The sequence below is a fragment of the Clostridium sp. Cult1 genome, from assembly GCF_021655095.1.
GTDB lineage: Bacteria > Bacillota > Clostridia > Tissierellales > Tepidimicrobiaceae > Schnuerera.
Genome location: NZ_PPXW01000001.1, coordinates 1,902,452 through 1,951,313, shown reverse-complemented (window position 1 = coordinate 1,951,313; position 48,862 = coordinate 1,902,452). Strand labels below are relative to the sequence as shown.

Here is a 48,862-nt window from a genome sequence, read left to right as displayed (position 1 = left end):
TAATCCTTTTAGCAAATTTAGATATCTCCATAAGTTTTTTAGTTGGTAATGGCCATATATCTCCAAAGACTAAGGCGCCAATGGATATTCCCTCTTCAATTAATTTTTCTACTGCCTCTCGTACTGGCCCATAGGTAGAACCCCAACTGACTATCAGATTTTCTGGTTTTTCATCCCCTAATAGCCAAGGTTCTTCAACTTCTTCTTTAAGACCCTCAAATTTCTTCATCCTTTTATTTACCATCTTTATTCTTATTTCATCACTTTCCGTAATATTTCCCCATTCATCATGTTCATCACTATCTACTAGAACTACCTGACCTGGTATTTTTCCAGGCAATATTCTAGGAGATATTCCATCTTCAGTAAATTTATATCGTTTATATTCTTGGTCTAATACTCCTTCTTCTCCTGAGATACGTCTTTCGATTTTTATTTTACTGAAATCGAAGGGTTCCCTAGTAGTCGTACTATCTGCTAAATATTGGTCACTCATCAATAATACAGGTATTTGATATTTTTCTGCAATATTAAAGGCTCTGGCTGTTTGATAGAAAGCATCTTCCTGGTCTCTTAATGCTATGACCATTCTAGGAAATTCTCCGTGGCCAGCATGAATCATAAATCTAAGATCTGCCTGTTCCGTTCTAGTTGGAAAACCTGTGGCCGGTCCTGGTCTTTGAACATTTATTACTACAACTGGTACTTCAATAATACCAGCTAAACTTAAAGCCTCTACCATTAAAGCAAAGCCTCCTCCGGAGGAACCTGTCATAGCCCTAACTCCAGCATAAGATGCACCTAGTGCCATATTTAATGCAGCTACCTCATCTTCTACTTGGTCTACGGCAATACCCATTTCATTGGCATGGGCAGCTATGTAATTTAGTACTCCTGTAGAAGGGGTCATAGGATAGCCACAATAAAACTTACATCCTGCTGCTATTGCTCCTAAGCCTACTGCCTGATTGCCATTGATCAATATATGTTTATCTTCTAAAGTAGGTAAACTATACTCGGAGTCTACCATGCCATATCCTGCCCTTAAGGCATTTATATTGACCTTATACAATTTTTCATTAAATCCTTCTCTTATAACTTCTTCCCCAATTTCCAATGGAAGACCATAGTATTTTAGTATAGCGCCCAAGCCAATAGTAGTATATACCCTAGAATTCCTTAAGGCCTTAGCAGTTTTCAATAATGGTAAATGGAATAAGTCCTTATCCTTTCCTATCCCTTCATCGGTAATTACAATTCCATTTTCTTTAAGGCGAGTCAAATGTTGCTCTACAGTTTCTTCATTTAGCGCAAAAACAATATCTACCTTTTCCGTGTGGGCATATATGGGTTTATTAGAGAATCTAATTTGGATAAAATTATGGCCGCCTCTTACTCTTGACATATAATCACTCTTTGAAAATACATGAAATCCAGCTCGTTTTAATATTTTTTCTAATAGATTAGCAAAGGTATCCATCCCTTGACCTGCTTCTCCACCTACCAAAACAGTATAATCCATATTTAACCCTCCCGTTTCTATTGTTTTTAACCATCGTTTATGTTATACCCTAGTAAAGTAGCAACAAACATTAAAGAGAAGAGAGACATATACAATATACTATTTTAAATTATATTTATAGCCACTTAGTGAAAGTAATACCTGGGATGGGAGATAGAATAACCACATAGAGATGGAAGAAATATTGTAAAATAAGCCTTCATTTAAAATATTATACAAAGCAACATTTATATCGCATAGCAGGAAAAGAACCATACCTATTAGTATCATATGACCATTTGGCTTGGGAAATAATCTATCTCTATACGCTTTTGCTGCTTTTATCACACTGTTCAATAGACATATACCATAAAATAATCCCATACCCCATGTAAAATTAAGCTCAAATATCAGTTTATCTACTACAAGATAGACAATAAATAGACTCAAAAATATCACTATAAAATTTCTAATATTTTTCTTTAAATTTGTAAACTCATACCTAAAGGAATATATTATTTGAACTACAGAAAATAATAAGATACCCAATATATAGTGGCGACCCAGAATTAAAAGGAATAAATCAGCAATTAAAGTAATAAATAGTCCAGTTTGGAGTAGTTTAAGATCTTTAACGTTTAGAGCATCATCTCCTGTAAAAAGAGATATCATTAAGACGAGGAGCATGGATAAATATTTTAGTCTATCTGAAGATATGATACTTTCAATATCATATATATCTATATACATAAACCCTATATATAATATAGCAATAAATAACAAAAAAACTTTTACGATTCTCCATTTATGAATAGTTTTTAACATGGTTTCAACCTTTCTATATCAACAAATTCTTCCTTTTATAAAAATAAGAGACGGTTCTCACCATCCCTTATTTGCTAGGTTGGAGCCAATAAAGGGATTCGAACCCTTTACCTGCAGTTTACGAGACTGCTGCTCTGCCTAGTGAGCTATATTGGCTAAGTATTTAATCATAATTATAATATACTACTTTTTAAAATTTTTGTCATCTATTAAATATAATTCCCCCTTCAAAAGGGGGAATGGTCTATTCGCCAGATACTGCTAACTTTTTAATCTTTACAGATGGAGAGCCTACTCCGTCCATAGAAAATCTAAAATCATTTCCAATTTCTTCAATATCCATCAATGTTTCAAAGATATTTCCTGCAATGGTTATTTGATTTACTGGTCTTTTTATTTTTCCTTTTTCTATTTCATAGCCATGGGCAGAAAGGGAATAATCTCCAGACACTGGATCTAATCCAGAATGCAATCCTTGCACATCGGTAATTAACAAACCCGAGTTCATGGTCTTTAATATTTCTTCTAAGGATTTATCCCCTTTTTCTAGATATAGATTAGAAGTTGAAGTTGATATTGGAGATTTATAGGAATCCCTATATCCATTTCCTGTAGATTCAACTCCATCCTTTAAGGCAGATTTCCAATTGTATAAGTAGGTTTTTAATACACCATTTTCAATTATCTTCTTACATTTAGTTGCTGTTCCTTCATCATCAAAAGTACTAACCATAAACCCATCATTATTAAAAGGATCATCTACTAATGTAAAATCACTAACTGCTATTTGTTTTTCTACCTTATCCTTTAGTAAGGATAACCCTTTTTGAACGTATTCTGCATAAAAGATGGATTTAAAAGCAGATAATATGTCTGCAAAAACCGTGTTTTTCAATGCTACTGGATATTCCTTTGATTTTATTGATTTAGCTCCTAAATAGGATAGGGCTTCTTCAACAGCTTCTTTTGCCATTTTTTTATAATCAAAATCTGAAAAATCCTTAGCTATTCGATAACTAACTCCTGTTTTAGTTTCTTCTCCATCTTTAGCAACAACCATAATATAAGCAATACCTAAATTCATATTGTTTTCTAAATTTAACCCCTTAGTATTAAACAAATATTTACTACTTTCTATTTCATTATAAATACAATAGCTTACTGCCACAATTCTTGAATCTAAAGCAAAAGCTTCCTTTTCCAAAGATTTGACGAATTCTATTTTCTCTTCTAAAGGTGTTTCCTTAAGATTTGGGTTAAATCCATCTAACTCCTTGTATCCAGCTGAACCAGAAAATATGATCTCCTTCTCTAATGTATCGATAAACTTTCCATTTTCATAAGCTTCCTCTACTAACATATCAATAGATGATTCATCTACCTTTTCAGTATAGGAATATCCTAATTTACCATCATTAATCCCTCTTAAGGATAATCCTTCTGTTTCAGAGATATTATATCTATCTATTTCTCCTTTAAATACTGCAATTTCAATTTCCTTGGTATTTTCTATATAGGTCTCCATATCCTCAAATTTATCTTTCCCTTTTTCAAAAATCTTATCTACTAAACCTTTGTATTTCATCCTATTCATCCCCCTTCCTTCCACCAACTGTTAGTGATTTTATTCTAATAGTAGGTTGGCCTACATTGGTAGGTACCATGCCACTTAAAGAACCACATACTCCTTGACCAAAGGTTTGGTTATTGCCTACCATATCGATATTCTCTAGTACTTTAATTCCTGTCCCTATTAGTGTTGCACCTCTTACTGGTTTAGTTATTTTCCCATTTTCAATTAAATAGCCTTCCATTACTGCAAAGTTAAAATCTCCTGTAGCTGGATTTACACTACCTCCACCCAACTTTTTTGCAAATAATCCTTTTTCCGTGCTAGATATAATTTCCTCAAAGGTTGAATTCCCATTGGCAATAAATGTGTTGTTCATTCTTGAAGTTGGTTGGAATTTATAGGACTGTCTTCTAGCTGAACCAGTTGACTCCATACCCATTCGTTTCCCATTTAATTTATCTACTAGATAGGATTTAAGGATTCCATTTTCAATAAGTACATTTCTTTGGGTTGGAGTTCCTTCGTCATCTATATTTAAAGAACCCCATTCATTTGGTATAGTGCCATCGTCTATGGCAGTAACTAAAGGTGATGCTACCTGTTCCCCCAATTTATCTGCAAACACTGAGGTGCCTTTAGATACAAAAGTTGCTTCTAATCCATGGCCACAGGCTTCATGGAACAATACTCCTCCAAATTCATTGTGAATAACCACGGGCATAACCCCACTAGGACAATAATCTGCTAATATCATGGTTTTAGCAATTCTTGAAGCTTCTTTCCCTATCTCTTCTACATCAATTTTATCGAATATTTCAAATCCCATTGATCCGCCAGGGCCATAGAAGCCAATTTGTGTTTCTCCATCCTTTGAAGCAACTGACTGGATTTTAAACCTAGTCCTTACCCGTTTGTCCTGAACCATTAATCCTTCTGAATTGGCTATTAACACATTCTGTTCTTCATCAAAGTAGTTTGAAGTAACTTGGGTTATAAGCGGATCATAGGCCTTTGCACTTTCATAACCCCTTTTAAGTAATTCTACTTTTTTTGCTTTTTCAGCATTACTAGGCATTATTTTAATTAGATGTCTATTATTGATATTGGATTCCATTAGATTTAATACCATATCTTTTTTACTAGATTTAATAGCTAAAGCTGCTTCCTTGGCAACTTTTATTAGATTATCTTCTTTTGAGTTGTTAGTATAGGCATAAATACTGTTTAATCCATGGAATATCCTAATGCCTACACCAAAATCCCTACCAGATATGCTATTTTCCACATATCCTCCTACCATATTAATATTTGTATTAAACCTATCCTCTACAAATATTTCTGCAAAATCCCCTCCAGTAGAAAGAGCTGCATAGAGTATATTTTCTATAACCTTTTTGTTAAGCAAAAAATTACCCCCTTTTTCAAAATTTTTCCTATATTAAACATTATATATTATTTTCGATTTAAAAGCATTTATTTTCTTGTTTCAAGAAAATAAAGCAGCTTTGGTCCTATCTAATATGGAACCTCAGCTGCATATTGAAACCTGATACCCTTATACTATCTTGTATTGCCAATAAAAAACAATGCAATAGTTCCAGGGCCTGAATGGGCACCTATAACGGGATCAACATAGTTTATCTTGATATCCTTTACATTTAATCTGTCTCTCACTAATTCTTCAACATACAGAGCATCATCTATGGAATCCCCATGAGATATGAATACAATTTGCTCAGTCGGATTTATACAGCTCTTTTCCATTTCATCTACAAGTGAAATAAGGGATTTCTTTCTAGTCCGTACCTTTCTAACAGGAACAAGTCTGCCTTTATTATCAACATGTAATACTAGTTTGACTCCTAAAACAGTTCCTACTAATGCAGTTGTCCCGGATATCCTTCCTCCCCTTTTTAAATGAAACAAATCATCTACTGTAAACCAATGACAGAGTTGAAGCCTATTTTCGATAAGCCAATCCTTTACCTCTTCAATAGACTTTCCAGAACGTTTCTGCTCTGCACAATAATAAACCAAAAGTCCCTGCCCCATTGAAGCAGCAAGGGAATCGACGACATATATTTTTCGTTCAGGATATTCTTTCTCCAAGTTTTTTGCCACCATGAGGGCAGCATTATATGTGCCACTAAGTGCCGATGAAAAGCTAATATAGAGTATATCCTTGCCTTCTTTTAAGTTGCTTTCAAATACATCTTGGCATTTCTCCATACTTATGAGAGATGTTGTTATTATTTCACCTTGCCTCATTCTATCATAAAATTGTTCAATATCTGTTTTTTCCCCTTTTACATAACTGTAAAATTCTTCTTCTCCAATCCTAAAAACAAGAGGAATAATGTCAATGTTGTACTGTTCAATCATTTCTTCTGTAAGATTTGCTGAAGTATCAGTTATTATTTTATAACTCAATTCCTAACCACCTTTATATATTAATTTTTTATTATATTATTATTGTTATAATATACCAATTTGATAAATATTATACCTGCTACATAGGGGACGGTTCTCGCTGTCCCAAAATAAAATATACGATGAAAATTCTCTCCACTATATTTAATTAGAATTTATGGAAAGACCAAATTCCTTACCAATTTCAATCAATTTAATTTGATACTCCTCATTATTCACAATAGGATTCTTGGCAGTATTATAATATGTAAGCTTTTTTATAATATTGATATTTAAATCTATAAGAGGTTTTACCATAGCTTCAATTGTATAACCCATGGAATTATCATCTGGGCCAGCACATATCCCTATAACTAAAGCCTTTTTACTATTTCCCAGTCTACTTGTCCAACTGTTTCCACCAAAATCATAGTAGCAAAATAATCTATCTATTAATGCTTTCATTTGGGATGTAATATTATAATTATATGATGGTGAAGCAAAAATTAGGCCCTTGGCTTTTTTAATCTTCATATGTATATTTTCCATATCATCTAATACTACACATTTTCCTGTCTTGATACAGGAATAGCATCCTTGACAGCCATTGATTTTATAATCCTTTAGGATTATCTTTTCAGTTTTTATTCCTATTTCATTATTGCCTTCGATTAGCTTATCTACTATCATATCCGTATTTTTACCTACCCGTGGACTTCCCATAAAAGCAATAACATTCTCCATGTAACTTCACTTCCTTCCATGGTTAAGTACCAAATAATAATAAGTGCTTTTAAGATTTTGTAAGTATTATTGTTCTCTTCTCCTCCTCTACCTTCCAAAGATGTACTCCAGTGACTCCTGTTCTTAAGGAACAGAGTAGAACCATCCCCTCGTGTCACTATCCAAAACTAATCTCTTTATGCGTATTTCCTTCTAGGTCTTTTATCTTAAAGGTATTCCTTTCTAATATTCCATAGGTATGAGAATTATTTTTCTTTGGCAATGTTATGCTTCCTGGATTTATTATATATATATTGTCCATTTTTTCTACTTTAGGTATATGGGTATGCCCATATATGAATACATCCCCATTAGCTAATTTAGGCATATTGTTTTCATTATATATATGACCATGAGTTAAAAACAAACGCTTATTATTATATAGAATATTTGAGTAAGTAGCCATTATAGGAAAATTTAGTACCATTTCATCTACTTCACTATCACAGTTTCCTCTTACAGCAATTATTCTGTCGGTAAAACTATTGAGGATTTCTATTACTTGTTTAGGATTGTATTCTTTAGGTAATGGATTCCTTGCTCCATGATATAGGTGATCTCCTAATATTATAATATAATCAGCTTTTTCTTCTTTGAATTTATCCAATGCTTTGTTTAAATAATAGACTGAACCATGTATGTCTGACATGAAAAAAAGTTTCATATGTTTTCTCCCTTCTTATGAAATTTCTATTAGGCATTAGGTTGTTCTAAAATATATATTCTACCTTTTTGTGAAAATTCCTCCATAATAATTAACTCTCCTGTAAATTTAGCAGGTATATGTACTCTTTTTTATTTAATACATACTTTCAATTTATATACAAAATCCATAGCAAGGATATAACCTCACTATGGATTTATATTTATTTTTTGAGAGATTCCCTACTAGCTTGAATTTTATCATCTAAATCCTTAAAAGAAAATATTAAATTATATGAATCATCTATTTCTTTAACAAATAAGCGTCTAATATATCTCCATAATATAATACATGATAATCATTATTTGAGTAGCTACGTTTTTTAATTTCTTCATCTAATGTAGCCGGTTCCATAACCTGCTGATAAACAACTTTACATTCATAATGTAATTCACATTCTCCAATTATAGGAGTAGATACCTTTTGCCCTTCTAGGATGCTTAAATTACATTCTTCGAATTTATTAACATCTCTTCCTGATTTAGTTCCACAATAAGATAATTCCTTTTTTAAATTATTATTTAAAGGAATACTAACGGTAAACTCCTTTGCATTTTCTAATAATTTATAAGTATGCCTTGAATATCTGACAGCAACCATAAATATAGGCTTGTTCCAAATATAACCTATAGTCCCCCAACCTATTGTCATGGTATTTATTTCATTTCCATCTTTTACAGTTAGAAAAGCTCCTTTTTTCAACTGTTCTAAAGCTTCTGATGAATACTCATTATAATTGATTCTTTGAATTGTCATGATAATATCTCCCCTCCTTAAAAACTTCTTCTATCAATATTTATTCTACTTATGTATAAAAAATCCTCTATATAATTGATTTATTTAAATATTGACAAATTGTTTTCCCATAAAAATACCTCCAAGTAGATAATCTAATTTTAATTAATTAGACTGTCTACTTTAGAGGTATCATATCAAACCATCCCTTCTATCCCATTAAAAGCCAAAGCTTTCACCCAAAGCATCTGCAGCTAGTATTGCAGCATAAACATCTTCTGCTGTAACTTCGAAAGGCATATTATAGATGGTTTCACCTTCTGCACAGCTTAATTTTGCTACATCCATTAATTTTTCTTCCGATGCTTCCGTAATATTTAGCTCTTTTAATGTAGTTGGTAATCCCACCTCATTACAGAAATATAATACTTCTTCTATTTCCTCTAATGGTGCATTTTCTAATACTAATTGGACTAAAACGCCAAAAGCAACTTTTTCTCCATGATATAACTCATGGGTTTCTTCAATAGCAGTTAACCCATTATGGATAGCATGGGCTGCAGAAAGACCACCGCTTTCGAAACCGATACCGCTTAATAGGGTATTTGCTTCTACTATTTTCTCCACTGCTATTGTTGCTACTTTCTTTTCTACAGCTAGTTTTGCCTTTAACCCTTCATTTATCAATGTTTCATAACATAAATTAGCTAATGCAATTGCAGCATCTGTCGGATAACCTCCAGCCATAGTCTTTGCGCCAGCCTTAGCAGCTGCTCTTGCTTCAAATTTAGTTGCTAGTGCGTCTCCCATACCTGCAACGAGCAATCGTGCTGGAGCATTAGCAACTGCATCTATATCGATTAGTACCATATCTGGATTTTTAGGTAATAGCAAGTATTCATCAAAAGCCCCATCTTCAGTATAAATTACAGACAATGCACTGCAAGGAGCATCAGTACTTGCTATAGTTGGTACTATAACTGCTGGTACTTTCTCATAATATGCAAGAGCTTTAGCAGTATCGTGAATCTTACCTCCTCCTACTCCCATAACTACATCAGACCCTTTTTCTTTAAATTCATCTCGAAGCCTATTTATTTCAACTTTTGAACATTCTCCATTGAATTCAATAAAATTAATTTTAGCAGCATTTCCAAAACTTTCTTTTATAATCTCTCCAAATCTTTTATAGCCTGATTTACTAATTAGAATGAAAAAAGAACTACCTAAATGTTCTACATGGGTTTTTATTCTCTTTAATTCTCCCTTGCCCTGAATATATTTTCCAGGGGAAATTATTATCTTCGTCATACAAATCCCTCCTCAATTTTTTTAATGAATTATATACCCGTGTTTGATAATAATTAAACAATCTAATTTCGTTTTATTATAAAATGTAAATATAAATTTCCTATTGGTAATAAAATATAACACCTAGATCAAACTCTAGGTGTCCTCTATTTAATATCATACATTCCATGGCTATGCATGTAATTGAACAATTTTTGTCCATGGACTTGTTCATCATGTTGTATGTGTTGAGGTGCTTGTCAAACATTAGGATCTGCTGATTCAAAAACTGCTGTATCGTGGAATCCAGATATATACTTTTCAGTTGATAACAAATCCTCTAATAGAATTTGGTCATTTGGACTAGGTCCTTGAAAAGTAGTATGCCCCTCTGTAGTCATATTAGTAGGTTTATAGGTCATATCCGGTTGCATTCCTTGTAGAATCTGATTAATCATATCATAATGATGCTGCTCTTCCTAAGCAATTTCCATTGATAGATTTTTTAGCTGTGGATCTTGTACTTGATTCGCATAACTTTGATATTTTTTTACACATATGTCTTCCTGTTTTTTCCATCCCCTAGTAGCATTCTTTCTTTTTGGGTAAGTTGAATTTGCAAAATATCACCTTCAATTGTATTCTATAATTAACATTAGCAAATAAGTATATATTATACATATTGATTATATATATAAATTAACAACTTGATACCTATAATCTAATATGGATATAATACTATTAGGTAGCAAAATAAGGAAAGGAGAAGGATTAAAATTGATTGTTGGTCTTGATATGGGTGGAACCAATATAGATGGAGTTATTATAGAGAATGGTGTGGTGGTCAATAGAGTAAAAAAACCTACCAATAGGAATGATCTATTTGAGTCCATATGGATTACTTTAGGAGAGCTGTTGTCAGGATACGATAATACTAAAATTGATAGGATTAATTTAAGTACTACCGTATCCACAAATGCTATTGTAGAAAATAAAACTACTCCTGTAGGAATGATCATCCAATCGGGTCCAGGTATGCCCCATGATTTTTTAGCTTGTGGTGATGAAAATATGTTTATATCAGGATATGTTGACCATAGAGGTGAAATAATTGAGGATTTTCAAATATCTGAAATCGATAAAGCCATTAGACTATTCAAGGAAAAGAATATTAATTCCTGCGCAGTAGTGACTAAATTTTCCACTAGAAATCCCAAGTTTGAAAGAAATATAAAAGAAATTTTAGAAAAAAGCTTTTCTCCTATTACTATGGGACATACTATGTCAGGAAAATTAAATTTCCCTCGTCGAGTATATACCTCCTATTTAAATTCAGCAGTACATAATACCTTTAATGAATTTTCAAATAGTATAAAAAAATCCCTAGACCAAGAAGGAATAATTGCACCAATATTTATATTAAAAGCTGACGGCGGAACTATGAATATTTCTACAGCCGAAGAAAAACCAGTGGAAACCATTCTATCTGGTCCTGCTGCCAGCTTCATGGGAATCAATGCTATGCTTCCCACTGATGAAGATGCCATATTACTTGATATTGGAGGAACTACTACAGATATATTCTTCCTTGCTGATGGGGTCCCTCTATTTGAACCTTTAGGGATAAAAATAGATAATTATAACACCTTAGTAAGGGCTATTTATAGCGTTTCTATAGGTTTAGGTGGAGATAGCAGCATTAGCATTGTAAATGGTAATATCAAAATAGGTCCAAGGCGAGAAGGAATTCCTTATGCTTTGGGAGGGCCTAAGCCTACTCCTACTGATGCTATGATTGTACTAGGGTTGATAACAGAAAAACATACAGATAGTGAAAAAACCAGAGCTAATAAGGCTATGGAGATACTAAGCAGAGAGTTAAGTATATCAATAGAAGATGTGGCAAAGCATATCCTTAATACTATGGGAAATATAATTAAGGATAAGATAGATGAGCTTTTGCAAGAAATAAATAGTCAGCCTGTTTATACTGTTAAGGAATTACTCTATGGAAAGAAAGTTGAACCAAAGCTAATAAATATAATTGGAGGTCCTGCCAATGTATTGGCCCCTATACTTGAAAAGAAATTCAACCTCCCCTGCTATTTCCCAAAAGATTACCATGTAGCCAATGCAGTAGGGGCAGCTCTAGCTAAACCTACTACAGAAATTAATATGGTGGCGAATACTTCTCAAGGAGTCCTTTCAGTACCTGAATTAGAGCTATATGAAAAAATAGATAGAAATTATACTGTTGATAAGGCTAAAAAAAGAGCAATAGAATTAGTTAAAGAATCTGCTTTATCTTTAGGGGCTACTAGAGATGAAATAGAGGCTGAAATAGTAGAAGAAAGTAGTTTTAATATGGTAAAGGGTTTCTACACTACTGGAAAAAATATACGAATTAAAGCACAAGTAAAGCCAGGGCTTATTCACCGGTTGAGGAGTGATATAAATGATTAAGGCTAAGAATAAATTAGGTCTTGTATTCTTTCCTGCTTTCGATTGGGCTATTAGCTCAACTCATCCCGAAAGAGAAGAAAGGCTTTTATATACCCAAGACCAAATATTCGAAGAAGGAATTGAAGACATTGAAGGAGTAAAATTTTATAACCCTATTATTGCTGAAGAAAAGGATATTAAAAGAGTGCATTTTCCAGTACCTGATGTAAAGTCTAGAGTTACTCAATCCCACCTTATATCAGTAGGTGGTGCTATTAGAGCATTCCAAGCTGTAATGGAAAAGAAAGTAGACAAATCCTTTGCTTTAGTCCGTCCCCCAGGACATCATGCTCATAGAGTGGTTTATGGAGATAGAGGATTTTGTGTAGTCAATGTGGAGGCAGTAATGTTAGAGAAAATAAGACAGAAATACGGAGATTTACGAGTAGCCATCGTGGACACAGATTGCCACCATGGAGACGGCACCCAGGATATCTACTGGAATGACAATAATACTCTATTTATTTCTTTCCATCAGGATGGAAGAACCCTTTACCCTGGTACTGGGTTTTTTGAAGAATTTGGAGGACCAGCTGCCTATGGATATAATGTAAACATTCCTCTACCTCCAGGAACAGGAGAAGAAGGTTTTTTATATGTATTAGATAATGCAGTAATACCTATTTTAGATGAATATAAGCCAGATATTATAATAAACTCAGCTGGTCAAGATAATCATTATACAGACCCTATAACCAATATGAATTTTACTGCCCAAGGATATGCCAAATTAAATGATAAACTTAACCCTGATATTGCAGTTTTAGAAGGTGGGTATTCTATAGAAGGAGCTTTGCCCTATATGAATTTAGGGATAATATTGGCTATGGCAGGTATTGATTATTCTAATGTTCATGAACCAGATTATAATAGAGAAAAATTAAAACAATCAAGGGATATTACAGAATATATTAAGCAAGTATGTAATATAGTATATGAAAGATGGAAAGACAAGGATAATTTATGGAAGAAGGACATTAAAGGAAAGGATCATATACCGAAACAAAGGCAAATTTACTACGATACAGATGGGATAATGGAAAATCAGGTACAGAATTTTAAAGTATGTAATAAATGTTCTGGAGTTAACACCATTGATTCTAGAAGTGATACTGGATATCATATATTTGCCATAACCATCCCAAGAGATGCCTGCTCTCAATGCATGGACGAAGGTTACAGGTTGTATAAATATGCTTTAAACAAGTATTCAAATGTATACTTGCAGGACAGAGTAAATGATGAGTTTTATGCTAAATAGAGATACCTAATATATATTTGATATGGGAAAACTTGATAAAAGATACTGGAAATGGAATTTACTCCAGTATCTTTTTATTATATTCCAATTCAATCAATATGAAAAAATCTAACTATTTTTATAGAAAAGTTTTTTTTATTTCATATATTTTTGAGTCATAATCATTTCCATACTAGATTCTTGGTCTATTAATTGGATAAAATGGTCTTTACAATTAAAGATAAAATTCATAACTGCCGATTTAAGATCTACATTCCTTAGAAAATGTATCGTGCTAAAACTATTATCTCCCTCAATGGAATGGCGAATTAACAAGCTCCTGATGCCCAATAGTTGAATTCTATCATAAATATAATCGGGCATATTCTCCATATTAAGGTTTAAGGTTCTATAATCTATAGGTATAAATAGATCAATATCAGGACCTTCTTCTCTTAATGGTCTAATTTCAAAATCACTTATTATCAAGAGATTTCCTTTCCTATATTCTATCAATTAAATACAACTCCTTTTATCCGCTGATGGAAATAACTTTTCAAGAATTATTATATACCAAATTGTCAGGATAATTCCTTTAAATACGCTGCTTATACTTATACTCCACCATACTCCATCTAAACCTAAAAAGGTAGTGGAAAGTATTAGTGATGCTGGAATACGTAGAGCATTAAAAGTTATTCCTACAAGGGAAGGCGGAATGGTTTTTCCCAATCCATTAAAAGCCCCTTGGCTTGCAATTTCTATGGACATGAAAAATTGGGACACTGCCAATATTCTTAAATATCTAATTCCAATTTGTAAAGCCTCTGGATCCTTAGGGATAAATAGTTTAAAAAGAGGGGCAGCTCCAAATCCGAGGAGTAATGTTGCAAAAATTCCTATACTTCCTACAATCAATAACCCCTTCCTATATCCTTTCTTTATCCTGTACCATTTCTCCGCCCCATAGTTTTGCCCTACAAAGGCAGATATGGCAGTTGAAAACCCTCCTGCAGTCATCCAAGAAATGGACTCAATTTGGGAACCAACTTTTTGTACTGCCACAGGTGTAGGTCCCCATTGGGCGATTATTCTAGCTATTACCATTGCAATACTTGCAAATAAGCCCTGTTGTATGGCTACTGGTAATCCTAATTTAAAGATAGTCTTTATACAATCTTTATCAAAAGGAATCCTTAAAAGGTTCAACCCTTGAAATAATTGAGACTTCTTTTTACTTATAATAACGAAAAGAATAGTTACTGTAAACTGTGCAATTATAGTTGCTAATGCGGCTCCTTTAATTCCCATTTCAGGAAAAGGTCCTATTCCCATAATCATCAAAGGATCTAATATAATATTAATTATCAATCCAACTGTATTTATTTTAAAAGGAGTAGAACTATCGCCAGAACCGTTAAAAACACCAGAAAACACAGGATTTAAAAAGTAAAATATTAGTCCAAAGGATACAATAAGCAAATAATCTGTAGCCATTTTAATGACTTCACTATCCCCTAATCTAAAAAATCCTATAATCTGATGTCTAAAGATTATAAGGATTAGAGAATAAATAAGGGCTATTAACATATCTAATTTTAAAGTATTAGATGTAAATTTTTTAGCTCTATCCAAATCTTCCTTTCCATAAGATTGAGCCACTCCCACTTCTGCTCCTATCTTTGGTATAGTAAATAAAGCAGAACCAAGCCAAGTAAAGAAGCCAGCAGTCCCTGATGCAGCTACTGCATTAGTACCTACCCTACCAAGCCACATCATATCAGTTAAATTATATGCCATTTGTACGAATGATGTGGCCATAATGGGAAGGGCTAATCTTATCAAAGCTTTGGATATATTGCCTTCTGTAAGCTTTATATTTCTCTCCATTTTTTGCCTCCATTTATTCTTATATTATTTCGTATCACTAACTTAATATATTCTACAATATAATGAAAGTTTATTCAAGAAATTTGTATTTAACTACATAATATCTTTTAAATAACTCTTTCCATGTATTAATAAGTTATTTAAATTTTAATTATAGTATTTACACAAAAAGAGGATAGGTTTTATCCTCTATCCTCTTCTATCTATTCCATCTATATCCTCTCATCATACCTGGTCCATAACCATTTCTAAATTCACTTCTGTTATTCCAGCCATTTCCACCGCCATAGCAACCTCCACCAGGCATAGGCCCATATTCCCTGTGAAATTCTTCCATATAGTCAAAATGGTCATTCCAAGTTTTAGCATCTTCTTCTGTGATTTCCTTATCCTCAACAGCTTGATTTAATTGAGATTTCCTCCATTCATTCCTCTCTTTATACCAATCATCCCATTGTTGGTAATCTGTATTTGTTCTAGGTATGATTTTTGGCACTTGGGCATATGCAATTGATGCTGTTAGTCCCAGCACTAATACTAAAGATAAAATAAGTAATATTTTTTTCATAAAATCCACTCCTTTCATTTCTTAACTTCATTATAGAACTCAAATATGGAGGAAATATGAAGAATCAAAATTTAATCTTCATATTTCCTCCATAATCATTTTTTATAATAAATATAAAAAAAGGTTTATAGGGAGGTGTAGATTATGTGTAATTGGTTGAGTTTCTACAACTATCCAGGTAGTATGTGGTTCATGGGTGGTATGTTTATATTTAGAGCATTATTTGCTGTGGTTGTATTGGTTTTAGGGTATAAACTTATTAAATCTCTTTTAGATGGCAGAAGTTATACAAACTAGTCATCTAATATTAATTACTAAAAAGCTAAGTATCTAAACATTTATACTTAGCTTTTGTATTTTAGGGTATTATATATTAAGATGAATTGTGAATTGTCCAAAGGAGTGGTATTATGAATAATAGAAAAATATTAGTTGTAGAGGATGAAAAGAATATTCTAGAAGTTATAGAAGCATATCTATTAAAAGAAGGATTCCATGTCATTACTGCTGAAGATGGTGAGATGGCATTAGAATTATTTAAAACTGAGAAAATTCATTTGATTGTTTTAGATTTAATGTTGCCTAAGATATCAGGTGAGGAAGTGTGTACTACTATTAGAGCCACTTCAGATATACCTATTATAATGTTAACTGCAAAGGTTAATGAAGATGATAAAATCGAAGGACTTACTATTGGAGCAGACGACTATATTACTAAACCCTTTAGCCCTAGGGAGTTAGTCAGCCGTGTTAAAGCTTTATTGCGTAGGTCTTATCGGGATTCTAATCCTCTAGCTGAAAAATTAGTATTTAATGATGGAGATTTGGAAGTAGATATAGATAAGATGATAGTAAGAAAAAAAAGAGAAAATATATATTTAACTTCCAATGAATTTAAGATCTTATCCTCCCTATTAACCAGACCTGGCCAAGTGTTTTCTAGAGAACAATTGATTGAATTGGCTTTTGGATATGATTATGATGGCTTCGATAGAACTATAGATACTCATATTAAAAATATCAGACAAAAGATCGAAGATAACCCAAAGAGTCCCAATTATATAATTACTGTATATGGAGTTGGATATAAGTTTGGAGGAATGTAAAATGCCCTTATCTAGAAAATTAACCTTTAGTTTCACTATTGCAATTTTGATTTCCATATTTATTATTAGTTTTATTTCCAATACTATGATCAATAGAAAATTTGACTCTTATCTAATAGAAGAACAAAATATGAAGTTTGAAAAAATACGTAAGGATATTAATAATCTATTTTTGGAAGAGGGAAATAATTTAGCATCAAGGGATATTTCTAATTACGCTTCAATGGAAGGAATATATATTGAAATCAGGGATTATAATGATGATTTAATCTGTCATTCCAATAATTCTAATATGATGCATAGGGGAATGATGCGACAGATGATGAGACGTCATGGTATGAGAAATTCCAATATGGATACAGGAAAATATGTAGAGAAGACTTTTCCTCTATTCGATAGGGATAATGTAGTTGGGACTCTCATAATAGGCTATATTGACAATTCCCATTTAACCGAATCGGCTTTAATATTTAAGGATACCCTATCTATTTCTTTCATAATTTCCGGTATTATCACTATTATACTCGGCTTTGTTATTTCCATATTTTTATCTAAAGGGTTATCAAGGCCCTTAGTGAATATCACCAAAACGGCTAACGAAATGCGAAGTGGAAATTTAAAATATCGTTCAGCTATAACGACAAATACTGAGGAGATTCAAGAACTTTCCCATTCAATAAATTATTTGGCAGAAACCTTGGAAAAACAGGAGGGTTTAAGGAAAAAATATGCTTCAGATATAGCCCATGAACTACGTACTCCTTTAACCACATTAAAGTCCCATGTAGAAGCTATACTTGATGGGGTGTGGGAGCCAACTGATGAACATTTAACTATTTTATTAACTGAAATCGATAGATTGGCTAAACTTGTAGACGATCTAAAAAATACCTTCAAAACCCTGGAGGCTGAGTTAAATATAAGTAAAACCCATTTTAATATTTCTGAAGAGTTAAAGGACATATTGTCTCAGTTTAAACCTTTGTTTAAGAAGGAGAATTTCCTTTTGGAATCTTCTATTGAAGAAGACATTGAAATTATAATGGATAAGAATAGGTTTAAACAGATAATGAATAATTTATTGTCTAACGCTTTGAAATTTTTAAAAGATAGGGGTAAGGTTTTTGTCACTTTAATTAGGGAAAAAGATCAGGTAAAAATAACTGTGGAAGATAACGGAATAGGTATAAAAGAGGAAGACTTACCCTTTCTATTTGATAGATTTTACAGAGCAGATGTATCTAGAAATAAGGATACCGGCGGAACAGGCCTGGGCCTTTCAATTACCAAAACATTAGTTGAGGCCCATGGTGGTTCAATCTATGTAGAAAGTGAATTTGATAAGGGAACTAGGTTTACCATATTATTACCAACCGATACAAAATATTAAAACCTGTGAAAGGGAACTCTCTTATCTTACAATTTTTTTCTTCTAAATAAATAGACTGTTAAAATAATCAAAGGTAAAATAAATATAAATATAGCTGCCATGATAGTTATTATGTTTTGAGTAGGTTGTTTAACTGCTAATATAGGTTTATTATCCTTTAACAATAGTACAATAATAAGTATTACAACAGATATGGGAATAATATATTTTCGATTATCTATATTTGTTATTTGGCCTAATGCCACCGTTATAAAATAAAGATATCCTGAAATCTTAATAATATTTCCCACAATCCATGATGTCAAATATAATGAATCGAATCCTTGAATTGTTTCACCAAAATCTACCATCCTAGTAACAGTAAAAAAAGGAAAGTTAACATGTTTTGCATATTCTATTCCCAATGTAGAATGAACTACTATTACTATTATAGATGCAATAACCATAGAATATATGAGAGATCTAAAAAAAATCTTATTTAGATCTTTTTTATCCTTCAAATTAGGAGTTATCATGGTAAGGATTAATATATTAAAATACCTTAATCCTATATCTATAGCACCTATATTTATATCCTTAAATTTAGAATCTTTCAAAATAGGTAATAATACAGTGAAATCATAATTTTTATATCCTAATATTATAAATAATAAAATCATCACTAAAATAAAAGGAATTATAAACTCACCTAACCTGGCTACTGCTACAAATCCCTTATATGCAATATATATACTTGTAATAAGCATCATAGAAGCTGTTACCCAAGTAGGTGTTTCAGGAAATATAGCAGCATCTAAAATTTCAACGAATATACTTATAAGCAAAATAGTAGCATATAAGAAAAAGAACACATAAAATATTCCTATAATTTTTCCTATTGTCTTCCCCATAATCTTCTCTATATATTCTATTAAATTTAAACTATTAAACTTATTGCTTAGGTATAGTAAAGGTAAACACAATAATATTGTATAAAAAGTTGAAAATAGAATAGTTATCCAAATATCTTGATTACCAGGCAAAATACTAGCTGCTGGTAAATGGGTAAATCCAACCATTATCCTATAAAGTATAAGTAATAATACAGCTTGATGGTAAGAGATTTCATATTGATTATTTAATTTATCCATACTATTTCCCCTTTATTTTATTAATAGGTGTATTTATCAGACCGGTTCTAATTATATCCGTATTTACCTCAATTTCAAAATCTGCTTGAGAAAAAATTTCATCCCAGTCTTTCTTTATCCTTTTCCACTCTTCAGGATACTTCCTATGAAACACTAAACCATATCCAAAAATATCTATTCCATATTCCTTTTGTGCCTTTTTAAAGGCTCTCTTAATACCATCTTCAATTGCTTTTGAACAAGCTTCTTCTAGCTTTATAATATTTTCTTTTTCAGCTACATCTATATTCCCAACTACTTCTCCAAGAGAACCTCTGAGTTCAATTTTAGTTTTAAGTTTTATATTTCCATCAACCATTTCAACATCGTTTTTTGTATTGTTTTTAATAACAATCACAGAACTTAAATTTTGGTCTTTTTGTTTATTTGGCATCTCACCTTCAACTGGAGGTGGTGGAGTAGAACTACCTTCTACTTGAGCAGTAGGAGTTGGAAAAGTTATTATTCCACCTCTAATTTTGTTCATGACAAAGTTTACAGCTTTAGTATCATTTCCATTTAAATATCCTACCAAAATATCTTCATTAAAAATAGCAGAACCCATTATGGACAATTCATAATTTTGTGTTCCTGTTTTTTCTACAGTTTGGTCAATGACTTTTTTTTCTTTTTTCTCTATGGTCCCAATAATTGAATGGTGTCCCATCTTATAATATTGTTTAATATATTGTACTAAATTAGTATCCACAGTCTTTGGATTATATTTAAAATTTTCAACAATCTTTGTTATATAATTAGAAGGTAATTCTTCTAATCCACTATTAATCCCCATTACTTCATAGGCTTTTCCTCCTTTGGCCACTAATAGATATGCTGTCTCCCTTTGTTCCACATCTCTATATAGTTCATCTATCTGACTGACCAATCCTTTTTTAGCAAAATCTTCTCCTAGGATAAAGACTCGGTTATGAACTATAGACAACCCTCGGTCAAACTTTAATGTAATATCTCTATAGGCTTCATATATATTGTTTCCTACACCCTGAACATATTTTACATAGCTACCTTGTCCTGTAGTTGTACTACTTTGCTGAGAGTAGGTAGGATTAACTACTTCTGCTGTTACTAGAACTTTATCATCTACTAAGTCCAAACCTATTACCAATGTAAGTCCTAGCTCATTTAATTCTCTAGCATTCCAGCAACCTGTTAACAATAAAGATAGGATGAAAAAACTTAATAAAACTATTTTTTTCATAAGCTCACCCTTTCCTTGGTGGTTTTTGTCTTCTAATATTTCTTTTTGCTATAGCCTTTGGCCTATAGATAAAGCTCCATATGGGAAATCTGACAATTGAATCTTTAAGCCCTTCTTTATTTATTGGAGTCAGTGGGAATCCAAAGGGAATCCCAAAGGATTCTGTGGTAATAATTTGAGTTATGTAAATGATTAAACCACAGGTTGTGCCATATAAACCTAGAAAACTTCCTAATAACAGTATAATTAATCTATATAATACTACTCCCTGTACTAGTGCAGGTACAACGAATTCTGATATGGCTGTTATAGCTATTATAATTACAGTAGGGGCACTTACTATACCTGCTTGTACTGCTGCCTGACCTAATACCAAAGTTCCTACAATACTCACCGTTGTACCAACTGCTTTTGGTAATCTAACTCCTGATTCTTTAGTAACTTCTAAGGTTAAAACCATTAATAGGGTTTCTAAGGCTACTGGTAGTGGTACCCCTTCCCTAGCCCCCATCATGGATATCAATAATACAGTTGGTATCATCTCCTGATGGTAAAGCTGTAATGCCACATATACTCCTGGTGAAAATACACTTATTAATAAAGCAGTAACCCTTAAAAACCTAAGAAATGATGCATAATAAGGCCTTACATAATAGTCCTCACTAGTCATAACCCCTTCGATAAATAATCTTGGTACCGTTAAAACATGGGGAGTGCCATCACATAAAATGGCTACTCTTCCTTCCAGTATTTTTGCTGCTGCCACATCAGGTTTTTCGGTATTCTCTATAGTAGCTATAATGGAGTAAGGCCTATCTTCAATTAGTTGTTCAATATAGCCACTTTCCAATACTCCATCTATATCGATTTTACTTAATCTTTTCTTAACTTCTTCTAATACTCTTTTGTTAACTATTCCCTGTAAATAGGCTATACTAATTTTTGTTCTAGTCTGTTTCCCCAATACCAAATCTTCAAAAACAAGATTATTGGTTCTAAGTTTTCTCCTCAATAAAGATTTGTTTACAAATATATCTTCTATAAATCCTTCCTTTGGCCCCCTCACTACCGGTTCAGATTCTGGTTCTTCTACTGCTCTTTTTTCCCATTTACTTAATTCTATAGTATAGGATAAAGGTAAATCTTCAGCAAATATAGCTATATTTCCTGATAATATATCTTCTATTAAATTTTCCATAGAATCTATCTCTTTGATTTTAGAGGTAAGTATGGTTCTTTTTATATCTTTTACTTTCTTTAAATCCAGTATTAAAGGTTTTAATATATCTCTATCGAACAATTCTCTATCAATAAACCCTTCTATATAACAAGCCATCATCTTAATATTAGAATTAGTTTCAAATTCATATAGAACCAAGTCTGAAGTGTTATTAAACTTTTCCATTATTTCTCTTTTATTTAAACTAATCTTTTTCCATATCATACTAATCATCCTTCATATTTTGCTTCTAGTTAGTATTGCCAAAAGGCGATAGAATTATGTTAGCATAAAAAATAGCCCCTTTATTTAAGGGCTATTTTTCTACTACCTGGTTTTATAATTGGAATATCCTTTTTGCATAGGGAGCAATCTTCCTTCTCATAGGTATTAATATTTAATTTTACTCCGCTGTAAACTGGGTATTTGATATTTCCCTTGCTCCTATCTACAATACAACCTATACCTACAACCTCTCCTCCATGTTCTTCTACAACTTTTATTGCTTCATAAGAGGATTTACCTGTAGTTACAACATCCTCAGCTATTAGAACCTTTTGTCCTTTTTCTATAGCAAAGCCTCGTCTAAATTTCATAATCCCATCTTCTCTCTCTATAAAAATACCAGGTTTACCAGTTTGACGGGCTAGTTCATAACTGACAATTATGCCTCCCATAGCAGGTCCTACTACTATATCGAAATCTATATCTTTTAATTGATCTACTATTAATTTTACCGCCTTTTCTGCTTTATCTGGATACATTAAAAGTTTGGCACATTGAACATATCCATCGCTATGTTTTCCTGATGATAGTAAAAAATGGCCTTCTAATAGGGCTTCCGTTTCCTTTAATAAATCAATTAACATTTTATATTATCCCCCTTATCTCTTCTAAAGATTTTATTCCTTCATTAATCATAAATTGTTCTATTCCATTAATAATATCTAAAGTTATAGTAGGCTTCATAAAGTTACCACTACCTACCTGTACAGCCCAGGCTCCTGCCATAATAAATTCTAAAGCATCTTCATAGTCTATTATGCCTCCAATGCCTAAGATTGGCACATTAACTGCCTTTGCTACCTCATAGACTATTCGTAGGGCAATAGGTTTAATACAAGGGCCGGATAATCCAGCTATGATATTATCGAATACTGGCTTTCTAGTCTTTATATCTATAGCCATACCACTAAAGGTGTTTACAAGGGATAAAGCATCAGCCCCTGCCTTTACACAAGATTCAGCCATATGGACAATATTTTTTGCATTAGGTGATAGTTTCACAACTAAAGGTTTTTTACATACCTTTCTTACTTCACCTACTACTTTAAAGGCAGTTTTAGATTTAACTCCAAAGGCCATTCCACCTTCTTTCACATTGGGGCAGGATATGTTTAACTCTACCATATCTATATTAGTTCCATTTAATTTTTCAATAGTCTTTATATATTCATCTAATGTATTACCTCCTACATTAGCTAAAATTACCGTATCCTGTCTCTCCATAAAGGGAAGCTCCTCTTTTATAAACTCATCTATTCCTGGATTCTGCAAACCTATACTGTTTAAAAGCCCTCCTGTGGTTTCATATATTCTTATTCCCGAATTTCCCTCCTTTTTATGGAAAGTTAACCCTTTAGAACTTATTCCCCCTAGTTTTGATAGAGGAAAATATTCAGCATATTCTCTACCAAACCCAAAAGTGCCAGAAGCGGCTATTACTGGATTTTTAAATTCTACTCCACAGATTTTTACCTTTGTATCAATCATTAAAAACTAGCTCCTTTCCTAGGAAAACTGGCCCCTCTTTACATACCCTTTTCATTCCAGAAGTAGTTTTTATAGTACATCCTAAACAAGTGCCTATACCACAAGCCATTGGATTTTCCATAGACATATATAGAGGCATTCTACCTTGGCAGATATCTAAAACCTTTTTCATCATTGGTAAAGGGCCACAGGTTAAGGCTATATCATATTTTTCTGACTTAAATATTTCAGTAATAAATCCTCTATGTCCAACAGAACCATCTTCTGTAGATATAAATATATTTTTTACATAATCCTTTATTTCATTGGTATAGTAGGTTTCATTTCTAAATCCACAATAAAAATCTATACTAGCATCCAATTTCTTTGCTAAATACACCATAGGTGCTATGCCTATACCACCAGAAATAATGGCAACCTTACCTTTCAAATTCATATTAAACCCATTGCCTAAAGGCCCCAATACTTCTAGAGTATCCCCCGGCCTCAGCTTGGATATAATATGGGTGCCCTTCCCTCTTACCTCATATAAAAAAGTAATAATTCCATGGGATATATCACATATGCTAATAGGTCTTGGTAAAAAAGGATCTAAAGCTTCCCGTCCTCTTATCATATAAAATTGACCAGGTTTGCCTTTGAAGCTAAACCCTTCATCAGTTAAATTGACGCTATCTATCATAGTACAATGTCTAAGTTTTATCTCATAGATATTGGAAGCTATTTGATTATTGGATTCAATTACTCCCCTTTTATATCCTTCTTTCACTTTCAATATCCTCCTTCATAGCTAGTACTGCCTCTCTTACATATTTGTCAAAATTCTCCTCTCCATCTTCATGCTTTTTATAGGCTGTAATAATTCCCCGAGAAGAGTTGACTATACCACCATTTCCTTGGTTTAGGTAGAGGGCTACATCCTTTCCTCTTCCCCCTTGATGGCCATAGCCAGGAATTAGAAAAAACATATTTTTATATCTATCTCTAATTTCTCTTGCTTCATCTATATGGGTTCCTCCTACTACAGCCCCTATGGAACTATAGCCACAGCTGCCAGTATATTTAGTAGCTATCTTCTTTAATTTATCCCCTACGTGGCAGTAGAGATGAGTTCTTTGGTTGGTTGAGTTAATACTGTCAGTGTCAGGATGATAGGAGGTAGCTAATTGTGAGTTGATTTCTAGATATTGTATATCCTTAGCTCCTGGATTGGAAGTTCTAAGGAGTACAAATATTCCTTTCTTTCCTGATTCTATATACTTGAGATAAGGAGTTATACTATCAAATCCCATATAGGGGTTTAAGGTTATAAAATCTGCCTCAAAATCCCCTTCAAAATGAGCCTTCCCATACATCTCTGCTGTAGAGGAAATATCTCCTCTTTTAATATCACCTATGGACAAAGCTTTTTTATCTTTTATATATTCTAAAGTCCTTTTATAAGCCATTAATCCTTCTATGCCATAGGCCTCATAATATGCTATTTGTAACTTATATATAGGTACTATATCCAAGGTTTTATCTATTATCCTTTTATTAAATTCAAATATTATATGGTTTATGTCTTGGTATTTTTCTTTTATCCCATCTGGTATATAGTCTAAATGGGTATCTAATCCTACACAAACATTCCCTTTCTTCCCCACTTCTTCATATAATCTATCGATTATCAACTGTTATCCCCCCATTGTATTTAATTTCACCCTTCCTAATGGTGGCTACTACTTTCCCATAAAACCCCATTTTATTGAAAGGTGTATTTTTACCTTTAGACTGGAAGTTTCCTTCATCTATAATTTCCTTTTTATCTAAGTCTACTAACACTATATCCCCATCATAACCATTTTTGATTTTACCTTTATTGATTCCCATCAACTTCCCAGGGGTAGCAGACATAAGTTGAGATAATCTATTTAAGGAAATATAATCTGATCTAACTAAGGCAGTATAGCATATGGAAAAGGCAGTTTCTAATCCAGATATTCCAGGTGCTCCCTTTTCCTTATCCTCTCTTGAATGGGGAGCGTGGTCTGTAGCTATAATATCTATCGTTCCATCTATTATGCCTTTTAAAATAGCTTCCACATCTTCTTTTTTCCTTATAGGAGGATTTACCTTGTATTCATTATCATATAAGGCTATATGATGAGGAGTCACTTCACAAGTTATTTTTAATCCTGCCTTTTTAGCCTTTTTTATTTCTTCTACAGCCTCTCTTGTACTAACGTGGGCTAAATGTAATTTAGCCCCTGTTAATCTAGTTAGATATATATCTCTAAAAGTCATTATATTTTCAGATAATCTAGTATCTATTGAAACTAATTCTTCGTCCTCTTCATGGGCTATTATAGTTAGGTCTTTCTCCTTGGCTTTAACCATGGCTCGATACATAGTCCTATTGGATTGTATTCCTTTTCCATCATCGGATATAAAATTAACTCTGGGGTCTATTTGCTCTAAATGGTCTATAGTTTTACCATCGAAGTTTTTAGTGACGGAAAAGGTTTGATGGATATCGATTAAATCTAATTCTTTAGATTTGTTAAGGACATATTCCACTATTTCCATACTACTACATATGGGATAGGTATTTGCCATTAAATTTACAAAAGTATATCCACCCTTTAATGCAGCTATACTTCCGGTATAAAGGTCTTCTTTATAAGTATAACCTGGCTCTCTGAAGTGGACATGCATATCTATAAAGGAAGGCATAGCCACTAATTTTGTACCATCTATAGTTTTACAATCTATGTCCAAACTTTTACCATAGTCTACTATCTTTCCATCTTTAATATATATATCACCTTTCATATCTTTTGTTTCATCTACTATTCTACAGTTCTTAATCAATAACTCCATTCTATCCCTCCCATGTATATATCTGATCACAGTATTCACATTTATAGGTTCCATTTTCTTCATCTATGAGTACAAACCTATGGATAATATCCCTTTCACCTGATGTAACACATCTAGGATTTTTACATTCTATTAGACCTTCAACTTTTTCTGGTAAGGATAGATTTATTTTTTCTACTATCTTTTCATTTTCGATAATATTTACAGTAATATTTGGATCTATAAATCCTAACATAGTTAAGTCTACATCGATAACATTTTCTATCTTAATTAAATCCTTTTTCCCGTATTTTTTACTTGGAGCGTTTATAATCAAGGCTACTGTAAATTCTGCTTTATCTAGTCCTAAATGTTTAAATATACTGAACCCGTATCCTGCATTTATATGATCGATTACTATACCTTTTGAAATACTATCAATATATAGCATTTATATCACCCCCAAAAGTTTAATAATAAGAGCCATTCTTATATACATTCCATACCTTACTTGTTTAAAATAGCAGGCCCTTGGGTCATCGTCTACTTCATAGCTTATTTCATTTACTCTTGGTAATGGGTGAAGAATAGATAGGTCACTTCTAGCTAACCTTAATTTTTCCTTATCTAATATATAGCTATCTTTTAATCTTATATAATCGGCTTCGTTAAAGAATCTTTCCTTCTGTACTCTTGTCATATAAAGGATATCTAGTGTATCTATGACTTCTTCTAGTCTTTCTACCTCTACAAAAGGAATATTTTTCTTCTCTAATATTTCTGTTTTTATATATTCAGGTATTTGTAATTCATTAGGAGATATTAGAATAAATTTTACATTTTCATACCTTGACATGGCTTTTATAAGAGAGTGGACTGTACGACCGAATTTTAGGTCTCCACATAACCCAATGGTTAAATTGGAAAACCCTCCTTTGGTTTCTTTGATTGTAAGAAGATCTGTTAAGGTTTGGGTAGGATGCTGATGTCCTCCATCCCCTGCATTAATGATAGGAACTGGTGAATAGTAAGAAGCATACTTTGGAGCCCCTTCTTTTGGATGTCTCATAGCAATAATATCAACATAGGAGCCTACTGTACGAATGGTGTCAGGAATGCTTTCTCCTTTCATTACCGAACTAGAACCTGGTTCTGAAAAACCAATTACTTTACCACCAAGTCTTAACATAGCTGCTTCAAAACTAAATCTAGTTCTTGTACTCGGTTCATAGAATAGAGTAGCTAATATTTTGTTATTAGCAACATTTGTAAAATCATTTTGATTTCTAATTATTTTTTCTGCCAGATTAAATAAAACTTCCAACTCCTCTACGGAAAAATCCATGGAGTCAATTAAATGTCTCATAGTTCTACCTCCTTTTAGTCTCTCTGGACACAATTAAAGGATAGCGTTTTTAAAAAAAGCCTTCCTTTTACTAAAGGAAGGCATAAGTATACCGCTTTACGCTCTCCTTGCTGAACTCTCTGGTTCAGTTTAAAGGTGTTTATTATCGTTATAAACGATAACATACTAGAGAGAAAATGTCAATGGAAAATTCAAACCAGACAGAAGGATGGATTCTCTGTCTGGTTTACTATTATAGTACTTTCTATTTCATATTCATAGCTCCACCAGATAATCCAGATTTAACCTGTTGGATATCGTTGGCATTAGCTGGTGGTGCAGGAACATAATACCCTTTTTGTTCAGCTATTTGAAATAATTGATACTGAAATTGTTCTGCTTCATTTCTTAATTGTTGTAATGTACTTCTTAGTTGTTGGTTAGCACATTCAGTTATTGCCTTTGTATAACTATCTATACTTGCTTTTGTTCCACTTAAAATATCGCCTACCATATCTTTCTCTTGCATTATAGTTTCCCTCCTATTTTAATGAATTTATAAGATTAGTAGCTGTAGCTTGAGCTTCTTGGCTTGATTGTTTAAACATTTGTTTGATCTGTGGATCTTGACATTGGTTTGAATAAAAATCTAATTTAGTTGCCATGCCTTGGTGGGCACTAATAATCTCTCTCAAGCTTTGTAATTCCATTTGGTTTATATTCCCTATATTAACTGTATTTTTGAGTGCCATAGAATTACTCCTTTCATTGATTTATTTGACTTCATTTAATATTTTGTCTATCCTTATATCTATTTATGCATGGAAAAAAACTCATAAATATTATATTAAAATAGGGAAATAATAATTTTGAATGGAGGTGAAATAATGTCAAGTAAAATTGTAGTTGAAAACACTTTAACACCCTATATTGAACATTTAAAAAGTTTAGGTTACGATGTATATACTCTATATAAAAACAGTAATTTAGAAAATATTACCTCTGATGAGTATAAAGCTATTGTGGTATCTGGATTAGATGTTTTGAGCACCAGTGGAGCAACTCATAGTAACCCTCCAGTACCAATTATTGAAGCAAGTGGCCATACTCCAGAAGAAGTTCATAATATTATACAAAATAAATTTAAATAGATAAAACCTAAAAAGGTATTGACAAAAATATATTATAGTATTAGAATAGTCTTTAAATACAAAATAAATAATATGCTCTTATCAAGAGTGGTGGAGGGAACTGGCCCAGTGAAACCCGGCAACCTGTATGAACAAGGTGCTAAATCCAGCGGTATTAACCTTTATACCGAGAGATAAGAAAGAGATAATTACCTCTTTCTTGAAAAGAGGTTTTATTATTTAAGCCTCTATATTAATATAGAGGTTTTTTTATTAGATATTCTTAAAGGGGGATCTTTAGTGATAAAAATTAAAAATCTATCAAAGAGTTTTGAAAGCGGAAACAATAGGATATGGGCAATAAAGGATATAAATCTTCAAATCAACAAAGGAGAAATTTTTGGAATAATTGGATTAAGTGGAGCTGGAAAATCTACCTTAATCCGGTGTATAAATAGATTGGAAGAACCTACGGAAGGAAAAATTTATATTGAAGGAATAGATATTATCTCCTTGGATAAAAAAGATTTAAGAAAGGTAAGAAAAGATATAGGTATGATCTTTCAACATTTTAATCTATTATCTCAAAAAACTGTATATAAAAATATAGCCTTTCCTCTTGAATTGGAAGGCCTTTCAAAAAAGGAAATTGATTCGAGGGTGAACACTTTGTTAGAATATGTGGAACTTTCAGATAAAAAAGACGTCTATCCCTCCCAATTAAGTGGAGGTCAAAAACAAAGAGTGGCTATTGCACGGGCATTAGCAAACAACCCTAAGATATTACTAAGTGATGAAGGAACTTCGGCCCTAGACCCAAAGACTACAAAATCCATTTTGGATTTGCTTAATAAAATAAGAAAAGAATTTAATCTTACCATAGTACTTATAACCCATCAAATGGAAGTTGTGAAGGATATTTGTGATAGAGTAGCAATTATTGAAAATGGTCAGATAATAGAAATGAATGAAGTGGAGGAATTGTTTAAAAATCCAAAGACTCATACTGCAAATACTTTTATTAGTGGCTTAAAATCCCATACTACTGATGAGAAATTTGCACCTGATGAATTCAATGGCACCCTTATTAGACTTAGCTTTTTAGGGGAAAGTGCCAAGAAACCCATTGTGTCTCAAGTAGTTAAAAGGTTTGATATAAATGTCAATATACTGTCAGGAGATATTAATCAGTTGGTGAGAACAAGTGTAGGGTATTTAATCCTTGAACTTACAGGAGAAAAAGATGAAATAGAAAGAGCTATAGAATATCTAAAGAATGAAAATGTAAATGTGGAGGTGATGTAGATGGCTGAATTAGTTATTCCTTCTTTATTGGAAACTTTGTATATGGTGTTTTTCTCTACGGTTTTTTCTTTACTAATAGGCTTTCCCTTAGGAGTTATATTGGTTATTTCTGAGAAAAATAATATATGGGAAAAGCCCCTATTAAATAAAATTTTGAATAGTATTATAAATGTATTGCGTTCTTTTCCATTTATAATACTTATGATTGTAGTATTCCCTATATCAAAACTAATTGTCAAACAAACCATTGGGACTACTGCAACCATTGTTCCTCTTTCCATAGCTGCTGCACCTTTTGTAGCTAGAGTAATCGAATCTTCCCTAAAGGAAGTCGATAAGGGAGTAATTGAATTGAGCCTTTCCATGGGGGCAACTGTACCAGAAATTATATTTCGAGTACTTATTCCTGAAGCTTTGCCATCTTTAATTTTAGGTATAACTATGACCATCATTAATCTAATTGGTTATTCAGCCATGGCGGGAGCCATTGGTGGTGGTGGATTAGGAAATTTAGCCATTAGATATGGATTATATGGATTTAAAACAGATATTATGACAGTTTCTGTATTTGTAATCATATTATTGGTTCAAGGAATACAGTATTTTGGAAATAAATTATCAGCAAGTATAAATAAAAAATAGGGGGAATAAAATTGAAAAAATTTACATTAGTAACTTTAATAATTATATTAGTTTCAACATCTTTAGTAGGGTGTAGTAAAAGTGAAAACTCCGATAATTTAATTAGGATGGGAGTATCTCCTAGACCTCATAGAGAGTTAATCGAATTTATAGAGGAAGATTTGAAAGAAGAGGGGATAGAACTTAAGATAATAGAATTCGATGATTATATAAAACCCAACTTAGCTTTAGCTGAAAAGGAGTTAGATGCAAACTTCTTCCAACATGAACCTTATATGAATAATTTTAAAGAAGAAAAAAATATTGAAATAATTTCTATTGGAGGAGTTCATATCGAGCCAATGGGATTGTATTCCACTAAATTTGAAACTATTGATGAACTAGAAGATGGTAGTGAAATTGCTTTTCCAAACGATCCAACTAATGGAGGAAGGGCATTACTACTTCTTGAGAAATATGGATTGATTAAATTGGATTCCAATGCAGGTATATTGGCTACTGAAAATGATATTATTGAAAATCCAAAAAATTTGAAATTTACAGCTTTAGAAGCTGCTTATTTGCCAAGGGTATTAAATGAAGTAGATGGAGCTATAATAAATGGAAATTACGCTTTAGAAGCTAGTCTAGTCCCTACAGAAGATTCTTTAATATTGGAAGAAAAGGACTCACCCTATGCTAATATAATAGCCATAAGAGCTGGTGAAGAGAAGGAAGACAAGTATATTAAATTGATGAAAGTACTACAAAGTGAAAAAGTTAAAAAGTTTATTGAAGAAAATTACGGCGGTGGAGTAATTCCTGCATTTTAATTTGGGCGGTTGCAAACCGCCCATTTTTATTCTTTTGTAATATAACCTTTGTCAAAAGCATCTTCTATCATATTCTGAGTAAAATTCCATAATTCATCTGAAGATTCTTTTAAAGGTGCAATTCTTTTATATATATCTTTTTTTGAAATATCGAATTTTTTCCAAGTTCCCCCACCAGAAAAATAGTTGTTGAAAAATGGTTGTAACCTGTCCATAGATGCTGCAAAGATAGCTTCCTTTGTTTTCATTTCTTCAAATTCATCCCATAGGCTTCTTAATTCTATACCTTTATCTTCCTCCAACATACCAAATATCTTATCTGCTGCTTCTAATTCTCTTTCCATTTTATCCTTATTTCCCTCTTTATCATAGCAAAAAGTATCTCCTGCATAGATTTCAACTAAATCATGAACTAGAAGCATCTTTATTACCTTACATATATCTATATCTTCGTTGGCATATTCTGATAAAACCATTGCCATTACCGAAATATGCCAAGAATGTTCAGCATCGTTTTCTCGTTTAGAATTATCGATTAAACTAGTTTGTCTTAATATGGATTTCATTTTATCTAGTTCTACTATAAACTCTATATCTTTTAGCAATCTTTCGCTAGTCAAAACATCATCTCCTCATAGTTTATTAAAGATATTATTACCATATTAGTTTAACATATTTTCATCAATTGAGTAAATAATAAATAGAAGATGAATAGATAGTATATAAAAGGTAATATATTAAACTATTTTTTAGGAGGATTATAATGAGTAAAAAAGTAGATAGCAAAGTTAAACAGAAAAAAATGTCTGTCCCAATTGAAGAACAAAGATACGCTGCTTACTATGATATACAAGGGTTGCAGCCTGAATCAAGAGTCCCAATTCCAACTTTAGAAGGAGTTATAAGGGCAAAGGAATGGGTAGAGGAAAACCAAAAATAGGAGTAGAAAGTTCTACTCCCATTCCAACTCTGATAATTTTTTATAGAGCCTATATCGTTCCTCTGCATCTTTTTCTGCCTTTTCATATAGATTTTCAGCTAATTCAGGAAATGTAATCTTATTTTGTGAATATCTTACCTCTCCCATTATAAAATCCTTAAGGGGAACCTTTGGTTCCTTTGAGTCTAAAGTGAAAGGATTTTTACCTTCCTCTTTTAACCTTGGGTCGAATCTATAAAGATGCCAATATCCTGATTCTACTGCCTTTTTCTCTTCTGCAACAGATTTCCCCATACCCATTCTTATACCGTGATTTACACAGGGAGAGTATGCAATTATCAAAGATGGACCTTTATAGGATTCTGCTTCTACTAAGGTCTTTAGTGTATGATTCATATTGGCTCCTAAAGAAACCTGACCTACATATACATAACCATAGGTTGCAGCCATTAATCCTAAATCCTTCTTCTTGGTTCTTTTGCCAGAATAAGCAAACTTAGCTGCAGATCCAGTAGGAGTAGCCTTCGAAGATTGGCCCCCCGTATTGGAATAAACTTCCGTGTCGAATACCAATATATTTACATCTTCACCACTTGCTAGTACATGATCTAATCCACCATATCCTATATCATAGGCCCAACCGTCTCCTCCTACTATCCATAAGCTTTTCTTTATTAGAAAATCCTTTCTCTTTAATATCTCTTTGATTATATTATTATCCCTATATTGACCCTTACTTATTATTTTGAGTACTTCATCTGATATTTCTTTCGATTCCTCCCCTTCATCTATATTTTCTATCCATTGAGTAAATATGTGGTTACATTCATTGCTTATATTTGCTTTTATACCTTCTTCCATTAAATCTCTAATCTTTTCCCTAATCTGCTTTACTGCTAAATGTATTCCCAGTCCAAATTCTGCATTATCTTCAAATAATGAATTAGCCCAGCTAGGCCCCTTTCCGTTGTGATTTTTCGTATAGGGAATACTTGGTGCACTAGCTCCCCAGATAGAAGAACAGCCTGTAGCATTGGCAATCATCATTCTATCTCCAAATAATTGAGTTGCTATTATTAAATAGGCTGATTCTCCACATCCAGCACAGGCTCCATGGAATTCTAATAGAGGTTTTGCAAATTGGCTACCTTTAACCGTAGTTTTAGTCATTAAATTATCTTTGTAGGTAATATTGTTTGCTACATATTCCAAATTATCCTTTTGTCTTTCTATCTCTTTATCTGCATCTACCATTACCAACGCCTTTTCTTTAGCTGGACATACATCTGCACAATTTCCACATCCAGTACAATCTAAAGGACTTACTTGAATTCTAAACTCTAGATTCTCCAACCCTTTTCCTACTGCTTTCTTAGTTTCCAAGGTTTTTGGCGCTTTTTGTTTTTCTTCTTCATCTAATAAAAAAGGTCTAATTACAGCATGAGGACATACAAAGGAACATTGATTACATTGAATACAGTTTTCAGTTTGCCATTGAGGTATCATTACGGCAATACCCCTCTTTTCATAGGCTGTAGTCCCTAAGGGGAAAGTCCCATCTTCCATGCCAACAAAAGCGGATGTGGGAAGATCATCCCCATCATGCCTTGCCATTGGTTTTTGAATTCTCTTAATAAATTCTGGTTCATCTTTTATTTTTTCATCTTCTACCTCTTCTATATTGGCCCAATTATCTGGAACATTGACCTTTACCACTCCTTCTATTCCCATATCAATGGCCTGATAGTTTAATTTAACTATCTCCTCTCCTTTTCTGCCATAGGTTTTCTGAACAAACTCCTTTAAATGGGACACTGCTTCTTCTATTGGCATAACATTTATTAGTTTAAAAAAAACTGCTTGCATTATCATATTTATCCTTTTACCAAGACCTATATTCTGTGCTATTTTTTCTGCATCTATAATATAGAAATCAATATTATGTTTCTTAATATGTTTCTTTACCTGAGAAGGCAAATGTTCTTCTAGCTCTTCTATATTCCAAGGACAATTTAGAACAAATATTCCTCCAGCCTTTAATCCTTTTAAAATATCATAATGATAAATATAGGATTTATTGTGACAGGATACATAATCAGCATCATATATTAAGTAAGATGACTTAATAGGAGTCTTTCCAAACCTTAGATGAGATATAGTAGTTCCTCCAGATTTTTTACTGTCATAGGAAAAATACCCTTGAGCATATAAATCCGTATTATCCCCTATTATCTTAATGGCCATCTTATTAGCCCCAACAGTACCATCAGAACCTAATCCCCAGAATTTACATCTGATGTTATCCTTAGGAGATGTATCTACTTCCTCTGGTAATTCTAAGGATGTATTGGATACATCATCAACTATACCTATTGTAAATCTATCCTTTGGATTGGCATTTTTAAGATTTTCATATGCTGCCATTATTTGAGATGGAGTTGTATCCTTAAGACCTAATCCATACCTGCCCCCTACAATTATTGGATTCATATCTGAATTATAAAATAATGCTTTTACATCAAGATATAAAGGTTCTCCTAAAGAACCAGGCTCTTTAGTTCTATCTAATACTGCAATTTTCTTTACCGTCTTTGGTAATACTTTAAAGAAATGTTCTTTTGAAAAGGGTCTATAAAGATGAACTTTGATTAATCCCACCTTTTCACCTTTATCTATCAAATAATCTATTACTTCTTCTATGGTTTCGCAGACAGAACCCATGGCAACTATAATATTTTCTGCTTCCTCATGACCGTAATAATTAAAGGGTTTATAGTCTCTTCCAGTTATTTTGTTTATCTCCTTCATATATTCTTCAACTATATCTGGTATTCTTTCGAAATAAGGGTTTGCCACTTCTCTTCCTTGGAAATAAATATCAGGGTTTTGAGCAGTACCTCTTAATACAGGTCTTTCTGAATTTAAAGATCTATCTCTAAATTCATCTACGGCATCATAATCTAGTAATTTTTTTAAATCACTATATTCTATTACCTCTATTTTCTGTATCTCATGACTAGTTCTAAATCCGTCGAAAAAGTGTAAAAAGGGAACTCTTCCCTTTATTGCCGAAAGGTGGGCAACACCAGCTAAGTCCATTACTTCCTGAACACTATTGGAGCATAACATTGCAAATCCCGTTTGTCTCGTAGCCATTACATCCTGATGATCTCCAAATATACTTAAAGCATGGGTAGCTATAGCCCTAGCACTAACGTGGAATACTGCAGGTAGTAGTTCTCCTGCCATTTTATACATATTTGGTATCATAAGTAAAAGCCCTTGAGAAGAAGTGTATGTAGTGGTTAAAGCTCCTCCTTGTAAGGACCCATGAACTGTGCCAGAAGCTCCTGCTTCAGATTGCATTTCTATTACCTTTACTTCTTGATCGAATATATTTTTATTCCCAGTACTAGACCAAGCATCGACTAATTCTGCCATAGGCGAAGAAGGTGTAATTGGATATATTGCAGCTACTTCTGTAAAAGCATAGGAAATATAGGCCGCTGCTTCATTTCCATCCATTGTTCTCATTATCTTTGCCATAACAAACCTCCATATTATTATTCTAGTATTTAGTATTTTACAAATTAGAATAATAATACATATAGTTTGATTTTCTATACAATTTTAATTAAAATAAAGAAAAAACCTAGAGGAAAACCCCCAAGTTTTTTCAAGGTCTATTAATGGCTATTAATTTATTATAAACTTCTTATTTTGTTTAATATCATCCTTTGTTCTACTGTTGCAACTAATCTTCTAGTATAAGCTACTGTATCTGGATTGACACTTATACTATCTATTCCTTCCTGAACTAGGAATTCTGCGAATTCTGGATATTGGGATGGTCCTTGACCGCATATGGATATGGTCTTTCCATATTTATGGGCTGCCTTTATAAGTATGGATATAGCTCTTTTTACCGCTTCATTTCTCTCATCGAAGTATCCCATATTGTTTAAAATTCCTGAATCCCTATCTGCTCCCATTACTAATTGAGTTAAATCATTACTTCCAATACTAAATCCATCAACCATTTGAGCGAATTCTTCAGCTTCGAATACTACTGATGGCACTTCTGCCATAATCCAAATCTTAAAGCTCTTATCCTGAACTAATCCTTCCTCTGCCATTATTTCTTTTACCTTCTTTAATTCCCAAGTAGTTCTTACAAAAGGTAACATGGCCCATACATTTTCCAATCCAAATTCTTCTCTAACCTTTTTCATAGCTCTACATTCTAATCTGAATCCTTCCTCATATTCAGAGGAAATATATCTAGATACTCCCCTCCAACCTATCATTGGATTTGCTTCTATAGGTTCTACTTCATCCCCACCTTTAAGGCCTCTGAACTCATTAGTTCTAAAATCACTAAGTCTTACAACGATTGGTCTTGGATATATTTCTTGAGCTACCATAGTGATTCCTTCTGCCATCTTATCGATTAATAGCTGACCTTGCCCAGTTCTTACCAAATACATAGGATGAGCACCTACTAAATTGGTAAAGATAAATTCTGTTCTCATAAGCCCAATTCCATCAAAAGGTAATTCCTTATATCTACTTATTATAGATGGTTCTCCTAAATTCATATATATCTTAGTAGCTGTAATAGGCGCTAATTGATTTAATAAATCTGCACTAATAGTTTGACCTTCAGATGTAGTCACATCTTTTTCTTCTTTTTTATCTTCCTGAAGAACTATTCCTTCATATACAACTCCCCTTTTTGCATCTACAGTTATCTCCATTCCCTCTTTTAAGGCTTCTGTTGCTCCCTTAGCCCCTACTATGCATGGGATTCCAAGTTCTCTTGATACAATTGCAGCATGACAAGTTCTGCCACCTTCTTCTGTTACTACTGCATTAGCCCTCCTCATTGCAGGAACCATATCTGGGTTAGTCATAATAGTTACTAAAATATCTCCTTCTTCTACCCTAGCTATTTCTGATATATCCTTTATACTTTTTACCTTGCCTGTACTGATTCCAGGGGAAGCAGCTAATCCTCTAACTAATGCTTTTAACTCTTCTTGTTTTATTTCTTTTTCCAAAGTGGTTCCCCCCTTTAAAGTAGTAATTGGTCTCGATTGTAATATATATAGCTTTTTAGTATCTTTATCAAATCCCCACTCTATATCTTGAAAACTTCCATACATTTCCTCTATCTTCAATCCGTAATTTGCTAACTCCATTATTTCTTCATCAGATAAACACTGTTCGTTAATGTTCTCATAGCCTATATAATCTCCTACATTCATTTCGATTGTGCCTATACCAATATCCTTTTTAACTATCATAATGTTTTTTTCTGCTATATGTTTATCAACAATCTCTTTAGTACTTTTATCTATAATATATTCATCAGGAGTTACAGTACCTGATACCACGGCTTCACCTAGTCCCCAACTAGCGTTTATCATTATTTCACTTTTATTATTATTAACTGGGTTGGCAGTAAACATTACTCCCGACTTTTCACTATTTACCATCTTTTGTATTACTACAGAAAGACTAACATCGAAATGGTCAAATCCTTGATTTTGTCTATAATATATAGCTCTAGCTGTCCATAGTGAAGCCCAACATTTTCTTACATGGTTTAATAATTCCTCTTTTCCTCGAATATGAAGATAAGTATCCTGTTGCCCTGCAAAGGAGGCTTCTGGCAAATCTTCTGCTGTAGCTGAAGATCTAACAGCTACTTCTGGATTCTCAATTTGAATTTCATTGCTAAATTCATCATAAGCGTATATTATTTCCTTCTCCAAATCTTCTGGAATTTGGGCAGAATTTATTAATCCTTGAACTTCTCCACTTGTCTTTTGTAGCTCAATGGAATCTTCTACATCTAGACTATTTACCTTAGATTTTATTTTATCACCTAAACCTGCCTTTTCAATAAAATAAGTATAAGCTCCAGCTGTCACACAAAATCCAGGAGGCACATCTAAACCCTTTTGAGTAAGTTCACCTAAATTTGCTCCTTTACCTCCTACTATAGGTATATCATCTTTTTGGATTTGGCTAAACCACTTTATATACTTAAACTCTACCATGTAATAAACCTCCTATTATCTTTTTATTATGTATATATTATAGCACATTTATATAATTATGCTATACTTTTTATTTATTTTTTTTAAAAAAATACCTTAGGGCTAATTTGTCCCTAAAGTATTTTTTTAAACATTAACTTTCTATTTGGATATCAAAACCTATGATGCCAATGAAATTGTTATCCATATCCTTTATCTGAGCTGAAATAGTGATATTAACTTTTTTAGTATCTAAGCTAATATAAAAATCTGAGATATACACTTCATCATTTAAAGCTCCTGCAAACCAAGGCCTATTTCTTACATCGAAATCTTCGATTTCTTCACTGGCAGATATTAGCTGTCCCTTGGTATCATATAAATATATTAGGTCTATATTAGTGTTTTTATGGATTATCTCTTCATATATAATACTATGAGTCTCTACATTAAAATTCTTTATATCTTCCCTTTCTTTAACATCATTGACTATCTTAAGATTTCTCTGGATTATTTTGTTTAATATTTTTTCATCTATAATAACTTTCGAATGGTATTCAATTTCTTTCTCTAATTCTTTACTCATATGGTTAAGAATAGATGCATTATTACTAATATCCTCCATAATAGCCGTTTGTTCTTCTATAGAAGCAGATATTTGTTGGGTTCCTGATACAGTTTCTTCAGATATAGTAGTGATTGTTTTCAAAGTTTCTATAATTGTATCTATTGCATCTAGTTGATTCAACATTTTATTATCTGTTGCTTTAATTACATTATTAATGCCATTTAAAGTATCATTAGCTTCAGAAAAAGAAGATTGGGTTTCTCTCGCTAAACTTGCATCTTTTTGTTCTTCCAATATACTATCCCTTAAATTAGATAATAGTATATTAATATCTTGTCCAAATTCCTGTATCATACTGTTTATATTATCAGTTGCTTCACCAGTCATTTCAGCAAGTTTTCTTACTTCATCTGCAACTACTGCAAAACCCATTCCATATTCGCCTGCTCTTGCAGCTTCAATAGCTGCATTTAAAGCTAATAGATTAGTCTGACCTGATATGTCCTTTACCATGTCCACTATATTATTTATTTCCTCCACATTTTTAGAAATGATTTCAGCTTCCTTTATTAGGTTCTGATTTCTGTTCATCCTATTTGTCATATTTGAAATTAAGTCTCCTAATATTTCTTCTGTTTCAACGAAAGATTCTTTTGTTATGTCCCATTGTTCCTTGGCTTTTTTGTTTTCTTCTGTGGTTTCTAAAGAGATGGATTTTAAATCATTATTCATAGACATTAATTCTTCTACCCTATTTTTTTGTTCCTCTGCTCCTATGGATATTTCTTCTATGGCTTGGGCTATTTCATTAATGGATTGGTTGGTTTCTTTGGTAGCCATGGCTAACTCATTAGTTATACCTAAAGCTTGTTGTGAAGAGTATGTAATTTGTGATAAAGCTCCCCTGTAGTTAATCAAAATTTGATTGAGGTTTTCCCCTATTCTCCCATATTTTTTATCGGTAGTATCAAACTTTTTTGATAAATTACCATTTGCAACTTCTTCTACTCCTTCTTCAATTCTCTTCCTAATATCCTCTTTCCCTCTATATAGATATGATATTATTTCTAAAATAAAGATTCCAGACATAGCCAGATAAAGATATATAGTTGTTGGATAATAGGTAAAAATAAAAAAGCAAATACCAATTAATAGTAACTTAAAAATAAAAATTAAAATAAGAATCCCCCATTTCAATGTATATATTAATTTTATCATATTAGAGAAAAATTCCAATATATTTATAAATTTGGTAATTATCTAATTGCATAAAAAAATCCCGTATTAAAATACGGGATTAGAAACAACAGCCATTTGTAAACAATATCACCAATAACAAGAAGAAGAATAGTAAAGAATCGTCGCCGCTGTTAAACCAGCAACCATTATTAAATAAGACTACAAGTAGCAAGAAGAAGAATAGTAATTCATCATCTATCTCGTTGAAGTTTCCACCAAATCCGCCTCTTCTTTTTCCACCTGCAATATTAGTATCATCTACCATAATATTTTACCTCCTTAATATTTCCTTTCTCACTGTATACTATGTTATAAAGCCCTACAAAGTTACTGTTTTGGAATATTAATTATTTTTTTGGAAAGAATATTTGTAAGAAAAAAGAAAGGAGTGATTTAGTGGATACATTAGCTTTAGTGTTAGTTATTATTGGTGCAATAAATTGGGGTTTAATTGGACTGTTTCAATTTGATTTAGTAGCAGCAATTTTTGGAGGTGCCAATTCAGCTTTGAGTAGAATTATATATGGATTGGTTGGATTAGCAGGATTATATTCATTTAAATTCTTATTTGGAGATAGAGAAAAAACACAGTAGATTTTCTACTGTGTTTAAAATGCACCAAATAGGAATAGAATTAGGAATATAAGTAGTATATTATCATCGAATATGCCATCAAATCCTCCTCCAAATCCACCACCGAACAATAATAGTATTATTAATATTAATAATATACTGCTTCCTCCACCTTTAGTTAATCCTTTCAATAAATCATCTAACATTTAGAAACCTCCCCAAAAAACATACTTTATTATATACTATTCAAAGTATATTTTTTGGTTACATTATAATTCTTCTTTTAATTCCATTATGGATTTAGTGGTAATATTGTTTCTATTAATGTTTAATAGGTATATAGCTTTATTTAAATCCTCTTCCTTTTCCACTTCAATTTCCATATAGGGAAAAGGATAGGTTTCTTTATCCCATTTATCTAAATCGAATCTTATTTTTTCATATAGATAGGATCTTCTTTCCTTATAACCCTCTTCCATTATTTCATATTTTAAATCCTTTAAAATAGATATCATAGATCCTATGTCGTCTATTCGGGTTGTAATTTCAATATTTTTTCTAGCACCATCTCTACTTACATTCTTTTTTAGTGTTAGATTTATAATAGTTTCATTAGTAAGCAAGTTTTTTGTTTCTCTAATCCTCAAATAACTATTTAGTTCTCTTTCTATATATCTATCTTTTGAATCTAAAATAATATTTTTTTGATATTCTTTTGATATTAACTTAGCTCCTAATTCCTTTAGTTTTCTCTCCATATCATCTAAGTCTATATTTAATACTTTTATCTCTATTTCTTTAGTCATATAGATTCGCCTCCCATTATAGAAACTGGGGTATCAATTTTTTATCCATTATACGCCTCTTCGTCAACTATTACTGTAACATCTGGATGTAATAAAAGCATACTAGCTGGCAATTGGGTTGTTATCTTGTCCTTCTTTAACAATTCTTTAATTACTTTAGCTTTTTTCTTCCCATTGGCTAGTAAGATTATTTTCTTTGCTTTCATAATACTACCTATTCCCATAGTCATAGCAGTCTTTGGTACTTCATCAATAGAGTCAAAAAACCTAGAATTTGCTTCTATTGTTGATTGAGTTAAATTCACTATACTAGTACCTAAATTCAACTTTTCATCTGGTTCATTAAAAGCAATATGTCCGTTTTCTCCTATACCAAGGACTTGAAGATCAACGCCTCCCTTTTCTTCGATTAGTTTATCATATTCCTTACAGTATTCCTCAGGGTTCTCAGCCTTTCCATCAGGAACAAATGTATTTTTTAAGTCTATATTTATATGATCGAAGAAAACCTCTTTCATAAAATAATGATAGCTATTAGGATGATCTTCGTCTATTCCCACATATTCATCTAAATTAAAAGTTGTAACGTTAGAAAAATCCAATCCTTCTTCTTTATGCATCCTAATCAGCTCTTTATACATACCTTCTGGGGTACTTCCTGTTGCTAAACCTAAAACAATATTAGGCTTTTTTTCTATTTCTTCTTTTACAATATTAGCTGCCAATTTGCTAAGTTTTTCATAATCTTTTTCCACAAATAATTTCATCATATTACCTCCTGTTATATAATTTCTTAGGTTTAAAATCTATAAAATCACTGGATACACAGTAAAACTGTATCCCGTGAATTTTATCTTCAACTACAAATCTATGGCCTTCTGCGTGTAAATGTCCATAGATGCATATATCAATATTATGTTTTGCCATTATATCTACAAATTTATTTGGAGTTAAATCTATATTAAAAGGAGGATAGTGAATCATAGCTATTTTTACATCTATATCTCTTCTTATATTGGATAAAGATAATTCCAGTCTATTTAACTCCCTATTAAATACTTTTTCATCCTGAGCATCAAAACCTTCATAGTCTTCAGATATCCAGCCTCTAGTTCCACCTATACCAATATTTTCATATACATAACTATTGTTTTGAATAAAGGTTATAGTCTTTAAGTTTAATTCTTTCAATTTTTTAGGCCCTTGCCACCAATAGTCATGATTTCCTTTCGTTATTATTTTATAACCAGGTAATTCATCTAATCGCTTCAAATCATAATAGGCCTCTTTCAATTTTAATGCCCAAGATATATCCCCAGGTAATAAAACTAAATCATTTTCTCTTATTAATTGTTTCCAATTATCGAATATTTTTTCTTCGTGATCTGTCCAGTTTTCTCCAAATATATCCATAGGTTTGTCTTTAGAATAATCTAAATGTAAATCACCTATTCCATATATCAAGCACATCACCTCTGTTAAAGTTAATGTAATACATTAAGGTTTAATAGGTTAAAATTCCAATATTCCCTTGTTAATGTGATACATTAACTTAAATTTATAATATTGTACTTTAACCCTAAATTGTCTAATATTTCTCTTTCTCTATTATGACAGGTAAAAAGAAGTATTTGTCTTTCACTACTTAAATCTACCAAAAAACTTAAAATGTTTTTTAATCTTTGATCATCATACTGGATAAAACAATCATCCAATATTAGAGGTAAATTGTCTCCTTTCATGGAACTTATTATACTAAATCTCAATGCAAAATACAATTGATCTATAGTTCCGCCACTTAAACTATCTATGGGGACTATTTCCTTTGTAGAAGGACTTTCTATGACAATATCTAAGTCATCGCTAATCTTTACATGTGCATATTTTCCATTGGATATGAAGTTTATTAATTTACTGACCTTTTTATTAATTTTAGGGGCAAATTGAGTATGTATTTCCTGAGAAATATCTTCTATAGTAGACTTTGCTATTTCTATAGATCTAATCCTGTTTTGAAAATACTGAATATCATCCTCTATTCTGCCTATTTCCTCTTCAATATCCACTAAATGTTTCACTTCTTCATTCAAATTATAGATTCTCTCTTCCAACCTGGAGCAGTTATCTTTAATAGTGTAAAGAGACTCTTCTCTATTTCTGATTTCATCTTTAATTATAGATATATCTAACTGATCTACATTATCAAAATACTTATCATTATAATGAGCTAATTGAACCTTTAGATCCTCCAGTGTAGTATTGTCCAAAATCCTATCTATAACTTCAAACTTACCTTTTCTATCTATGACTAAATTTTCGTGGTCTTTCTTTTTATCTAACCCTACTTTAAATTCATCTAAAGTGTTAGAATTGTTTCTTTGAAGAATTTCTTTTAACTGGTAATTTATATTATTAATTTCCTTTTTCTTTATGTCTAAAACGGATATAGTATCTTTAAGTTCCGTATCTAATTGATTAATGGCATCTAGTCTTTGGTTTTGATTTATTTGATTTAAGCGTATCTCTTCGTATAATCTATTAAATTCTAACTTTGATGAACAATCATATTTAAAGACAATTTTCTTTTGATTCTTCTCTATATCGCTTAATCTAGTCTCTCTTTCATCTTCTTGATGACTAATTGTCTTAATCTTTCCTTTTAATTCATCTAAATCTTTAATATATCCTTTACTAGATCTTCTTGAATTAAAAAATAAGGCAATAAAGGATAAAGCTATAATTGAAAGAAAAGGATTGACTAATACTAATCCTAAGGAAACAATGGCTAAAACAATAAAAATATTTCCTTTAACTTTAGATTTGTTCACTTTGTCTTCTAAAATTTTTAATTCTCCGTTTAAAATCTCCAATCTATTCTTCTGATTATTAAGGATAAGATTGTTTTTTTCTTCTTCCATTTCATTATAAGTATTCATATCCTTAAATAGTTCTTCTACCTTTACTCCATTAATAATTCCTTCATCCCTATTAAGCTTTTTGTCCTTTAGCTTATATTCTAAACTATGGATTTTAAATAATAGGTCCTTAATTTCTCTTTCTAAACTATCCTTGCTATTTTGTAACCTTAAACCAGTAGTATAATCTTCAAAGTCTAAAAGAGAATAAGGTTTTAATATTTCAATCTCTTTATCTATTAGTTTAATTTCTTCTCTTAAAGCTAATACATCATCATAGATCTTTTTCTTTTTAAACAACTCGACTTTTTCTAGCTGTTCCTTCAAATGATGGATTTCTTTTTCTTTACTCTCTATTTTTTCTTTTAAAACATTGAATTCATCAATAGTTCTATTATACTCTTTTTGTTTTTCTAATACTAGTTTATGTTTTTCCTTTAACTTATCTAACTGGACTATAGATTTTCCATAGGGCTTTGTATACGCTTTAGATGTACCTATTTTATCTAATTCTTTTTCTAAATGTGATATAGCTTGTTTTACAGATATTTCATCATCTAAACTTGTGCTAATATTAGCTAATCTATCCTTTACTTCTGTAGACAAAGTCGAATCGATCTTATTACCTAATTGCTTAATAGAGATGGTGTTTTTATATACACTGGTATTAAAATCGAAAAAATATAGTCCAGGAAGATGAACTTTTATTTTTTCTCCAACATCTATATCATCAGTTATATCTTTTCCCGTTAGTTCATCATAGACCTTTACTTCTCCTTTGGCAAAGTCCCTTTCTATTCTATACTTTTTATCATCTTTAACCAACTTTAAAATTCCAATATATTGATTACCATTCCAAGGTCTATATTTCTCATACTCTTCTAGATAATATCTTTTTCTGACATAAGGTTTTAGAAAACCATAAAACATGCCATCTATAAAATTATGTATGGTAGTCTTTCCTGATTCATTTTCTCCATAGAATATATTTAATCCTTCTTCAAGGTTAAATCTCTTCTTTTGAAACTTACCAAAGGATATTAAGTTTAACTCCTTTAAGATCATTCTCCCACCTTGCCTTTCAATAGAGCCTCTAATCCAATATATAAAGCATCCTTAATTATTTTATCTTCTAAATCTTTCTCTTTCATCTCTCGAATAAAATGTCCAATTATATTATCCTTATTTTCCTCTTCCAAGCTATTTAAATCATAATCCATTATGGTATTATCTATTATTTCTATATAATAAAAATATTTATCTAAACTATTCCTAATATCCTGGATATTAATATTTACATCCTTGTTAACTATACCTTCTAATTTTATTCTATAAAGATTGTTCTTAAGTTCTTCTTCATGGTCACATCCTTTAATTTTGTCCAATATATCCACATAACCTACAGTCTCATTTATATCTATCGTTTTCTCTAAAAATTTCCTACTACTAAAGGGTAATAAATCTATTTGAGTCTCACCATTCTCTATACTTCCTTGAATAATTCCATGTTCACCTAATTCTCCGAAATTTAAAGACTCAGGGCTACCACAGTAGGCCATTTTGGGTGAAATTATATTTGGTTTATGTATATGTCCCAATCCAATATAATCAAAGCCTAATTGGTCCAAATAATTTTTATCTAAAGGCAAATAGGGACTTTGTTTGTCAAAGATATCCCCATGTATGATTAAAATATTGATCTTTTCTTTATCTATTCCTTTAAAGTCTTTAAATATATTTTCTCTGTTTTCACCTTTATCCCAGCTATAGCCATAAATACAGGTGTTCTTTTCTGGAAATTCTTTTATTTCTAATTCCTTTGTACTGAATAGGGTTATGTTTTCTGGCCATTCTATCATCATATATAGAGATTTCTTATTTAATGTATCATGGTTTCCTGCGACCATAAGCACTTGAACATCCTTAGCTTTTGCTAAAGTATCCCTAATCCTTTTCATATCAGCTAAGGTGAAATATCTTTCTTCGTATAAATCTCCTGCTATAAATAAAAAATCTACTTCATCCTCTATTGCCTTGTCTACTATTCGATTAAAGGTATTCCACAGTTCTAATCGTCTTTCATTGGCCCTTTGAACATCAAAACTTACATTATTAAATTGAAGACCTAAGTGTAAATCCCCTGTATGGATAAATTTTATCATATAATCCCCCCAAATTACCATTTCCTTAAAATTATATCATAATTTAATAGATTTAAAAATCATAAGCCCTAATAGACAAAAGATTAAACTTTTTTCCATTAGGGCTTTGAAAGCAGTGTTATTTTCAATTTTTAAACAAGTTCTACTGTATATATAATGGTTTCTCCCATCTTAACCTTTCCATTATTTTTATCGATTTTTTTCACTTTATCCATATTGGTTATTATTATTGGAGTTATTGGAGATTTACCTTTTTCTTTAATTAAATCTATGTCAAACTCCATCAACAGATCTCCTTTTTTAACCTTAGTGTCTTTTTCTATTATACGGTTAAATCCAGTACCATCTAATTCCACTGTATCCAATCCTATATGGATCAGAATCTCTAATCCATTATTAGTAGCTATTCCAATTGCATGGTTAGTTGGAAATATAGTAACGACTTTACCGTCAACTGGAGATACAACCTTTCCCTCTAATGGTTCTATAGCTAAACCATCTCCAATCATCTTTTCTGAAAAAACTTTATCTGGAACTTCCTCTATGGGTAGTATATTACCTGTAATAGGTGAAGCAATTTCTATAGATTTGTTTTTTTTGAAAAATTTTAGCATTGGTATTTCTCCTTTCTCTATTAAAACGGGTATTTATATAAAAGTATAACACAAAAATAAGATATGAGCATAGCTACTCCTAAATTTTACTCTTTAAATTTCATGTCTATTATTTATAAAGTTGAGAATAATAATACTATCTATTAGGAAAGAAGGAGACTTAAATGGATATTTTAGAAACTACCTATGATTATTTTTTAAGAGCAATCTTTGGTATAGCAAATCCAGTAAAAAAAACTATAATTAAAACCCAATGTAAGGTTCATAAAGCTATCAATATATATGCTTTAAAAATCCTTAAAAATGATGAATACTTTGAAGAATATTTTTTTTTTCAAAAGCTATATACAGGACATTAATGAAGGAGCAGTATGGGCAGACCAAGATTTTAAGAGTTCAAACCACTTCTATAATCCTTATAAGAAGAGGGGATTATATGGTAGAAAAAATGCTATGGATTTAGGAGTTGACTATTATTCTAAGGCAACTGAACTCTGGACTAAAGGCGAATTTAACAAGTCTTTATTCTATCTAGGAGCAGCTCTTCATATTATTCAAGATATGACTATACCTCAACATGCTAACATTAGATTGCTAAATAATCATCATCAGTATGAGGTCTATGTTAACCGTACTTATGATTATATAGATGCATTCCAGGTAGATAAAGGAGCTTGTTTATTGGACTCTATTGAAGATTATATAAGATTTAACGCTAGGGTAGCAATTAAAATCTATAAGAAATTTAATATGATATCAAAGGATGAAGAAAGGTTTTATCGTATAGCTAGATGTGGGATTCCTTTGGCGAAGAGAACTACCGCAGGAGCTATGGTTATGTTTTATAATAATATATTTAAATAAACTTGAAAAAGTTAGCTTTGAATTTTTGATTAAATTGTTTTAATGCTTGATGCAGTAATCTTACCATTTACTTTGCTTAAGTTTTTAATCTTTATAGTTGGATTATTTATGTTGAATTCATCCATAATATCTTCTAATATATTGAATTCTTTTCTATTTATCACAAT

Annotated in this window: 50 protein-coding genes, 1 tRNA gene and 1 riboswitch; of the genes, 13 read left to right on the top strand and 38 right to left on the bottom strand. The window is 31.9% G+C overall.

All coding sequences use genetic code 11. The features are described from left to right. The 11 genes from C3E89_RS09715 to C3E89_RS09665 form a co-directional block, all read right to left on the bottom strand. Positions 1-1,522: 2-oxoacid:acceptor oxidoreductase subunit alpha (locus C3E89_RS09715; RefSeq protein ID WP_236912510.1), on the bottom strand; the 1,522-nt coding region annotated here is incomplete at its 3' end. A 99-nt stretch (positions 1,523-1,621) separates the two neighbouring features. Beyond that, a complete protein-coding gene (locus C3E89_RS09710) occupies positions 1,622-2,326 on the bottom strand; it encodes a lysoplasmalogenase family protein (RefSeq protein WP_236912508.1) in 705 nt (234 codons plus the stop codon). 80 nt (positions 2,327-2,406) lie between these two features. Further along, a tRNA-Thr gene (locus C3E89_RS09705) sits at positions 2,407-2,482 on the bottom strand. Between the two features lie 88 nt (positions 2,483-2,570). Continuing rightward, positions 2,571-3,911, bottom strand: a complete 1,341-nt coding sequence (locus C3E89_RS09700; RefSeq protein ID WP_236912504.1) for a TldD/PmbA family protein — start codon at positions 3,909-3,911, stop codon at positions 2,571-2,573. A gap of 1 nt (position 3,912) precedes the next feature. Next, a complete protein-coding gene (locus tag C3E89_RS09695) occupies positions 3,913-5,304 on the bottom strand; it encodes a TldD/PmbA family protein (protein ID WP_236912501.1) in 1,392 nt (463 codons plus the stop codon). Positions 5,305-5,459: 155 nt separating this feature from the next. Further along, positions 5,460-6,329 (bottom strand): DegV family protein, encoded by an 870-nt coding sequence (locus tag C3E89_RS09690; RefSeq protein ID WP_236912499.1) that lies wholly within the window; start codon positions 6,327-6,329, stop codon positions 5,460-5,462. A gap of 144 nt (positions 6,330-6,473) precedes the next feature. After that, on the bottom strand, positions 6,474-7,052 hold the full coding sequence (locus C3E89_RS09685; RefSeq protein ID WP_236912497.1) for a flavodoxin family protein: 579 nt from the start codon (positions 7,050-7,052) through the stop codon (positions 6,474-6,476). Positions 7,053-7,209: 157 nt separating this feature from the next. Beyond that, positions 7,210-7,755, bottom strand: coding sequence for a phosphodiesterase (gene yfcE, locus C3E89_RS09680; RefSeq protein WP_005585419.1), 546 nt, complete (start codon positions 7,753-7,755; stop codon positions 7,210-7,212). Between the two features lie 282 nt (positions 7,756-8,037). Beyond that, positions 8,038-8,550, bottom strand: coding sequence for a flavin reductase family protein (locus C3E89_RS09675; RefSeq protein ID WP_236912495.1), 513 nt, complete (start codon positions 8,548-8,550; stop codon positions 8,038-8,040). 198 nt (positions 8,551-8,748) lie between these two features. After that, positions 8,749-9,840: a glycerol dehydrogenase gene (locus C3E89_RS09670; protein WP_236912493.1), complete on the bottom strand. Its 1,092-nt coding sequence runs from the start codon at positions 9,838-9,840 to the stop codon at positions 8,749-8,751. A 239-nt stretch (positions 9,841-10,079) separates the two neighbouring features. Next, positions 10,080-10,277: a spore coat protein gene (locus tag C3E89_RS09665; protein ID WP_236912490.1), complete on the bottom strand. Its 198-nt coding sequence runs from the start codon at positions 10,275-10,277 to the stop codon at positions 10,080-10,082. Positions 10,278-10,596: 319 nt separating this feature from the next. On the opposite strand from C3E89_RS09665, the gene C3E89_RS09660 reads away from it, so the two are divergent. Beyond that, positions 10,597-12,282, top strand: a complete 1,686-nt coding sequence (locus tag C3E89_RS09660) for a hydantoinase/oxoprolinase family protein (protein WP_236912488.1) — start codon at positions 10,597-10,599, stop codon at positions 12,280-12,282. Then, positions 12,275-13,582 (top strand): histone deacetylase family protein, encoded by a 1,308-nt coding sequence (locus tag C3E89_RS09655; protein ID WP_236912485.1) that lies wholly within the window; start codon positions 12,275-12,277, stop codon positions 13,580-13,582. Before C3E89_RS09660 ends, C3E89_RS09655 begins: the two co-directional genes overlap by 8 nt. A gap of 135 nt (positions 13,583-13,717) precedes the next feature. Here C3E89_RS09655 and C3E89_RS09650 read toward each other — a convergent pair whose 3' ends face one another. The 3 genes from C3E89_RS09650 to C3E89_RS09640 form a co-directional block, all read right to left on the bottom strand. Continuing rightward, positions 13,718-14,077: a hypothetical protein gene (locus tag C3E89_RS09650; protein WP_236912483.1), complete on the bottom strand. Its 360-nt coding sequence runs from the start codon at positions 14,075-14,077 to the stop codon at positions 13,718-13,720. Beyond that, entirely contained in the window at positions 14,078-15,451 is a 1,374-nt protein-coding gene (locus tag C3E89_RS09645) for an MATE family efflux transporter (RefSeq protein ID WP_236912480.1), read from the bottom strand. A 199-nt stretch (positions 15,452-15,650) separates the two neighbouring features. Then, entirely contained in the window at positions 15,651-16,019 is a 369-nt protein-coding gene (locus tag C3E89_RS09640) for a hypothetical protein (protein WP_236912478.1), read from the bottom strand. A gap of 144 nt (positions 16,020-16,163) precedes the next feature. Between C3E89_RS09640 and C3E89_RS09635 the strand changes: the two genes are divergently transcribed. The 3 genes from C3E89_RS09635 to C3E89_RS09625 all read left to right on the top strand — a co-directional run bounded on the left by C3E89_RS09635 (position 16,164) and on the right by C3E89_RS09625 (position 18,515). After that, entirely contained in the window at positions 16,164-16,316 is a 153-nt protein-coding gene (locus C3E89_RS09635; RefSeq protein ID WP_236912476.1) for a hypothetical protein, read from the top strand. A 113-nt stretch (positions 16,317-16,429) separates the two neighbouring features. Next, positions 16,430-17,125, top strand: a complete 696-nt coding sequence (locus C3E89_RS09630; RefSeq protein WP_236912473.1) for a response regulator transcription factor — start codon at positions 16,430-16,432, stop codon at positions 17,123-17,125. Position 17,126: 1 nt separating this feature from the next. Then, a complete protein-coding gene (locus C3E89_RS09625; protein ID WP_236912470.1) occupies positions 17,127-18,515 on the top strand; it encodes a HAMP domain-containing sensor histidine kinase in 1,389 nt (462 codons plus the stop codon). A 26-nt stretch (positions 18,516-18,541) separates the two neighbouring features. On the opposite strand, the gene C3E89_RS09620 is transcribed toward C3E89_RS09625, so the two are convergent. From C3E89_RS09620 to C3E89_RS09565, 12 genes are all read right to left on the bottom strand, one after another. Further along, complete coding sequence (locus C3E89_RS09620) at positions 18,542-19,645, bottom strand: GerAB/ArcD/ProY family transporter (protein ID WP_025641970.1); 1,104 nt, start codon at positions 19,643-19,645, stop codon at positions 18,542-18,544. Position 19,646: 1 nt separating this feature from the next. Then, a complete protein-coding gene (locus tag C3E89_RS09615) occupies positions 19,647-20,903 on the bottom strand; it encodes a Ger(x)C family spore germination protein (RefSeq protein WP_236912467.1) in 1,257 nt (418 codons plus the stop codon). A gap of 4 nt (positions 20,904-20,907) precedes the next feature. Further along, on the bottom strand, positions 20,908-22,347 hold the full coding sequence (locus C3E89_RS09610; RefSeq protein WP_236912465.1) for a spore germination protein: 1,440 nt from the start codon (positions 22,345-22,347) through the stop codon (positions 20,908-20,910). 80 nt (positions 22,348-22,427) lie between these two features. Next, entirely contained in the window at positions 22,428-22,991 is a 564-nt protein-coding gene (gene pyrE, locus C3E89_RS09605) for an orotate phosphoribosyltransferase (protein WP_005582256.1), read from the bottom strand. Between the two features lies 1 nt (position 22,992). After that, positions 22,993-23,895: a dihydroorotate dehydrogenase gene (locus C3E89_RS09600; RefSeq protein ID WP_236912463.1), complete on the bottom strand. Its 903-nt coding sequence runs from the start codon at positions 23,893-23,895 to the stop codon at positions 22,993-22,995. After that, complete coding sequence (locus C3E89_RS09595; RefSeq protein WP_442870595.1) at positions 23,888-24,664, bottom strand: dihydroorotate dehydrogenase electron transfer subunit; 777 nt, start codon at positions 24,662-24,664, stop codon at positions 23,888-23,890. The genes C3E89_RS09600 and C3E89_RS09595 overlap by 8 nt, the downstream gene beginning before the upstream one ends. After that, entirely contained in the window at positions 24,648-25,568 is a 921-nt protein-coding gene (pyrF, locus tag C3E89_RS09590) for an orotidine-5'-phosphate decarboxylase (RefSeq protein ID WP_236912461.1), read from the bottom strand. Before pyrF ends, C3E89_RS09595 begins: the two co-directional genes overlap by 17 nt. Beyond that, on the bottom strand, positions 25,555-26,757 hold the full coding sequence (locus C3E89_RS09585) for a dihydroorotase (RefSeq protein WP_236912458.1): 1,203 nt from the start codon (positions 26,755-26,757) through the stop codon (positions 25,555-25,557). Before C3E89_RS09585 ends, pyrF begins: the two co-directional genes overlap by 14 nt. 1 nt (position 26,758) lies before the next feature. Further along, a complete protein-coding gene (locus C3E89_RS09580) occupies positions 26,759-27,187 on the bottom strand; it encodes an aspartate carbamoyltransferase regulatory subunit (protein ID WP_236912455.1) in 429 nt (142 codons plus the stop codon). Beyond that, positions 27,188-28,102, bottom strand: a complete 915-nt coding sequence (gene pyrB / locus C3E89_RS09575; RefSeq protein ID WP_236912452.1) for an aspartate carbamoyltransferase — start codon at positions 28,100-28,102, stop codon at positions 27,188-27,190. 244 nt (positions 28,103-28,346) lie between these two features. Continuing rightward, on the bottom strand, positions 28,347-28,610 hold the full coding sequence (locus tag C3E89_RS09570) for a spore coat protein (RefSeq protein WP_236912450.1): 264 nt from the start codon (positions 28,608-28,610) through the stop codon (positions 28,347-28,349). Between the two features lie 13 nt (positions 28,611-28,623). Then, a complete protein-coding gene (locus C3E89_RS09565; protein WP_236912448.1) occupies positions 28,624-28,833 on the bottom strand; it encodes a hypothetical protein in 210 nt (69 codons plus the stop codon). A gap of 135 nt (positions 28,834-28,968) precedes the next feature. On the opposite strand from C3E89_RS09565, the gene C3E89_RS09560 reads away from it, so the two are divergent. From C3E89_RS09560 to C3E89_RS09545, 4 genes are all read left to right on the top strand, one after another. Further along, entirely contained in the window at positions 28,969-29,232 is a 264-nt protein-coding gene (locus C3E89_RS09560) for a YkuS family protein (protein WP_236912446.1), read from the top strand. Between the two features lie 75 nt (positions 29,233-29,307). After that, a riboswitch (SAM riboswitch) is annotated at positions 29,308-29,412 on the top strand. 99 nt (positions 29,413-29,511) lie between these two features. Beyond that, positions 29,512-30,516, top strand: coding sequence for a methionine ABC transporter ATP-binding protein (locus C3E89_RS09555; protein ID WP_236912444.1), 1,005 nt, complete (start codon positions 29,512-29,514; stop codon positions 30,514-30,516). Beyond that, positions 30,517-31,158, top strand: a complete 642-nt coding sequence (locus tag C3E89_RS09550; protein ID WP_236912442.1) for a methionine ABC transporter permease — start codon at positions 30,517-30,519, stop codon at positions 31,156-31,158. Positions 31,159-31,169: 11 nt separating this feature from the next. After that, a complete protein-coding gene (locus C3E89_RS09545) occupies positions 31,170-31,970 on the top strand; it encodes a MetQ/NlpA family ABC transporter substrate-binding protein (protein WP_236912440.1) in 801 nt (266 codons plus the stop codon). Positions 31,971-31,996: 26 nt separating this feature from the next. Here C3E89_RS09545 and C3E89_RS09540 read toward each other — a convergent pair whose 3' ends face one another. Beyond that, positions 31,997-32,590: an HD domain-containing protein gene (locus C3E89_RS09540; RefSeq protein ID WP_236912436.1), complete on the bottom strand. Its 594-nt coding sequence runs from the start codon at positions 32,588-32,590 to the stop codon at positions 31,997-31,999. A gap of 143 nt (positions 32,591-32,733) precedes the next feature. On the opposite strand from C3E89_RS09540, the gene C3E89_RS09535 reads away from it, so the two are divergent. Continuing rightward, complete coding sequence (locus tag C3E89_RS09535; RefSeq protein WP_236912434.1) at positions 32,734-32,910, top strand: CDIF630_02480 family spore surface protein; 177 nt, start codon at positions 32,734-32,736, stop codon at positions 32,908-32,910. A 12-nt stretch (positions 32,911-32,922) separates the two neighbouring features. Here C3E89_RS09535 and nifJ read toward each other — a convergent pair whose 3' ends face one another. The 4 genes from nifJ to C3E89_RS09515 all read right to left on the bottom strand — a co-directional run bounded on the left by nifJ (position 32,923) and on the right by C3E89_RS09515 (position 41,026). Beyond that, the gene (gene nifJ, locus C3E89_RS09530) at positions 32,923-36,456 is read right to left on the bottom strand and encodes a pyruvate:ferredoxin (flavodoxin) oxidoreductase (RefSeq protein ID WP_236912432.1); all 3,534 of its coding nucleotides are present in this window, start codon (positions 36,454-36,456) and stop codon (positions 32,923-32,925) included. Positions 36,457-36,614: 158 nt separating this feature from the next. Next, on the bottom strand, positions 36,615-38,975 hold the full coding sequence (gene ppsA, locus C3E89_RS09525) for a phosphoenolpyruvate synthase (RefSeq protein ID WP_236912430.1): 2,361 nt from the start codon (positions 38,973-38,975) through the stop codon (positions 36,615-36,617). Positions 38,976-39,108: 133 nt separating this feature from the next. After that, positions 39,109-40,740, bottom strand: a complete 1,632-nt coding sequence (locus C3E89_RS09520; protein WP_236912428.1) for a methyl-accepting chemotaxis protein — start codon at positions 40,738-40,740, stop codon at positions 39,109-39,111. 79 nt (positions 40,741-40,819) lie between these two features. Further along, complete coding sequence (locus C3E89_RS09515; protein WP_236912425.1) at positions 40,820-41,026, bottom strand: hypothetical protein; 207 nt, start codon at positions 41,024-41,026, stop codon at positions 40,820-40,822. A 131-nt stretch (positions 41,027-41,157) separates the two neighbouring features. On the opposite strand from C3E89_RS09515, the gene C3E89_RS09510 reads away from it, so the two are divergent. After that, on the top strand, positions 41,158-41,355 hold the full coding sequence (locus tag C3E89_RS09510; RefSeq protein ID WP_236912424.1) for a DUF378 domain-containing protein: 198 nt from the start codon (positions 41,158-41,160) through the stop codon (positions 41,353-41,355). Between the two features lie 14 nt (positions 41,356-41,369). Here the strand turns inward: C3E89_RS09510 and C3E89_RS09505 are convergent, their stop codons facing one another. The 7 genes from C3E89_RS09505 to C3E89_RS09475 all read right to left on the bottom strand — a co-directional run bounded on the left by C3E89_RS09505 (position 41,370) and on the right by C3E89_RS09475 (position 47,831). Then, on the bottom strand, positions 41,370-41,540 hold the full coding sequence (locus C3E89_RS09505) for a hypothetical protein (protein ID WP_236912422.1): 171 nt from the start codon (positions 41,538-41,540) through the stop codon (positions 41,370-41,372). A 63-nt stretch (positions 41,541-41,603) separates the two neighbouring features. Next, entirely contained in the window at positions 41,604-42,140 is a 537-nt protein-coding gene (locus C3E89_RS09500) for a class IV adenylate cyclase (RefSeq protein WP_236912419.1), read from the bottom strand. Between the two features lie 41 nt (positions 42,141-42,181). Continuing rightward, the gene (gene nagB / locus C3E89_RS09495; protein ID WP_236912417.1) at positions 42,182-42,907 is read right to left on the bottom strand and encodes a glucosamine-6-phosphate deaminase; all 726 of its coding nucleotides are present in this window, start codon (positions 42,905-42,907) and stop codon (positions 42,182-42,184) included. 4 nt (positions 42,908-42,911) lie between these two features. After that, complete coding sequence (locus C3E89_RS09490) at positions 42,912-43,604, bottom strand: metallophosphoesterase (protein ID WP_236912414.1); 693 nt, start codon at positions 43,602-43,604, stop codon at positions 42,912-42,914. An 83-nt stretch (positions 43,605-43,687) separates the two neighbouring features. Further along, a complete protein-coding gene (locus C3E89_RS09485) occupies positions 43,688-46,120 on the bottom strand; it encodes an ATP-binding protein (RefSeq protein ID WP_236912412.1) in 2,433 nt (810 codons plus the stop codon). Further along, complete coding sequence (locus C3E89_RS09480) at positions 46,117-47,217, bottom strand: metallophosphoesterase family protein (RefSeq protein WP_236912411.1); 1,101 nt, start codon at positions 47,215-47,217, stop codon at positions 46,117-46,119. Before C3E89_RS09480 ends, C3E89_RS09485 begins: the two co-directional genes overlap by 4 nt. Positions 47,218-47,348: 131 nt before the next feature. Continuing rightward, positions 47,349-47,831, bottom strand: coding sequence for a PTS sugar transporter subunit IIA (locus C3E89_RS09475; RefSeq protein WP_236912409.1), 483 nt, complete (start codon positions 47,829-47,831; stop codon positions 47,349-47,351). Positions 47,832-47,995: 164 nt separating this feature from the next. Here C3E89_RS09475 and C3E89_RS09470 point away from each other — a divergent pair, with 164 nt between their 5' ends. Continuing rightward, positions 47,996-48,190 carry a hypothetical protein gene (locus C3E89_RS09470; RefSeq protein WP_236912408.1) on the top strand — a complete coding sequence of 65 codons (195 nt, stop codon included), beginning with the start codon at positions 47,996-47,998 and terminating at the stop codon, positions 48,188-48,190. Then, positions 48,147-48,695, top strand: a complete 549-nt coding sequence (locus tag C3E89_RS09465) for a zinc dependent phospholipase C family protein (RefSeq protein WP_236912406.1) — start codon at positions 48,147-48,149, stop codon at positions 48,693-48,695. The genes C3E89_RS09470 and C3E89_RS09465 overlap by 44 nt, the downstream gene beginning before the upstream one ends. Positions 48,696-48,862 lie beyond the last annotated feature (167 nt).

What these genes read in the sequence shown, in the direction of transcription:
- C3E89_RS09645 (WP_236912480.1), bottom strand. Translation starts at nt 15,451, where the DNA reads ATGGAGAGAAATATAAAGCTTACAGAAGGCAATATATCCAAAGCTTTG.
- pyrE (WP_005582256.1), bottom strand. Translation starts at nt 22,991, where the DNA reads ATGTTAATTGATTTATTAAAGGAAACGGAAGCCCTATTAGAAGGCCAT.
- C3E89_RS09655 (WP_236912485.1), top strand. Translation starts at nt 12,275, where the DNA reads ATGATTAAGGCTAAGAATAAATTAGGTCTTGTATTCTTTCCTGCTTTC.
- C3E89_RS09600 (WP_236912463.1), bottom strand. Translation starts at nt 23,895, where the DNA reads ATGATTGATACAAAGGTAAAAATCTGTGGAGTAGAATTTAAAAATCCA.
- C3E89_RS09700 (WP_236912504.1), bottom strand. Translation starts at nt 3,911, where the DNA reads ATGAAATACAAAGGTTTAGTAGATAAGATTTTTGAAAAAGGGAAAGAT.
- C3E89_RS09685 (WP_236912497.1), bottom strand. Translation starts at nt 7,052, where the DNA reads ATGGAGAATGTTATTGCTTTTATGGGAAGTCCACGGGTAGGTAAAAAT.
- C3E89_RS09635 (WP_236912476.1), top strand. Translation starts at nt 16,164, where the DNA reads ATGTGTAATTGGTTGAGTTTCTACAACTATCCAGGTAGTATGTGGTTC.
- C3E89_RS09620 (WP_025641970.1), bottom strand. Translation starts at nt 19,645, where the DNA reads ATGGATAAATTAAATAATCAATATGAAATCTCTTACCATCAAGCTGTA.
- C3E89_RS09480 (WP_236912411.1), bottom strand. Translation starts at nt 47,217, where the DNA reads ATGATAAAATTTATCCATACAGGGGATTTACACTTAGGTCTTCAATTT.
- C3E89_RS09475 (WP_236912409.1), bottom strand. Translation starts at nt 47,831, where the DNA reads ATGCTAAAATTTTTCAAAAAAAACAAATCTATAGAAATTGCTTCACCT.
- yfcE (WP_005585419.1), bottom strand. Translation starts at nt 7,755, where the DNA reads ATGAAACTTTTTTTCATGTCAGACATACATGGTTCAGTCTATTATTTA.
- C3E89_RS09615 (WP_236912467.1), bottom strand. Translation starts at nt 20,903, where the DNA reads ATGAAAAAAATAGTTTTATTAAGTTTTTTCATCCTATCTTTATTGTTA.
- C3E89_RS09585 (WP_236912458.1), bottom strand. Translation starts at nt 26,757, where the DNA reads ATGGAGTTATTGATTAAGAACTGTAGAATAGTAGATGAAACAAAAGAT.
- C3E89_RS09640 (WP_236912478.1), bottom strand. Translation starts at nt 16,019, where the DNA reads ATGAAAAAAATATTACTTATTTTATCTTTAGTATTAGTGCTGGGACTA.
- C3E89_RS09625 (WP_236912470.1), top strand. Translation starts at nt 17,127, where the DNA reads ATGCCCTTATCTAGAAAATTAACCTTTAGTTTCACTATTGCAATTTTG.
- C3E89_RS09560 (WP_236912446.1), top strand. Translation starts at nt 28,969, where the DNA reads ATGTCAAGTAAAATTGTAGTTGAAAACACTTTAACACCCTATATTGAA.
- C3E89_RS09630 (WP_236912473.1), top strand. Translation starts at nt 16,430, where the DNA reads ATGAATAATAGAAAAATATTAGTTGTAGAGGATGAAAAGAATATTCTA.
- C3E89_RS09505 (WP_236912422.1), bottom strand. Translation starts at nt 41,540, where the DNA reads ATGTTAGATGATTTATTGAAAGGATTAACTAAAGGTGGAGGAAGCAGT.
- C3E89_RS09500 (WP_236912419.1), bottom strand. Translation starts at nt 42,140, where the DNA reads ATGACTAAAGAAATAGAGATAAAAGTATTAAATATAGACTTAGATGAT.
- ppsA (WP_236912430.1), bottom strand. Translation starts at nt 38,975, where the DNA reads ATGGTAGAGTTTAAGTATATAAAGTGGTTTAGCCAAATCCAAAAAGAT.
- C3E89_RS09675 (WP_236912495.1), bottom strand. Translation starts at nt 8,550, where the DNA reads ATGACAATTCAAAGAATCAATTATAATGAGTATTCATCAGAAGCTTTA.
- C3E89_RS09665 (WP_236912490.1), bottom strand. Translation starts at nt 10,277, where the DNA reads ATGATTAATCAGATTCTACAAGGAATGCAACCGGATATGACCTATAAA.
- pyrB (WP_236912452.1), bottom strand. Translation starts at nt 28,102, where the DNA reads ATGAGACATTTAATTGACTCCATGGATTTTTCCGTAGAGGAGTTGGAA.
- C3E89_RS09670 (WP_236912493.1), bottom strand. Translation starts at nt 9,840, where the DNA reads ATGACGAAGATAATAATTTCCCCTGGAAAATATATTCAGGGCAAGGGA.
- nagB (WP_236912417.1), bottom strand. Translation starts at nt 42,907, where the DNA reads ATGAAATTATTTGTGGAAAAAGATTATGAAAAACTTAGCAAATTGGCA.
- C3E89_RS09520 (WP_236912428.1), bottom strand. Translation starts at nt 40,740, where the DNA reads ATGATAAAATTAATATATACATTGAAATGGGGGATTCTTATTTTAATT.
- C3E89_RS09535 (WP_236912434.1), top strand. Translation starts at nt 32,734, where the DNA reads ATGAGTAAAAAAGTAGATAGCAAAGTTAAACAGAAAAAAATGTCTGTC.
- C3E89_RS09610 (WP_236912465.1), bottom strand. Translation starts at nt 22,347, where the DNA reads ATGATATGGAAAAAGATTAGTTTAAATAAAAGAGAAATAATGGAAAAG.
- C3E89_RS09580 (WP_236912455.1), bottom strand. Translation starts at nt 27,187, where the DNA reads ATGCTATATATTGATAGTATTTCAAAAGGTATAGTAATCGATCATATA.
- C3E89_RS09565 (WP_236912448.1), bottom strand. Translation starts at nt 28,833, where the DNA reads ATGGCACTCAAAAATACAGTTAATATAGGGAATATAAACCAAATGGAA.
- C3E89_RS09710 (WP_236912508.1), bottom strand. Translation starts at nt 2,326, where the DNA reads ATGTTAAAAACTATTCATAAATGGAGAATCGTAAAAGTTTTTTTGTTA.
- C3E89_RS09550 (WP_236912442.1), top strand. Translation starts at nt 30,517, where the DNA reads ATGGCTGAATTAGTTATTCCTTCTTTATTGGAAACTTTGTATATGGTG.
- nifJ (WP_236912432.1), bottom strand. Translation starts at nt 36,456, where the DNA reads ATGGCAAAGATAATGAGAACAATGGATGGAAATGAAGCAGCGGCCTAT.
- C3E89_RS09470 (WP_236912408.1), top strand. Translation starts at nt 47,996, where the DNA reads ATGGATATTTTAGAAACTACCTATGATTATTTTTTAAGAGCAATCTTT.
- C3E89_RS09570 (WP_236912450.1), bottom strand. Translation starts at nt 28,610, where the DNA reads ATGCAAGAGAAAGATATGGTAGGCGATATTTTAAGTGGAACAAAAGCA.
- C3E89_RS09515 (WP_236912425.1), bottom strand. Translation starts at nt 41,026, where the DNA reads ATGGTAGATGATACTAATATTGCAGGTGGAAAAAGAAGAGGCGGATTT.
- C3E89_RS09485 (WP_236912412.1), bottom strand. Translation starts at nt 46,120, where the DNA reads ATGATCTTAAAGGAGTTAAACTTAATATCCTTTGGTAAGTTTCAAAAG.